At 48.3% G+C, this 45,216-nt stretch carries 38 protein-coding genes (1 of these 38 cut by a window edge); 9 read left to right on the top strand and 29 right to left on the bottom strand.

Features of this window, described 5'->3' with window-relative positions; genetic code table 11:
• The first annotated feature begins 777 nt into the window (after positions 1-777).
• The 3 genes from M2134_RS13655 to M2134_RS13645 are packed head-to-tail and all read left to right on the top strand — an operon-like array spanning position 778 to position 2,998.
• Positions 778-1,992, top strand: coding sequence for a cysteine desulfurase (locus tag M2134_RS13655; RefSeq protein ID WP_280751611.1), 1,215 nt, complete (start codon positions 778-780; stop codon positions 1,990-1,992).
• 14 nt (positions 1,993-2,006) lie between these two features.
• Positions 2,007-2,396, top strand: coding sequence for a VanZ family protein (locus M2134_RS13650; RefSeq protein WP_280751610.1), 390 nt, complete (start codon positions 2,007-2,009; stop codon positions 2,394-2,396).
• 2 nt (positions 2,397-2,398) lie between these two features.
• On the top strand, positions 2,399-2,998 hold the full coding sequence (locus M2134_RS13645) for a ribonuclease HII (protein ID WP_280751609.1): 600 nt from the start codon (positions 2,399-2,401) through the stop codon (positions 2,996-2,998).
• Here M2134_RS13645 and M2134_RS13640 read toward each other — a convergent pair.
• The 17 genes from M2134_RS13640 to M2134_RS13560 form a co-directional block, all read right to left on the bottom strand.
• On the bottom strand, positions 2,961-4,298 hold the full coding sequence (locus M2134_RS13640) for an ATP-binding protein (RefSeq protein ID WP_348525046.1): 1,338 nt from the start codon (positions 4,296-4,298) through the stop codon (positions 2,961-2,963). The genes M2134_RS13645 and M2134_RS13640 overlap by 38 nt on opposite strands.
• 6 nt (positions 4,299-4,304) lie before the next feature.
• Positions 4,305-6,254, bottom strand: coding sequence for a DUF4157 domain-containing protein (locus M2134_RS13635; protein ID WP_280751607.1), 1,950 nt, complete (start codon positions 6,252-6,254; stop codon positions 4,305-4,307).
• 12 nt (positions 6,255-6,266) lie between these two features.
• On the bottom strand, positions 6,267-6,920 hold the full coding sequence (locus M2134_RS13630) for a discoidin domain-containing protein (RefSeq protein ID WP_280751606.1): 654 nt from the start codon (positions 6,918-6,920) through the stop codon (positions 6,267-6,269).
• 32 nt (positions 6,921-6,952) lie between these two features.
• Positions 6,953-9,175 carry a contractile injection system tape measure protein gene (locus M2134_RS13625; protein ID WP_280751605.1) on the bottom strand — a complete coding sequence of 741 codons (2,223 nt, stop codon included), beginning with the start codon at positions 9,173-9,175 and terminating at the stop codon, positions 6,953-6,955.
• Positions 9,172-10,572 carry a hypothetical protein gene (locus tag M2134_RS13620; RefSeq protein ID WP_280751604.1) on the bottom strand — a complete coding sequence of 467 codons (1,401 nt, stop codon included), beginning with the start codon at positions 10,570-10,572 and terminating at the stop codon, positions 9,172-9,174. Before M2134_RS13620 ends, M2134_RS13625 begins: the two co-directional genes overlap by 4 nt.
• 25 nt (positions 10,573-10,597) lie before the next feature.
• Positions 10,598-11,293: a hypothetical protein gene (locus tag M2134_RS13615; protein ID WP_280751603.1), complete on the bottom strand. Its 696-nt coding sequence runs from the start codon at positions 11,291-11,293 to the stop codon at positions 10,598-10,600.
• Positions 11,294-11,304: 11 nt separating this feature from the next.
• Entirely contained in the window at positions 11,305-14,607 is a 3,303-nt protein-coding gene (locus tag M2134_RS13610) for a hypothetical protein (RefSeq protein WP_280751602.1), read from the bottom strand.
• Entirely contained in the window at positions 14,608-15,003 is a 396-nt protein-coding gene (locus tag M2134_RS13605) for a GPW/gp25 family protein (protein WP_280751601.1), read from the bottom strand.
• Positions 15,004-15,022: 19 nt separating this feature from the next.
• Positions 15,023-15,322 carry a PAAR domain-containing protein gene (locus M2134_RS13600; RefSeq protein ID WP_280751600.1) on the bottom strand — a complete coding sequence of 100 codons (300 nt, stop codon included), beginning with the start codon at positions 15,320-15,322 and terminating at the stop codon, positions 15,023-15,025.
• Between the two features lie 95 nt (positions 15,323-15,417).
• A complete protein-coding gene (gene vgrG, locus M2134_RS13595; protein WP_280751599.1) occupies positions 15,418-17,187 on the bottom strand; it encodes a type VI secretion system tip protein VgrG in 1,770 nt (589 codons plus the stop codon).
• Between the two features lie 9 nt (positions 17,188-17,196).
• Positions 17,197-17,835, bottom strand: a complete 639-nt coding sequence (locus tag M2134_RS13590) for a hypothetical protein (RefSeq protein ID WP_280751598.1) — start codon at positions 17,833-17,835, stop codon at positions 17,197-17,199.
• Positions 17,832-17,996, bottom strand: coding sequence for a hypothetical protein (locus M2134_RS13585; protein ID WP_280751597.1), 165 nt, complete (start codon positions 17,994-17,996; stop codon positions 17,832-17,834). The genes M2134_RS13590 and M2134_RS13585 overlap by 4 nt, the downstream gene beginning before the upstream one ends.
• Complete coding sequence (locus tag M2134_RS13580; protein ID WP_280751596.1) at positions 17,996-18,472, bottom strand: phage tail protein; 477 nt, start codon at positions 18,470-18,472, stop codon at positions 17,996-17,998. The genes M2134_RS13585 and M2134_RS13580 overlap by 1 nt, the downstream gene beginning before the upstream one ends.
• 3 nt (positions 18,473-18,475) lie before the next feature.
• Positions 18,476-18,928, bottom strand: a complete 453-nt coding sequence (locus M2134_RS13575; protein WP_280751595.1) for a phage tail protein — start codon at positions 18,926-18,928, stop codon at positions 18,476-18,478.
• Between the two features lie 39 nt (positions 18,929-18,967).
• Positions 18,968-20,527 (bottom strand): phage tail sheath C-terminal domain-containing protein, encoded by a 1,560-nt coding sequence (locus M2134_RS13570; protein WP_280751594.1) that lies wholly within the window; start codon positions 20,525-20,527, stop codon positions 18,968-18,970.
• A 15-nt stretch (positions 20,528-20,542) separates the two neighbouring features.
• A complete protein-coding gene (locus M2134_RS13565) occupies positions 20,543-21,211 on the bottom strand; it encodes a hypothetical protein (protein ID WP_280751593.1) in 669 nt (222 codons plus the stop codon).
• Between the two features lie 3 nt (positions 21,212-21,214).
• The gene (locus tag M2134_RS13560; RefSeq protein WP_280751592.1) at positions 21,215-21,769 is read right to left on the bottom strand and encodes a DUF4255 domain-containing protein; all 555 of its coding nucleotides are present in this window, start codon (positions 21,767-21,769) and stop codon (positions 21,215-21,217) included.
• A gap of 652 nt (positions 21,770-22,421) precedes the next feature.
• Between M2134_RS13560 and M2134_RS13555 the strand changes: the two genes are divergently transcribed.
• Positions 22,422-22,961, top strand: a complete 540-nt coding sequence (locus M2134_RS13555) for an HD domain-containing protein (RefSeq protein ID WP_280751591.1) — start codon at positions 22,422-22,424, stop codon at positions 22,959-22,961.
• 16 nt (positions 22,962-22,977) lie between these two features.
• The gene (locus M2134_RS13550; RefSeq protein WP_280751590.1) at positions 22,978-25,797 is read left to right on the top strand and encodes a putative LPS assembly protein LptD; all 2,820 of its coding nucleotides are present in this window, start codon (positions 22,978-22,980) and stop codon (positions 25,795-25,797) included.
• Between the two features lie 90 nt (positions 25,798-25,887).
• Here M2134_RS13550 and M2134_RS13545 read toward each other — a convergent pair whose 3' ends face one another.
• The 3 genes from M2134_RS13545 to M2134_RS13535 all read right to left on the bottom strand — a co-directional run bounded on the left by M2134_RS13545 (position 25,888) and on the right by M2134_RS13535 (position 30,296).
• Positions 25,888-26,904 carry an AI-2E family transporter gene (locus tag M2134_RS13545; protein WP_280751589.1) on the bottom strand — a complete coding sequence of 339 codons (1,017 nt, stop codon included), beginning with the start codon at positions 26,902-26,904 and terminating at the stop codon, positions 25,888-25,890.
• 67 nt (positions 26,905-26,971) lie between these two features.
• Complete coding sequence (locus M2134_RS13540) at positions 26,972-28,447, bottom strand: S41 family peptidase (RefSeq protein ID WP_280751588.1); 1,476 nt, start codon at positions 28,445-28,447, stop codon at positions 26,972-26,974.
• 46 nt (positions 28,448-28,493) lie between these two features.
• Entirely contained in the window at positions 28,494-30,296 is a 1,803-nt protein-coding gene (locus M2134_RS13535) for a Na/Pi cotransporter family protein (RefSeq protein WP_280751587.1), read from the bottom strand.
• A gap of 81 nt (positions 30,297-30,377) precedes the next feature.
• Here M2134_RS13535 and M2134_RS13530 point away from each other — a divergent pair, with 81 nt between their 5' ends.
• Positions 30,378-32,048: a nucleoside kinase gene (locus tag M2134_RS13530; protein ID WP_280751586.1), complete on the top strand. Its 1,671-nt coding sequence runs from the start codon at positions 30,378-30,380 to the stop codon at positions 32,046-32,048.
• A gap of 114 nt (positions 32,049-32,162) precedes the next feature.
• Here the strand turns inward: M2134_RS13530 and M2134_RS13525 are convergent, their stop codons facing one another.
• From M2134_RS13525 to M2134_RS13510, 4 genes are all read right to left on the bottom strand, one after another.
• Complete coding sequence (locus M2134_RS13525) at positions 32,163-32,873, bottom strand: LytTR family DNA-binding domain-containing protein (RefSeq protein WP_280751585.1); 711 nt, start codon at positions 32,871-32,873, stop codon at positions 32,163-32,165.
• Entirely contained in the window at positions 32,870-33,931 is a 1,062-nt protein-coding gene (locus tag M2134_RS13520) for a histidine kinase (protein ID WP_280751584.1), read from the bottom strand. The genes M2134_RS13525 and M2134_RS13520 overlap by 4 nt, the downstream gene beginning before the upstream one ends.
• A 4-nt stretch (positions 33,932-33,935) precedes the next feature.
• Positions 33,936-34,964, bottom strand: a complete 1,029-nt coding sequence (locus M2134_RS13515; protein WP_280751583.1) for a histidine kinase — start codon at positions 34,962-34,964, stop codon at positions 33,936-33,938.
• 62 nt (positions 34,965-35,026) lie between these two features.
• Complete coding sequence (locus tag M2134_RS13510) at positions 35,027-36,067, bottom strand: hypothetical protein (RefSeq protein ID WP_280751582.1); 1,041 nt, start codon at positions 36,065-36,067, stop codon at positions 35,027-35,029.
• Positions 36,068-36,307: 240 nt separating this feature from the next.
• Here M2134_RS13510 and M2134_RS13505 point away from each other — a divergent pair, with 240 nt between their 5' ends.
• The 3 genes from M2134_RS13505 to M2134_RS13495 all read left to right on the top strand — a co-directional run bounded on the left by M2134_RS13505 (position 36,308) and on the right by M2134_RS13495 (position 38,557).
• A complete protein-coding gene (locus M2134_RS13505; RefSeq protein ID WP_280751581.1) occupies positions 36,308-36,529 on the top strand; it encodes a hypothetical protein in 222 nt (73 codons plus the stop codon).
• Positions 36,526-36,855 carry a hypothetical protein gene (locus tag M2134_RS13500; protein WP_280751580.1) on the top strand — a complete coding sequence of 110 codons (330 nt, stop codon included), beginning with the start codon at positions 36,526-36,528 and terminating at the stop codon, positions 36,853-36,855. Before M2134_RS13505 ends, M2134_RS13500 begins: the two co-directional genes overlap by 4 nt.
• Before the next feature lie 175 nt (positions 36,856-37,030).
• Positions 37,031-38,557, top strand: coding sequence for a GH3 auxin-responsive promoter family protein (locus M2134_RS13495; RefSeq protein WP_280751579.1), 1,527 nt, complete (start codon positions 37,031-37,033; stop codon positions 38,555-38,557).
• A gap of 6 nt (positions 38,558-38,563) precedes the next feature.
• On the opposite strand, the gene M2134_RS13490 is transcribed toward M2134_RS13495, so the two are convergent.
• From M2134_RS13490 to M2134_RS13470, 5 genes are all read right to left on the bottom strand, one after another.
• The gene (locus tag M2134_RS13490) at positions 38,564-39,328 is read right to left on the bottom strand and encodes a phosphatase PAP2 family protein (RefSeq protein WP_280751578.1); all 765 of its coding nucleotides are present in this window, start codon (positions 39,326-39,328) and stop codon (positions 38,564-38,566) included.
• A 73-nt stretch (positions 39,329-39,401) separates the two neighbouring features.
• The gene (locus M2134_RS13485; RefSeq protein ID WP_280751577.1) at positions 39,402-39,974 is read right to left on the bottom strand and encodes an RNA polymerase sigma-70 factor; all 573 of its coding nucleotides are present in this window, start codon (positions 39,972-39,974) and stop codon (positions 39,402-39,404) included.
• A 115-nt stretch (positions 39,975-40,089) separates the two neighbouring features.
• Positions 40,090-42,906: a glycoside hydrolase family 2 TIM barrel-domain containing protein gene (locus M2134_RS13480; protein ID WP_280751576.1), complete on the bottom strand. Its 2,817-nt coding sequence runs from the start codon at positions 42,904-42,906 to the stop codon at positions 40,090-40,092.
• 26 nt (positions 42,907-42,932) lie between these two features.
• Entirely contained in the window at positions 42,933-44,870 is a 1,938-nt protein-coding gene (locus tag M2134_RS13475; protein WP_280751575.1) for a RagB/SusD family nutrient uptake outer membrane protein, read from the bottom strand.
• A 12-nt stretch (positions 44,871-44,882) separates the two neighbouring features.
• Positions 44,883-45,216, bottom strand: the final stretch of a protein-coding gene (locus tag M2134_RS13470) for a SusC/RagA family TonB-linked outer membrane protein (protein ID WP_280751613.1). The gene runs 2,879 nt beyond the window's last position; the window shows 334 of its 3,213 coding nt (coding positions 2,880-3,213); its start codon lies off the right edge, out of view; it ends in the stop codon at positions 44,883-44,885.

Here is a 45,216-nt window from a genome sequence, read left to right as displayed (position 1 = left end):
AGTCTGCTTACCCGTGGGCTAAGTCTTCGTCCCTCCGGGACTCGGCCCTTCAGGCCCATTGTGGCTTTCAGCCATTTTATCTCCGTTCCTTCAAATTTTCCAAAATTGGAAGATAAAGAGATACACAAACATAGCGACAAAGACTCTCCTCCTTTGAGAAGGAGGAGTACGGCGAGGTACGAGCCGGGAGGTGGTTGGATCCTTTTTCTATTTATTGACATCCAATGACATATAATATACCAACCACCTCCCCCTCACTTCGTTCAGGTACTCTTTCCCCTTCTGCCTGAGGAGGGGTGCCCGTAGGGCGGGGTGGAGGGAGACCAAGGAGGAGAGTCTTTGTCGCTAAAATCCTCACTTAAAAATCTTCAATCTTTCCAAAATTGGAAGATTCCTAATTTGGGAGGCGTTAAAGTCTTTGAGGGCCTCAAAGACCTCAAAGCCCTTAAAGTCATTTTGCTTTACGCCTTCGGCTAAGCGATCTGCGATTGACATTTTGTCAAAAACGCCCGACTATTTTTCCAAAAACGTAGGGGTATTTAAAATTAGTCAGGCGAGTAACACTTTTTAACGTATCATATTGTAAAGCAAAATGCGTTTTTTGCTTACATTTTGTATTTTAACATTTACCTCTACATCCTTCGGAAAACGATTGTCTATTCATCAAAATATGGACTGATTTTAGCCCTTTCAAAGCCGGATTTCGGCAAAATCTCCCATCAGATTCCTTCACTTGCGCTTAAATAGCTATCTTTGCCATGGTAAAATGAAGGAAATATGTTGAATATAAACAAAATACGGGAAGACTTCCCGATCCTTTCCAAGAAGGTCTATGATAAACAACTTGTCTATCTGGATAATGCGGCGACAACGCAGAAACCCCGGCAGGTGGTGGAGAAGATCGAAAACGGTTATTACAATGTCAATGCCAACGTGCACCGAGGCGTGCATTTTCTGAGCCAGGAGGCGACGGAAGCCCATGAGGGGGCGCGCCGCACGGTACAGCGTTTTCTGAATGCTCGTTCTTCCAACGAGATTATCTTCACCCGGGGAACAACCGAGGCAATCAATCTGGTGGCTTCCGGCTTTACCGAAGGATGTATGCAGGCGGGCGATGAGGTGATTGTCTCCGTCATGGAGCATCATTCCAATATCGTTCCCTGGCAGTTGGAAGCGGCTCGCAAGGGGATTGCTATCAAGGTGATACCTGTCAACGACCGGGGCGAACTGGATATGGACGCCTACCGCGCGTTGTTCTCCGAGCGCACCCGTCTGGTATCGGTCACTCATGTCTCCAACGTATTGGGCACGATCAATCCGGTGAAAGAGATCATCGCGGAGGCGCATGGTCGGGAGGTGCCTGTCCTGATCGACGGTGCCCAGTCGGTGCCTCATATAGCGGTGGATGTGCAGGAGCTGGATGCTGACTTTTATACCTTCTCCGCCCATAAGATCTACGGCCCGACAGGCATGGGTGTATTATATGGCAAAGAGGAATGGCTCGACCGCATCCCCCCCTATCAGGGAGGAGGAGAAATGATCGCGACGGTGACATTCGAGAAGACGGTATTCAATGAACTACCCTATAAATTTGAAGCCGGAACACCCGATTATATCGGCAGCACGGCACTGGCGGAAGCGCTCGATTATGTGTCGGCCATCGGGATCGACAAGATCGCGGCCTACGAACATGAGTTGTTGACCTACGCGACCCAACGCCTGAAAGAGATCGACGGCATGCGTATATTCGGCGAAGCGGAGCAGAAGAGTGGTGTGATTTCGTTCTTAGTTGGCGATATTCATCATTACGATATGGGCATGTTGCTCGACCGATTGGGCATTGCCGTGCGTACGGGCCATCATTGCGCGCAGCCGCTGATGCAACGTTTCGGCATTGAGGGTACGGTGCGGGCCTCTTTCGCGTTCTACAATACGAAAGAGGAGATAGACATCCTGGCGGAAGGAATTGAACGTGTGCGTAAGATGTTTTAATCTCCCCTCCTGCGATGTGGTATTATATCCGTACGTATCCTTTCTCGCTGGCGGTGCTTCTGGTAGTGGTCTACCTCTCCTTCTTTAAGCCGCCCAGCCTCACGATTCCTCTTTTCGCGGGGATCGATAAACTGGTGCATTTTTGTATGTATGGCGGACTATCGGGCGTTTTATGGCTGGAGTTTCTTTGGAACCACCGGAAGGAGAAAGTGCGCTTTCGCCGAGGACTGATCGGAGCAACCCTCTGCCCTATCCTCTTTAGCGGGCTGGTGGAGATTGGTCAGGAATACCTCACCCATTACCGGGGTGGCGAATGGCTCGATTTCCTGGCAAACAGTGCGGGAGTGCTTACGGCGACAGCCATTGCCTGGTACATTTTAAGGCCGCTTTTAATGAAGAATTAAGAATGCTTTTACCATACATAGACCCCCTGAGAATTGAAGCCGGTTGTGATGAGGCCGGACGTGGATGCCTGGCAGGCGCGGTGTTTGCCGCCGCGGTGATTTTGCCGAAGGATTTTGCCTGCGAGGAACTGAACGACAGCAAGCAGCTGAGCGAGAAGAAACGGTATGCCCTGCGACCAATCATCGAAGAGCAGGCATTGGCATGGGCTGTCGGGGTGGTCACGCCGGAGGAGATCGATCGCATCAATATTCTGAATGCCTCTTTCCTGGCGATGCACCGGGCGATCGAACAGTTAAAGCTACAGCCGGATCACCTCTTGATCGATGGCAACCGCTTCACACCCTATCCGGGCATCGGACATACCACGGTGGTCAAAGGCGATGGCAAATACCTGCCGATCGCGGCTGCTTCCATTCTTGCCAAGACCTATCGCGATGATTATATGGATGAACTGGCGCGGCAATACCCCGGGTATGAGTGGGAGAAGAACAATGGATACCCTACCCGCGCCCACCGCGAAGCGATCCGACGCATCGGAATTTCCCCATTTCACCGGAAAACATTCACCTTATTACCGGAGCAGTTGACGTTGGATTTTTAGGTATATTCTTCCCCTCTTTCGCCTGTTCTTTGACGATCGCCGCGCGTAGTATCTCCGACGTAAGGAGCGGGGTGGGTTGTTGGCTGAGTTTGATGGCACAGTGTTGAATGACATTGACCATGCTGCCGCCGGAAAGTGTGAAAGAGGCGGCGTAAGAAAGCAAATCTTCGTTCTTTCCGATCCATTCCGCCGGTATCATCTTTTGCCAAAGCTGCAGGCGCAGGCGTTCGTCGGGCACGGGGAAATAGAGCACCGACTGGAAACGGCGCAGGAAGGCGTCGTCGATATTCTCTTTCATATTGCTGGCCAGAATCACCATGCCCGGGAAATCTTCCACCCGCTGCAAGAGGTAGGCTACCTCCTGGTTGGCATGGCGGTCGTTCGATGATTGTGTCTGGGTGCGTTTGCCGAACAGGGCGTCGGCCTCATCGAAGAAAAGAATCCAGTTGCGATGTTCCGCCCGGTCGAATATGCCAGCAAGGTTTTTCTCGGTTTCACCGATATATTTGGAGACAACCATCGAGAGATCGATGCGGTAGACCTCCATCGCGTTGCGCTTGCCCAACAGGGTAGCGGTCAGGGTCTTTCCCGTTCCCGAAGGGCCGTAGAAGAGGCAGCGGAAACCGGGTTTGATAATACGGTCGAGTTGCCACCGCTGGCGGATAGATTCTTCGTTCTTTAGCCAGGTGGATATGTTATTCAACTCTTCGCAAAGATTATACGGAAGCACCAGATCGTCCCAGGCCAGCCGGGTAGTGATGCGTTTGGCGGGGAAGTTCGTGCTGTAATCGGGATGAAACTCCCGTCCGTAGAGTATGCGCGAGAGGAAATCGTCCGAAACGACCAACCGCCCGCTCAGTAGCGGTTCGCCCGACGCATGCCCTTCCAGGCGCAGGATGTCGCGGGTGTAAAACCAATGATCCTTATCAAACAAGCGTATCACCTCCCCGCGCCTCTCCGCCTCCTGCCCGGAAAGCAGAAAAACCGCGGTTTCACCGGTCGGAAGGAAGCCGCCATGCGAGAGTCCCTTCCATCCGCCAAACTCAGTAAAGGGGCGATCGAAGTTTTTATTCTGAATAAAAAACAGATCCAATGTCTGCGGATGAATATGCGGCATCAAGGCAAGTAGCAACACCACCCGCTCCTCAAAGTTTACCTCCTGCCCCGGCAACACCTCCTCCAACCACCGACTCTCCGGCAAAGGTATATCACGCATAGAGGCATACTCACTCTCCTGCCCCAAGTAAAGGGACAGGAGAGTGTGTAAGACACGGTGGAGGTAGAGGGTGTGGGGGTGCATAGGGGGTTATCCGATAGTCCAGTCTTCTACTTGATTTGGGGCATTGGGATCTTGATCTTCCGCTACTTTGTAAACAATCTGAATACCTTGAACAAGAGCGTCGACAAAGGTGACGTAGTGACGCCTCCTTATATACTCTCCTGCGGCCATTAAGGAGTCATTCCACAAAAGTTCATTATCCATAACCGCCAACAAATTAGCATAATTTTCTCCAATAATTTGACTTGTTAGGGCATGATGTGTGGTATGGAACCCTCTTATAGCGGAATAATCACCTTGTTTGTTTTCAACAGGGTCATTATATCGAGACCAAAGGTTGCCTTCTTTTTTCCATAACATTAATGGGACATTAGTACTGTTACAGTAAAGCAGACCGTCTGTTGTATTTAATATAGTAATAGGAGATTGTATATTCCCGTTGATAAATCCTCTATTTCTTTCAATTAGAGATATATTTTGATCCGTAACCGGATGCTGCCACTCAGTTTGACTACTATTGAGTTTTTCTCTGTGAAATCTAGAGTGTTCTCTATAATATGTATTATTTAATGAGTAATATAGAGGTGTATTCCCTAAAATAGAAGGAATGGGTAGAGGAGGTGCTATGAGTGCTTGTCTTGGGGAAGTGTTTTCCCAAAAGCCAGTTTCTTTAAAGATATCGAGATCGATCAACATAAATTCACTCTCTCTAAAATTGAAGCGGATATATTTATTTGTATTTGGCTGTTCAACAGTTCTTCGCGCAATCTCATCGTAAGCCTTAAAGCCTCCATCGCTCAATTTCCAACTAAAATTATCTTCTCTTACCTGATATTCATCATCGAGTCCGAACATGTGCCCTGCTTCATGTGCGTAGGTATTGAATTTATCTCCTAATTTTATCATATAAGGATTGACTCTTGGATCTTGAGGATTTTGGCTTATGAGTGTTTGATGATAAGCTCCTTCTGCTAAATGTACTGTACCTTCTCCTGAATCACTTTGGCTAACATTGCTAAAACCTATAGAGTTGTTATGTTTAATTGAAAAATATGATTCACCGGGATTCGCTTTTTCTTCAACTGTAACGTACACAGTAACCGGATTTAATTTCGATTGCCAAAGATTGCTCCCAGTTTCTGCAGAATTGCGTTCGGCTGTTGTTGTAATAAGGTGTTTTCTACTCCATTTGTCTCGAACAGCTTCTTTGAATTTTGCTTTATAAGTTGGCGGCATGGCTCCGTCAAAAATTGCTCGCCCTTCTTCTGTGGCTATTTGAACACCGGGTGTCACTGGAAAATGAACCGGAAGAGTAATGTTTAATGTTTTCGCTTTAGGATTATAAAGAGCATTAAAGTGCCCTAAGCCATTATTGTAGTTTTTAGAATATTTTTGTTTTATAAAATTACTAACATTTCTGTTCCGAGGTCCCTGAGGAATCGGCCTTCGCTGCATACAGCCCGCCTGATTCCCTACCGCTTTCCTTTGCAAAGAGCCACTGAATCCTCCGCTCATCGCCTCCATACCCATCTCATCCGCCTCGCGTTCCAGTCCTTCGTCGTCGTTGACGTTGATGCCTTTCATTTGCATCGTCGGCTGGACGCGGCCCTGCTTTTGCTGGACAACGTGCCAGGCTTCGTGGGCCAGGTGTTGTTCCTGACCGGGCGCTACATGGATATTTGTGCCCTGGGTGTATGCCAGGGCCTGGAATTGGGCGGGTTGCGAAGAGTTGAAATGCACACGCACGTCGTCCATACTATATCCTGAGAGCGCCTCTACGCCCGACTTCAGGTTGTCGGGCAGGCCGGTCTGGTTATTTTTCATCTGCAGAGGTTCTTCCTCCTCGTTTGCTTCACGCTGGATAACACCCTCTTTGTAGGCCTGCAACACAGCGGTTGCAGGCGGTTGATGGGTTTTTCCGCTCTTGGCCTGCAACGTATGTGAAACCGCTTCAGGCTTTTTCTCCTGGGTTTTCATAAGGCGATGGTTTTAGATACGGAATTCTTTCCGCTTGAAAAAGAAGAAGGCACCTCCGGCAAGTACGATCAGTACCAGAAGGCTTATCCATATCCAGTTGTTATTGTTTTTTATCTTTTCAACCACTCCTGGGACAACATTATCATCGCCCCACACCTCGAAACGATACAAACGGACAGTATCTTTGGCAGGTAGTTTAGCCATAAAACGAACATAACGCCCTTTGGTCGGCGTGATGGAGTTACGTTTATAGTCCTCATCCTGCCCCACAGCGTTTACCACCTGGGTCCAGGTCGTTTGCAAGGGATCCTTTTTGTCGATGGTTTCAGATACATAAATGAAATAATCGGAGATATTGGGAAAGTTCTTACGCAAAGCCTTGGAGTCGATAATCCGGAATTCGGAAATCATACACATCCTCCCCAGGTCGATAATAAACTCGGGGTTTGGTCCTTTCTCTGCCCAATGATCTTCGATCAGTTCGGCGGTTTCACCTGAGAACAGTCTTGACGCGGACCATTGTTCCGTAGAGTTTTTGGCATAAACGACCGTAGCCTTGTGACTAAGAACCTTCGGAGCTGGCTGCTTGTTTGTCTCCGCGTTGTTTTGTGCTGCCAACGACAGCGTCAGGAACAACATACTTAATAGAATACTTACCTTTTTCATCGTGTTAAATTTTAATTTATTAATCAATCTATTTATTGTCTCCATTTCACAAATAATGGTGCTTCCATCCAGCGAAAGCGGATGGGCGTATAACTCCAGGGGATTGTATCCAACAGCAGATCGTACGCCTTTTCTTCGACTGTCAGATGCCATCCGTTCTCTTTTTGCTCTAATATGCCGTCGCGTATCAGAAACGCCTCGCGCAAAGACTGCAAAGAGGTGTTTTTCATCTTCTCCCATTGCTGCCCGCATGCGGTAAGCAATGATTCGCAGGTCTCCGCTTCGTGTTGGGAAATCTCCACCGATACGGGCAGGCTCTCCTCCGTAAGTGGGAAGCCGGTCAATAGTTTATTGAGCGGCAAGGCATACTCCGCCCATTTCTCTTCGTTTGGATAGAGCAAGTGTTGCAACAGGAAGATCGCCTGTATCTGCTTTTCTATGTGGACGAATTGCCCCTCTTCGATATAGCTCAACCGCTTAAACAGGGGAGAGATAAAAGGGGAAAGCAATACCAATCCGGCATTTTCAATATGGATACGCCTGTCGGTTTCAACCGATTGATTGGCCTCTTTCGCATTCAACGAAGGGGAAGATATCCATTTGAACGCCTCTTTATCCTGTATATCCTCCCGACTAAAGGCCAGGCGGTTTTTCTTTACATTGTTGTTTGTGTTTGTGTTAGCGTTCGTGTTAGCGTTCGCATTCGTGTTAGCGTTCGCATTCGCATTCGCGTTCGCTTGTTTGGCAGCAGTCTCTTTTTCGTATTTTTCGTATTTCCCTTCTTTTTCTTCTTCTTCACCGTCGTCTTCTTCTTTTGAAGATGGGGAGTTGACAGGATAATTCTCTCCTTCTATTCCTTCTATTTCCTTGAGATTGATAGCCTCTTTCTCTTCAATCTCTTCTTTACATAGGCTATCCACCCCGATATTCTTTTCTTTCTCCTCGTCGGGATCGTCCGTATTCATAAGATCCTTCGCTGCGAAAGGCGTCTCTTTATTCTTTTGTTTTTGTATGATATCTTCCGTATCCTTCTCTCCGCCCATCTTATTTGCTCTCTCTATGGCTTGACTATCCGGAGTCCGATCCTTTTGTATTCTGCCTTCTTCCATTGAATCCGACGCAGAAACAGTTGCCGAAGCGTTTCCGCTATGCTGTTTTCCGAGTGAGGGAGTTAGTCTTTCTTGCTCGAGAAGCCTCTTTTCTTCCTGTTGTTGTTGTTGTTGTTGTTGCTCTTTCTGTTGTTCTTTCTGTTTCTCTTCCAGTTGTTCTTTCTGTTGCTTTATTCGTTGCAAAGACAACTCTTTCTGATTCTCTTTTTCTTGATCGAAAATAGCCTTTTCGTCCGGTGAATTCGGGGAAAATGGAGTTTCTCCGACAGCTAATTCTTCCCCGATATCGGATAAGAGCGTCAATAAGGTTTGATGGCTTTCCGTATCACTTGCCTTCTTTAGGTAAAGACTGAGGGAGCGCAATAACATCTCTTTGTCGAGGTTGTAATGAGCCGCCAGATCGGAAAGCGTTTTATGTATGAACTGTTTGCGCGAGAAAGCGCTACTCCCATCATACAAGAGGTAAGACAGCACGAACAGCCAAACAACCGTCCGGTAATCGCTTTGCGCTATCTGATGATATTCCGACGTGGGTTGCGTCTGAATCACCGTCCGGGTGTATGCAACAACGAAAGAACTCTCGCTTGGCAGAAGCTGTTCGGTGACCTCCTCCAATTCCTGATCGACATATTGCATCACAAAGCGCTTCCGGAAGAGGGTGCTGTGATGCCATTGTTCGGCAAGGATCTCCCGTATGCCCGGCTTCTCTTGGGTTTGCAAGATGGATCGTAGAAGTGTCGACGACCGGTTTTCATTGGCTGTGACTACCATGCCCGAAGGAAAATAACCATTCAAAAGAAAAAACAGGAAGAGTTCCTTTTCATGAAAGCTTTGTGGAATGACGCGTATCTCCTGCTGAAAAGGATCCTGTTGTTTGTGGAGAAGAGCTGTGAATTTCTCTTGTAAGGCGCGAGCCAAAAGGATTGGGAATTTCTCGTAAAACTCCTCTTCGGCAATCGGCCCGATCTCCAGATCGAGGCCGTTTATCTCTATCACCTCATTCTCTCTGTCGTACCTGTCCAAGATATCATCGATCACCTTTTCCACGGAATGTCGGCAAAAAGAATCCCATCCCCCATACAGTTCATGGGCGAAGGATAGGTTTTCCATCCGAAAATCCATAGAAAGTGTGTCGATCGTAATCATTTCCGTTCCCGCATTTGTATGATAAATTCTTTTAAATGCTCCGCGTCGCATTCGGCAAAGCCGGTTTTACAGGCCTCATACAAGGTCTTAAACCGAGCGGATTCCTCCTTGTCAAGCCATTGCACGGTGACATCCAGGTGTGCCGGGATGCGTTGGTAAATCAATGTCTCCAATCCTTCCCGGAAGCGGTTGTCCTTCATGCGTGGCGTTTCTCCATAAACCAAAACTGTCAGGCTTAGTTCTATAGGGAACACCGGCGGCACATAATTCTCGCTACGGATAGGCTCTGTTAGGTGGCGGAAGAAGATATGTTCCACCACAGTAAGTTCTTCCCGATTGGTCAAGCCGAGCAATGTGCGGATGTATCGTTCTAATCCCCAATATTCGCCGGCGTTCAGGAAAGAGGCCTTGTGTTTGTCTTTGCCCCAGTGGGGTACCTGTTTCAGGAACTCAGTCCGGCGCGTCAGCGCTTTCTCGGGCTCTTCCGGTTCGCCTTCCGGTGTCAAAAGAAAGTCGGGATGGCTATTCACCCCGTATAACTTATCCAGGTTATTCAATAATTTCTTCTTGAGCTCGACCCCTCTTTTATGGGGAAGCTGCGTGTCCAGCCGAAACCAACGGGGCGCATCTTGCAACTCTCGCAGGCCCATTTCCACCAATTCATCGAACAAACCGAGGTATGCCTTCAGTTGTTCCGCCTGTCGTACGCGCTCGGGCGGACTGTCTTTGGAGATGCCCCAGTCGTTTACGCCATAGATCCGAGGCAGGTCATGCCGCGCCGGGTAATGATTGAAAATAGCCCGGTAGGAGCCTTGCGGATAATCCGAGAGATGATTGTCGAGATAGGCATTGATGTCCGGTAGGTGTTGACGCCCATTGGTTCGGGTTGCCACCGACAATTCAACCTCATCCAGCTCTTCGCATAGATTCCGGTGGTTGTAATACAGTTCTTTTATCTTCTCCCGGATGCTTTCATAGTCGCCGGGAGGAACTGACGGATGCGCCTGCGCATGGATATCATATACTCCCAGGCGGCCGGATCGGGCAGGGGACATTTTCAGTGTCTTCAATTCCTGTATCTGCGCGAGGAATAGTTGCGTGTATTCCGCGGGTGTGATGGGCTCGGAATCGGAAATGGCGGTGGAGCTTAACAGGCCTATTTCTTCGGGCGAAAAGGGCTGCTGCTCCGTGTTGAGATAGTCCTCCAGGTTGTAGTGGAGCTTGTAATCGACATCGGTTAATACATAATTCAGGACATCATTCAGCGTCACACCCGGGTCGTGGGCATGAAAATCAGTCCATATCTTCCCCGAAAGCTCTTGCAGTCTCTCCCCAGTATCCTTTTGCAGAATAGGAAACAAATGCTCGGTATTTTCTTCCTGTCGGATGTCTATCATACTGTTAAAATAGGTTTCTCGCTTTTTAATAGATTTCGTTGACGTAAACGTCCATCATAATGTTGCTCCCCAGGTTCTTGTGTGAACGTATGCGCAACACGCATCCATCTTCTTTCGGGAACCATTTGATCTGAATCTTGGAGGCTCCGATCGTTTTCCAGCTGAAATTTCTTTTGCGCACCCGAATGGGGCTGTTATCGAACTGCGTAGCGACCACCTTCGTTAAGGCAAAGTTATAGTTGTTGAAGGTCTCGCATCCGGCAATAATCTCATAGGCTTTCGGTCCTTTCGAGCCGGCGATGAGATCGTGCCACTGTCCATCGGCCGCGAACTTCCCCGAGCCTGCCGCTCTTCCGAGCAGGGAGTTGGCGCAGAGGCTTCCGCTGACAATCACGTCATTCCCCGCGCCCAACTCGATCTTTTTGTCGGGATGGAGGGTGAGTATTTTCGTATCGTCCTGTCCGCCCCGGATGATCAGACATTCGTTTTTGTCCATGGCAATCTTCCAGACCGGCTGTTTGTCGATGACTCTTTTCTTGAACTCAATGGCGGCATCGTTTTCTTGTTCCGTAGCTAATTCTAATTTTCCCGCGATATGGTCGTCAACAATATTGACCATCGAATCGATCAGATCCGCGAAGTCTTCCGAGGTTGGCTTCTGGCCGGCTCCGAAGTATTTCTTCAGTTCGTCGCGCGTTTTTTGTTTGGTAAAATCTTTCATTGTAGTTGAATTTATGTTTTAATGATGAATGTATTATCTATTTCTAATTCGCCGGTTCCAAACTCCTTGGTGTAGTCTTCGGGCGAGCAGGTAAACAACAGGTGTTCTTTCGATGGCACCTGTATGTACCAGGGGTGGGATGCCCGGATCGGAACATCTCCTTTTTCTTCGGTGAATTCGAGGATTTTCCTGTTTTCGGAGCCCTCCAGGCCATTCGTTATGATGGAGTTCATGACGACAATCAGCGAAAGCTGGTGCACGGTCTCGATCTCCGGTTGATCTTCCAGGAGTTCTCTCACTTCGTTCACCGTAATGGTATGCCCAAACACCGGCAATGTCCCGCTTTCCAACCAGGGAGCGATATAGCTATTGAGCATACCGCGCAGCCTCTTCAAGAAGGGACTCTGGTAGGTTCCGGGGCGCAGGGTGATATTACTGCGGACGATGACCTCCTCGAAAACCGGATTGATCACGTCGATGATCACGAAAGGATTCACATATTGTTGAAGCTTATCTTCGATATCGAACAACTGGTTGTAGGGGCATAAAGGGAGCCTGCCATCGGGTTGTTCCTGCATGACGACTAAGGTGACCACCCCTTTTCTGTCGTTGTTTTTTGTGTCACATGCCGGGAAGCATTTCACCTTGCTGAGGAAAGGAAATAATTCCAACGCAAAGCGCTCATAATCCTCCGCCGTAGCCGGTTTTTTCCGGAACAGTGCCTGGTTAGACGAACGAAACAGCATCCCGTTCAGGGACTCCTTTTCCGTTCCGCCCAGGCTACTTCTCAGTTGCATAATGCTATTAATGCCCGGAATGGCACGCTGCGTATTTTGGATGGTGCCGGCAGGAAGGCTTTCCGTTCCCGACGGATTGCCCGGCAGATTATTCAGTTCAGCCCGGAGAGGGATCACATGCAGAAAGATTCCATATATGGTAGGGTAGTTCAAATGATTCTTCGGGAAAGCGGCATATAGCCAGAAAAGTCCCTCTTCATCCAGGTAAGAGGATTGTATCCTTGTCGGCAGGCGCAATTCGATGATACCGCTATTCAGGAAATTGCCGGTCGAGTCGCGCACGACCGCCTCCTCATTCAATGGCACCCACTGACTCCCATCATGGAAGAACCAACAGATAGATGAGAGGCTTTGTTTATCGAATTCCTCCTTGGAAGGGATCAATTCGGCGAAGATGCGGATCGTGTCATACCCCGTTGCCTGAGAGAAGGCGAATTGCAGGAATCCCTCTTCCTGGGGACCATCGACCAAGACAAAAGAGTCTCCTTTGATCGGCCGGTTGTTTTTGGTAGCGATCGGGCTGATATGGTATATCCGTGTATTGCCTGCCATCTCCCGGGAGGAGAGCGTGATTGACTCTTCCGCCTGGTATTGCATTTCCATATTGTCGATTGTCGGGACGAACGGTTGTTGCAACAGCGTAATCTCTTCTTTGTTTCCCCGTTTGATCAGGTTATTGACAAACAGGTTCTGATAGAGCGTAGCGCCAAACCCGCAATCGGGCTCGTCCAGTACCATACGGATAAAGCCGGTGTTCACACTTCCATATCGGTAGTTATCGGCAGCTACTCCGGTCAATACGGGCATATTCTTATTCAGAGGCCAAGAGATCCGACTCTCGGGTAGGAGATATCTTTGCCGGGAGGAGGTAGCAAACAGGGGGGTGTTCTCCGAAGAGGTAGGCGTCCAGTTTTTATTTTTCAGGTATTCGGTGCGCACACGAAACGATTCGTTGGTGATGCGCTTGCCATAATCCGCGTAATAACTCTCAAATCCGCCGTCGATATCAGGCAGCTGTTGCCATTTGCAGGTGATAGCCACCTCGGTCAGCGGTTTGCAGAATGCCTCTTTGTATCCGGCTATCATCCAGGAGCTCCGCTCCGCCTGTACGCCAAAGGGGAAGAAGGAGGAGTGGGTGTTTTGTTGTCCATTCTCGTTGTACACCTCCAGGGAGGTGATTCCTTTGACATCGTTTTGTATGCAGAGGCGGGAGAAATAGAGTTTGCTGGCCCAGGAATAGGGGAATATCGGTGCGTCCCGGTTGATCAGGATGTTCAAGGCGGGCATACAGCTATCGACCCCGTGCCGTTGTTCCACACACGGCTGCGGGACAGGGAAATCATAATCCAACACAAAGGAGAGCGCCAAGTAGTCTTCCAGTTCTTCGGACACGTATTTGACCTCGTAGGAGGGTATGTTACGCCAGCCCTCTTCGGTGCTGATCTCTAAATAGAAAGCTTTATTGAGCAGGCGGTAATAGATATTCCTCTCTCGCTCGATATCACCGGAGAAGTCGGTCGCGTACCGGCGGAAGAACTGAACCGAGTCGGGTGTCAGGTAGAGATGGAGAGATACGGTACGGTAGCCCTCCTGCAACTGGAACATAGGCGATTCGATTCGCAGTCCCGAGGTGACAAAGAAATGCTTCTCCCCCCTTTTGGCATGAAGATCGAAGAGGGTCTCCGGCTCCTGGTAGGCATCGGTATGAATACTTTTCTTCAGGATTGTGTTGACAAAGCGAAGCTTTTTATTGTCGACATACATCTCTTCCTGCTTAAAGAGGATCGAAGAGACCGATTCCAGCTTCAGTCGGGTAACGGCCACCTCTTCCGTACTATAATAGCAGAAATCGGTTCCATCGTCGTTCTTGCCCGCCACAAAAGGAGTCTGTTCGGGGATCATGATATCGTCGGCCTCTTCCCGTTTGTTCACCACCACCCAGGTCTGATCCGGGATAGCGGAATAAGGTCTTTTGTGCAGGATGTTCCAGACATAAAACTCGGAAAGCCTTTTCCAAATCGGGTTGAACCGGGAGACAACCTGGCTGTAATGGCGGATAAAAAGATCCAGTGTGGCTAATGCCGGATCGGTGATGCCTGCCTGTTCGATCTCATAGCGAAACTCCGCATAGCCCGACTGCAGGATGCTCAGTGATTCGGCAGGCGGCTGATGGCTTTTCTGCAAATGGGCGAGCACCTGATAGAGTTTCAGGTCCGGGTTATGGCGAAGGCATTTATACCAATCATACAGCTTTCGCGCGATCTCTTCGGGATCGCCGGTTGAAGGTTCTGCCTTGATCTGCTCGAGAATAAACAGTGCCTGATAGCGCATCAGTTCGGGGAACGTAGCCGTTTCGCCATTCGTCAGCGGGAAAAGAACCGTCTCTGCCTGTTCCATCAGGGAGGCGAACAACCGGGAATAGTCGCTATCCAGTACCTCAACAGGTTCCGGCGCGCAGGCCTTGTCGATATACGCTTCCCGTCCGGGACTGTCTATGTAGTATAATTTATTCTTCATTTACACGTTCAATGAATAGATAAAGCTATCCGCCGTATTGGTTTCCAATACCCGGTAATCGATTTGTATCTGCCAGATCCCATCGAGGATCTCCGCTTCCCGGATGACGACCCGTTCCAGTTCGATCCGGGGTTCATACAGGAGGATCGCCTCTTCGATATTCTTTTCCATATGCACCCGGGTGGTGAGCGAAGCGGGTTCGAACAGCATCTCTTTGAAAGAAAAGCCATAGTCCGGACGGTGTACCCTTTCCATGGGAAGAGTAGAGAAGAGAATATAAAGGCTTTGCTTTATATTTTCGTCGCCAGTCACCATACGGGTCGGGTTCTCCCCTTTGACAAATTCGGGCGGAAAGCCCCAGCTTTTCTCCGTGAATGTATTCTTATTCTTCTCCATGCGTGCTGTTTATTCGTTTTTAACCTCCGATCATCACCGTTGGGCAACCGAGAACAATACTGCCTCCATGTGCCGTCATATCGCCTAAACGGGCTGCCGGCTTACCTCCGATCATCACGGTGGCCGACCCTTTCACAATCGTATCGGGAGGGCCTGTGCATATACAGGAATCACCCACTACGGCAGCGGGCAGCCCCCCTATAATGACATTGGTCACACCGGGACCTACTAACGGCCCGCCCACATGGGGGACGGGAGGTACACCCGGTGTTTGCATCGGGCATACATGCATATCTGTTATTCTGGCTGCTGGAGGCACTTCTTTAATTGTTAGTTGATAATGGATAATGGATAATTATTTACTATCCACTATCCATCATCTGTTATTTGTTATCAATTATCCATTATCCATTATCAATTAATCATCACCATCCCCCCCTTCACCGTGGTCTTGAGGGAACCGGAAAGCTCTGCCATATTTCCTTTCAGTGTCAGGTTTACTTTGGCATTGGCTTTTACGTTCGTCCCATCCATCGCGATATCCGAAGAGGATGATTTTATATCTATTTTGGAAACGGCATCTACCTGGATATTGCCTTTGGCTTTGAGGATGATGTCTTTTTCCGATTGCATCTTGATGCCGTTGCTGTCCATCAACAGGCAGTTTTTGTTTTGATCCGCGATCTGAATAAACTTATCCTTATCGTTGATCTCTATCTTATTGCCCGCCGGCGTATGCACGGTAATGATCTTGTCTTTATCGTTCATTTCGATGGTCAGCTTCTCGCGGGTAACGATTGTTTTCAGATCGTTCTTCTCCGTCAACTCCACTGGTGGCAGGTTTTTGCTGCTATACAAACTGCCTAATACCACCGGATAACAGGGATCATTATTCAAAAAACCGATCAACACCTCGTCTTCGATCTCCGGAACAAACAAGATGCCCCGTTCTTTGCCGGCATAGGGAGAGGCAAACCGTGCCCATATCTCGTTCTTCTCCCCGTTGAGGAGCGGAATCTCGATCAATAGGCGAAACTCTTGCGTCGGGTCTTTGATCAGCTGCTTCACCTTTCCGATATGCAACCCCTGAATGCCCGGCAGGAAGCCGGAAGCCATCGGGGCGATCACGTCGGGTTGCTCGGTGATCTGATAGCGGGAAAGCCCGATGCCAACGCTGGTTGTCCAGTGATGCTCATCGAGGATATGCTCCACCGAACCGATAAAGACATCTCCGTCAAAGCGTTTGCCCAGGCCGTTTATAGTGATCAATTTGCCCGGCTTCACCTCCGCGTTTCCGCTGATGGTGAAATGTCCTTTGTAGCGCGACAGGCTTGCCTTCAGTGCCAGGGCATCCGCCCAGGTTTTGAGTGATTCCTTTTCTACGCTCGCGTTGGTCTGATAGGTGAGCTTGTTCTTGTTGAGGGCAGAAAGCATTTGGGGCGACAGGTCACCCTGTTTGTTCGATTCTGCCGGTTTCGCCTTCTCCTGAATGACCTTTTGTTCGGTATGGTTCCACGCAACGGTGTTCACCTCCGCATATTGATCGGAAAGGGAGAGTGTCGCGTTGAAATCGAAGAAGTCCGTGTCGTGTGACACTTCCAATACCGGTTTGTCGGTTATGTTAGGCTCTTCCACGACCACCTCTTTGCCGGAGGTGATTACGATCAGCCCATTCGCATCTGCCCGTGAGAGCACAAAGTCCCAATCCGTGCAATAATACTGCGTAAGGGCTATATGTTTTATCTGTGTATTGGCTGCTTTTAGTGTGATATCGCTGTAGTTGGCGAATATACGTTTAATGATATCGCTGTCTTTGCTGTTCTCAAAGATCGCGTTTTTGCGACCGAGCGTAGTCAGGTAAGCATAATGGCGGCATTCGACCGTCAGTATATGCCCCTGTTCCCGGCTGACTTGTATCTCCGTGGACAGGACAAACCCTTCAAAAAGAATCTCCTCTTTCTCCTCGCGTTGTATGCCGATCCGGATGTCGGTTCCTTGTTTGAATGTGTCCGCGTCGCTCATCACAAACGGGCTTACTTCCGATTCGCCGGAGTACAGCCGAAGGGTTGCTTTCCCGATATGGTTCACCTCCGTGTGTATGGAGATGCGGGAAAGCTGGAATGAATCGGGTATTTTCGTTCCGTTGCTATAGATCGCGCAGGTGGATATGTTGTCGTTTGTCATTTGTTTTTATTATTGGGGTATACTCACATTTTGACTGGATTCCAAGGGTCCTCGTATGCTGGTCATATTGTTTTCGCGGGCCACCTTAGTGTCGTTGGTGGTCTCTCCTGTTTCGCGATAACAGATGCAGATCAGTGTATCATCTTCCTGCGGCTTTACCTGTTTTTTCTTTGGCGGCTTGTTTTTCTTTTTCACAACAACCGTAGCCAAGGTTCCTGTCTGTACAAACTCGAGTGTCACCTTGGCTCGCAAGGGCTCTCCGTCGGGCTTAAACAGGGTATAATGCACATCCATCTTCGTCAGTCTTCCTTTGAAATGCAGATCTCCCCATTTCAAGAGGACAAAGTAGGTCTGTATGGTATCGTCATCAAGGAACGGCACATAAAGATACTCCTCCAGCTCTTTGACTTTCTTACTGACAACGACCGGTTCTGCCGAAGGAACCACGCCCGTCCCATCGATGGTAAAAGAGATCGACAGCGTATTGCGTTCGTGATGCTGATAGACAGGTGACATATTGTCTTTCTTCTCATAGCTGATGGATTTACTCTCTTTGAAATCCTCCGGATTGATCTGAAGCTCGATCGTATGCTTTTTCTTGCTATAATCCGATTTTTTATATACCTCTATGTTGAGTTTTGCTATCATCGTTCCCGTTGTTGTTCGTTATTTTTTCGGATAAGCCGCCGGTTCTCTTCCTCAATCATGCGTTGAACCTTTTTCATCCAATCAGGAGAAAGTGTCTCCTCTTCGATTCTTCGCTTTTCTATATGGGTCACCACCCGGATTTCTTTGATTACAATGGCCATTATTGCGTTCGACTTAAGAGATTATAGTTCAGTTCCAAGGTCTCAATGACCAACGCGTTCTTCTCGGCATCCAACACACTCAGATCCCATTTGGCGGGATAGGCATTGCTGCACAACCACTGGCTAAAGGGTTTACCGTCGCTGTCCAACAGGGTGATGGTGATGTTACGCGGTGTAAATCCGATGGAGAATCCGTTTTCCAGGTTGTCTTTCACCCATTTTTCCAAGTCGTTATCCATCTTCGCCAAGGCTCGTTTGAGCACCAAGCGGTTATGCTTCAACCGAAGCGGCAGTTGGTGGGTGAAGTTGTTTTCTCCACCCTCCTTTACCGTTTCTACATCCATATCGACTGTTAGCCCCGATACCTCCTTGAAGTTGGTATCGGAAATAGATGGTTTCCCATGAAATGTGACTCTGAAATAGAAAGCCACCGCAGGAGCCCATGCCACGTCATTTGCGGATGAATCTACCGACATGCTTTATGCGTTTTCGATCGTCAAGCCTTCGTGTACCACTTCCATGCCTTCGATAGCCGCCTCGTTGCCATCTGACTTGAGGTTTACCCCGGTGATTTTCGCGGGCCAGGCATTGTTGAGCTTCCACACCATGGTCGGGTTGCCCTCTTCGTCAAGCAGGCTGATGGTCACCGGATGGCGTTCTACCGTATTCAATTTAATGGAATCGAACCATTTGAACAATTTGTTGTCCTTTTTAAACACTCCTTTCTTGAAGGTTACATTGCCCGACTTTTTGAGCCCAGGCATTTTAACGGTTGAGAACTGGGGGCTGTTGCCATGACGGTATTCGATGACCTGTGCCTCTGTTCCCAGTCCGGAAACCTCTTTGAAGGCTATTTCGCCAATACTGCCAATCTCTACTTTGAAATAGAAAGCCGGCATGGGCCATTGATTGCTATTATCTTTTTCTGCCATAGTTGTTATTTTTTAATGTATATAATTCTGTTTTCTTGCTCAGCTCTTTTGCATTTGTTGCTGGAAGGTGATCTCGATAAATTCGGCCGGACGGGAGATGGCTACCAATACCGTTACCCGCAGGATGCCTTCCAGGATATCTTCCGCTGTCATGGTTTCGCCCAGACCAACATGTACGCTATAGGCATCGTCCGGTGTGGCGCCTGCCAGTCCTCCGCGTTTCCATACGCTGTTCAGGAAGTTGCCGATCATGCTCTTGATGTTCACCCAGGTATTGGCGGTGTTGGGGTCGAATACGTAAGCGCGCGCGGCGTTCTTCACCGATTCTTCCAGGTAGATCATCGTACGGCGTACGTTGATATAGCGCCAATCCAACGAGTTGCCATCCAGGGTACGGGCACCCCATACTTTAAGACCTTCGCCGGTGAAGGTGCGAATGGCGTTCACGGCTTTACCCGATAGCGGCACATTCAGGTCTTCCTGCTCGGCGTGAGAGATATTGACAGCCGGAGCCACTACTCCGTTGATCGAAATATTCGCCGGGGCTTTCCATACACCGCGTGTATTGTCGGTCATGGTGTAGAGACCCGCCATCGCTGCGGAGGGAGGAAGGAAATTGAGTTGCTTACTGATAATAGCGAAGATGTTTTTGTAGATGGCTGAGTTTTGCAACAGGATCATATGGAGGTAATATTTTTCTTCCTCTGTGATCTTCTTGTTGTCGGCTGGTTTGGCTGCCGGAGTGATTTTTTCTTTTTCTTTCTCATCCCCCTCTTTGGCTGCCGGAGTCGCTTTTGCCGGAGCAGCGGCCTTCGCTGATCCCATGCGATCTACCAACACCAGCACCTCTTCGTCGTCCCAGTATTGGATCTCGGTTTTCAGCGCTTCTTTCAGCATATCATCGTATTCAAGGTTGCATACGCTGATGTAGCTATCGCCAATGATCGAAGTCTTCAGCCAAGGATAATAGGCGGCGCCGAATCCCAACTGGTTGTTACCAATGCCTTCGCGGAATGTTTTCACCGGGTCTTTCTCGTTCTTCAGGTCGAGGATCGCTATCCGGTTTCTCATCTCATAACCGCAATGCATCAACATGGTCTGTTGCACCAAGGTGCATTTGTCGATCGGCAGGTTGACCGCTTCGGGTATCACCAGCATGGTAGGTTCCTGTTCACGTTTCAACGCCTCGATACCACCCAGGAAGGCGTCGGCACTTACGTTGTCTTTGTAGCTGCCTACGGAAACAATGTAACACGGGCCTCCTCCGTTCGCAAAGAAGAAAAGCAGGTTGTAATAGAAGGTATATTGTTTCGTGGGAGCCACCAGCATATAGTCCGTGTCACTGATCACCACTTCCGACGGTGTGTCGGTCGCTTTCCTAGCTACTTTGAATACGGGTGTCGGAGCGCCTCCGAAGTGTGAGTGGAATTCCGCCATCGAGCTGATGCGGAAAGGTTTGTTCAACAGGGATTCATTGCCCTGCACTGCTTTTTCAGTGTAACCGACAAATGCCGGTACTGCCGTCGGAACGTCTACCACCGAATTGGGAAAAGCGTTTTTCTCAACGATATAAACGCCTGGGGTCTTCATGATTGCCATAGGTTGTTCTTTTAGTTAGTAATAAATGTATGTAATGATTTCATTGTTTTTATTGGTGTCTTCCGGTTGTGGGAAGGGGATGTATTGACTCAATAATTTGTCGCCATGTTCCTTTTCTTCGTACAGGCGAAGCTGAAACGGGTAGCTATTGGATAGTGGGATCTGTTTCTTACTGCGAAACGTCGTCGCGGTCCGCTCATATAAGACGACATATTCCTTTTTGTCGAACGCCACTTTGTCGGATAGCTCTATCAGTTTGATATTCCGCTTCCGACCTGTTTCGACGCGTGGGAGCAGGGCATATACCCAAAACATCTTCTTCGCCTCGAAGACATGGTTTATCTCGACCGGTGCTTTCTGAACAGCAGGCAGGGTGACATCCAGCTGTTTGATAACACGGCCTGTCTCAAATGCCTCTTCCAACCGGGTGTAGAGCGAGAAGGAAGGGTCGGTCGATTCCAGACAGAGGGAGAGTTGCTCGTCCGTATCGCGGAACGATCCGTCGGAGCTGGCCGCCTGCAGGAAGACCCATTCGTTGGGTTTGATCTTTTTACATACCATCTGGCGACGCAGGAACAACTGCTTGCTCTCCGGTGTCGGGTAGAGATCGAGCGATCGGCAGACTCCATCCGGGAAATAGCTGTGGGTGATGACCACCTTTAGTATGATCTGGTAGTTTTCCATCGTCTATTCCTTGTTTGGTGTCGTTTGCGTATCCGGTTGAAGGATGCGGGCTGCCACCCGGTCGATCTGGTCACTGTCGAAGGAGATCAGGCGTATGCGCCCGAAGAAAGCCGGGTAATGGTGTCCGCCCATAATGCCCCAGAGGTTGCTCAATTCCTGTATGTTCAGGGTGATCGGCTCGATGGTGAAGCGGAAATTGTTCTGGAGGCGGATCGTACTGTTCTGCTGTAGGAAAGCGACTGAAGTCGCCAATTTCTCCAGCGATTCGACATACCTCTTCTCATCAAAGACCGCCGCCATCAGAAAGGTCAGGTTGAAAAACCAGGAAGTAGCGTTCTGCACCACTTGGTTGTCACCTGCCGATCGATACGACACCGCCTTTCCGATGCCTGTCTCGCGTTCCATATTAATAAGCGAAAGAATGATCTTATTGGGGATCTCGACCGTCGAGAACGATCGAACCGCTCCTACTTCCGCCTGGTTTTCCATGGTTTCGTAGTAGCTATCCAGGTATTCATTCAGTAAACTGGACAAGTGTGAAAGGCAGGTGTAAATCATAGGTTATTGAGGGTGTATTTGTTTTTTCGTACCGATATTCAAAGCTAAGCAAGAATATTTCCGTTAAGTGGTCAGTACGTCAAAACATCTTGGCGAAATAACCACAATCGCCTAAACGGGATAGACAATGTGATTGACGACTAGATGGATAGGGTGTCCTTGGTTGGTTTATTTGGCTGTTTGTCAGGGGATTGTCTTGAACCGGGGTTTTGCTGATTTTGGAATTTCCGGGATGTGATTATTCTTGATTTTGTTGATTTTCATGATTGATTCTACCAAGGCAAAACGGGCGATTCTTATAATCACTTCAAATCAAAAAATCACATCCCGTAAATCCAAAAATCAGCAAAATCCCGGTTCAGACCATATATTCTTAAAATAAGTTAATCCCACCCTAAATAGCCAACCCCCTCAACTTACGATTTAAAACTTCCGCCCGACTTTTCGCGCAAAAACGTAGGGGTATTTTAAATTAGTCCTGCGAGTAACACTTTTTAACGTACGAGATTGTAAGCAAAACGGCCTTTTTGCTTAAAAACTGGTTTTTAACATTTGCTTCTACGCCTTCGAAAAACAGGGGCTGATTTCCGAATGATTCCATAGGCGGATCACAATTAAAACTCCTATATTTGCGTACAATAATAACAGCGAGATGGATCCGTTTGAACTGATTACCCAATATTATCCGATTGACTCCGAAGGTTACCGTATACTGGTGACACATAGCCGGAGCGTGGCCGACAAAGCGCTGGCGATAGCCCGCAATCATCCGGAGATGGCGTTAGATACCGATTTTATAGAAGAGGCAGCGATGCTTCATGACATAGGCATATTCCGATGCAACGCGCCTGAGGTGGGTTGTTTTGGTGACGCGGAGTATATTTGCCATGGTTACCTGGGAGCTGAATTGGTAGAGAAGGCCGGTTATCCGCGTCACGCATTGGTGTGTGAGCGGCATACAGGTACCGGACTCACCTTGGAGACCATCATCGGGCGCAACCTGCCCATTCCGCACCGCGATATGCAGCCTATTAGCCTGGAGGAGCAGTTGATCTGCTTTGCCGATAAGTTCTTCAGCAAGACAAAACTCGATAAAGAACGTTCCGTCGATAAGGCTATACGGAGTCTGGAACGATACGGACAAGATGGCGTGGAGCGTTTTAAGTACTGGTGTAAACTCTTTTTAGGCTAATTCTACAAAGGGGGTCGTGAAAATTATTATACCTTTGCAGACCGAAGAGATTGACAATTTGAAGAGGAGATTAGTAACATACCTGTGTATATTCCTTGCCGGGACGCTGTTTGCCCGGGCTCAGGAGGTGATATCCCCGGAGGGAACGGTGTTGCCGGACGACTCGGTCTATGTCACGGTGGGCGATACGATTGCTGCCGATACGATTCCGGCTCGCAAAAGTCCGCTGGAAGCGCCGGTGATCTATTCGGCGAAGGACTCCATCGTGATGACAGCCGGCAATATGGCTTACCTGTTCGGCGAGGCAAATGTGAAATACCAGAATATCGAACTGCAATCGGAAGCGATCGATATCGATATGGACAGCAGCCAGGTGTATGCCAAATTCGCGGTCGACTCCATCGGTGATGAGTTCGGCTATCCTCTTTTCTCGCAGGGCGATCAACAATACGAAGGCAAGACAATGCGCTATAACTTCAAGACGCGCAAAGGATATATCACCCATGTGGTGACCCAGCAGGGCGAAGGCTATGTGATTGCCGACCGTACCAAGAAGACAGAGACCGACGCCCTCAATATGGTCGGGGGGAAATATACCACCTGCGACCACCACGACCATCCTCACTTCTATATTCAGATGACCAAGGCAAAGGTGCGCCCGAATAAAGATATTGTAACCGGGCCGGTTTATCTGGTGATCGAAGATGTGCCGCTGCCGGTGGCTCTACCTTTTGCCTTTTTCCCCTTCACCAGCGAATATTCCTCGGGTATCATTATGCCCTCGTATGGGGATGAATCGAAACGTGGTTTCAACCTGCACGACGGGGGATACTATTTCGCGCTGAGCGATTATGTCGACCTGGCGCTGACGGGGGATATCTATACCAAAGGATCGTGGCGCGTCAATGCCCGTTCGACCTACCGCAAGCGCTATAAGTTCTCGGGTAATTTCGACCTATCGTACGCCGTCAATGTGGAAGGCGACAAAGGCATGCCCGATTATACGAAGAGTAAGGATTTCTCGATAAAATGGAGCCACACACAGGATGCGAAGATGAACCCGTTCCGTTCGTTCTCCGCCAGTGTGAATTTTGCCACTTCTTCTTATCACCGCAATGAGATCGGTAGTTTTTATCCCGGCAGCAATGGCTATTCGGATGCTTCGCAGAATAATAAAGGGTCGACGATCAACCTGACACAACGCTTCCCGAACAGCCCGTTCACGGTTGCGGCCACATTCAGCGTCAACCAGCAAACGCGCGACTCGATGTTGGCGGTTACCCTGCCGGATATCTCGATCACCATGTCGCGTATCTATCCTTTCAAACGGAAAAACGCGGTGGGCAAGGAACGATGGTATGAAAAGATCTCGATGAGTTATTCGGGGTATATGCGTAACACGATCAATACCAAAGAATACCTGTTGATGGAATCGAGCCTGTTGAAAGACTGGAAGAACGGGATGAAGCATAATATTCCGGTGAGCGCCAATTTCAATGTGTTCAATTATATCAATATCAGCCCTTCATTTAACTATACGGAGCGTTGGTACACCAGCAAGATCACAGAGACTTACGATCCGATTGCACAGAAGATGGCGCCGGCCGATACGACGATGGGCTTCTATCGCTTGTATGACTTCAACGCATCGCTCTCAGCATCGACCACGATATACGGGGATTTCACGCCGGTGGCTTTCCTGAAGAAGCTGACCGGTATCCAGATGATACGTCATCGCCTGGAGCCCTCTGTGAGTGTATCCTATCGCCCCGACTTCGGTGATCCGCTCTTTGGGTTTATGGAGCGCTACTCCTATGTCAATAACCAGGGCGAAGAGCAGATCTACGAATACTCGCCTTTCCGCCATGGGATCTACGGGGTGCCGCCGACCGGTAAGTCGGGCATGGTGAGCTTCTCGCTCGACAACAACCTGGAGATGAAGGTAGCCTCGAAGAACGATTCGATCGCGGAAAAGAAAGTCAGCCTGATTGATAAATTCTCCTTGACAGGATTTGGCTATAATATGGCGGTGGACTCCTTTAAGTGGAGCCAGTCTTTCAATGCCAACCTGCGTATTAAATTCGGGAAGGCCTATACCCTCAACCTGAATATGACCTTCGACACCTACATGAACGAAGCGATCAGAGACTCGGAAGGGAATGTCACCGGCTTGCGCAAGGTGGATAAACTGCGCGTGATGAACGGACGCGGCCTGGGACGCTTGCAACGCACAGGTACCTCCTTCAATTATACCTTCAATAACGATACATTCAAAAAGTTGTTTGGCGGCAAGAAAGACTCCTCTAAAGGCGAAAGCGGCGGCGACTCCCAACAGGGCGATGGTATGACATCGCCTGATCAGCTGGGAGGCGAGCCTGGTATGGAGGGTGGCGATCAACAGGGCGGCGGACGTCTCTTAGGCAAGAAGCAGGAGGTGGGCGAACGGGATGCCGATGGCTACCTGATTACCCAGATACCCTGGAGCTTTACGATCAACTACTCCATGAACCTGGGCTACGATACGCAGAAGATCGATGAGAAACGCTTGGAATACAAATATGGGTTGACGCATAACCTGACCTTCAACGGGAATATCCAGCCGACGAAGAACTGGCGCTTTAACTTCAACGCTACCTACAATTTCGACGCGAAGAAGATCACCAACCTGAGTTGTAATATCACACGCGACCTGCACTGCTTCCAGATGTCGGCCAGCTTTATGCCGGTCGGACCTTATAAATCCTATTCCTTCTCGATCGCCGTTAGCTCCTCTCTGTTGAAAGACTTGAAATACAATCAGAGCAGCAACTATCGCGATGCACAGCAGTGGTATTGAGTTAGTGATTAGTGGTTAGTGATTAGTGTTTAGTAGTAAAGAAATTTACTAACCACTAACCACTAATCACTAACCACTAACCACTAACCACTAATCACTTTTTTTACTGTCCAAGAATTCCTCCTTAAAGATATTTACACAAAGCAGGAAGATAGCAATCAGGATCGGACCAAAGATGATGCCTATAAAGCCAAACATGGAAAGCCCTATAATCACCCCGAATATGGTGATCAATGGATGGGTGTCTGCCAACCGTTTCTGAAGTACGAAACGAATCATATTGTCTACATTAGATACCACCAACAGCCCAAAAGCCAACAGCCCGATCGCATTGAACCACTCGCCGGTAAGCGCCAGGTAGATAGCTAACGGTCCCCATACCAACCCGGTGCCGACAATGGGAATGACGGTAGCCACACAGGTGATCACACCAAATATAATCGGTTCGGGTACCCCGAAGATATAATATCCTATCAAGGCGATACCTCCCTGAATAACCGCCAACAGCGGAATACCGATCGCATTGGATTTCACCAATAGGTAGATCTCATTCACCACCCGTCGTTTGTTCCGATTGCTGAAGGGAAGCAGTGACATAATATAGGTTTCGAAAGGACGGATACTCACCAGCATGAAGTACAAGACAAAGATCAACGCGATCATATTGATGGAAAAGCCGCTTATGCTGCCCACCAGCGACTGCCCGATCTTCGGCAATACGGAGACGGCGGAGATCAGGTTGTCGGTATTCAATATGTTATAACCAATCTTCTCCTGTACCAAGTCGGCCACGTGCTGAGCCGCCGAGACAATCATGGCGGTGTCGAGGTTGAAGTGTTGCCATTTGTTGATAATCAGCCAAAGGACTAACGAAAGCGGCACAAGAACAACCAGAATAACCTCTCCCAACAAAAGAAGCGCCGCCCAACTGGGACGGACATGCTTTTTCTCTGTGAGGTAAAGCATTTGCTTGCGCACAAGCACATAGATAGTGAATGCACCCAGGATTCCTCCCATAAACGGCTGCATATACTGAAACAGGACATAACCTAATAAAATAATCAGGGCGACTAAGGAGATGCGCCAATATTGTTCTTTCAAATTCATAAAAAAACCCTTCTTGTTTCTAATTGAACAAGAAGGGAATATAGAAAGTTTTGAATAAAACGCTGTTTTATTTGGCTGTTTCCAACATTTTTTCGTCGAAAATCAACCCTTGAGGAACATGGCGTCCAACAGAGCTGTAAACGGGTTCCAGGGTAGGCATAGACTCTGCTGTGCGCAATTCCGGGGCAGAGGCTTTGCTCGTGCCGTTGATCTTAGCAAGAGCGGTGGCTAATAAGGCTTCGTTGGTATCGCCCAGGTCGTAATACAGAATAAAAGGAGGTTTGATCTCTTCTTTAGCTATATCCGGCTTGAAGCCTACCTGGCTATAATTAGCGTCGTCATTCGCATTGCAAATCCGCAAGATAATGGGGTGCATCAGCCAATCATATTTATCTTCTTTTTCGCCGTAGGTGACAGAGCCTACCGCTTTTCCGATGGTTTGACTACCAATTAAAACGACTTCCATAAAAGGCTTCAGGGCATTGATCACCGCCTCTGATGAAGAAGCTGTCCATCGGCCGGTAAGCACGTAAACACGTTTCAGATCAAGATTCGAAGAGGTGAGGGATTTATCAAAGGGATAGGTGTAATCCTCCTTGCTCTTTTTACTATTATGCATCATCTTACAGAATGTCTTTCCGCTTGTCAGATCGTTTGCCGGAGCCAGGCAAGAGGCTAACGTCCGGGCGCAAGACACCAGGCCTCCTCCGTTATAGCGCAGGTCCAGGACAAACTCATTCACCCCTTCCGCTTTGAAGTTGGTGAAAATGGTTTTCATCTCTTTATCGTAAGAACCATCGTTGGAATCTTCCGGCCCAGAAGAGAAGTGGTTGTACACCAGATAGCCTATTTTATTGCCATTGATATGATATACGCTATCTAAGAAGAGCGGGTTGTTTGCCGTAAGGCGAGCCTTGGAGATAGCGGTAGTGCCTGTGATGGCTATCTGGTAGGCTTTAGTCTGTTCGCTCCATTTTAAGCCACCTATGGTGAAGGTAGCCCCATTTCCCTCTTCCAACAGGGTGTAATCCGTCAGGTTATTATCTTTCCCATCGAAGCCTAAGATGAAATCGCCTCGTTTGATCCCCGCCTCCGAAGCAGGTGAATTGGGCAACACATAGAGGATACGAGCCCAGTCATAGCCTAAATATTTCCCACTATTATCGGTCACGCTGTAAACGATATAGTCGAACCCATAGGTCGGGTCCAGATCGGAGATCGATTTACTCTTGGTCCGTTTCTTTTCGATATAGGAGAAATAAAAATTATACCCTCCGGTGCCTTGCCAAAGCCCATCCTTTTTCGAGAGGAGCGATTCAAAGAATTCGTCCGGTTCCAGGTTGAAGTTATATCCCTCTTTCCCTTTTTTCTCAATCTCGTCATACCAGAGGTAATTCTCCAACATGGTTTCATAGATCCAGTCATTGGTTGTTTTCTCTGTCGGACCCGGGTTAGGATCCGGCGTGTCTTCTCCGTCGCTACAAGCCGCAAAGGCGAACAGAGACAGGCATATAGCCGCAAGCCATAACATATGTTTGTTCATGATGTTACTCCTTTTAATTAATTGATTATAGTAAAGGTAGTGAAAATTATATTTTCTTTTCCACAATGGCCTGCACAACATTCAGAATATAGTCGCCCATCTTCTCGAACTCGGCGATAATATCCATATAGTAGACACCATCCTGGTAGTCGTATTTCTTGTTGTCTACATCTTCAATATTCTTTGTCTTCAACTGATTACGCAGGTTATTGATCTGGTTTTCCAGGTTGTAAGACGGATTGATATCGTCGATCACCACATCCTGTTTCTTCAGGATGACGTTCATCCGATCCATCGCTTTCGTCAACAGCTGCATCATCTTTTCGATGTTCTCGTTCTGTTCGTCGGTGAATGCCGATTTGCCCTCATTCCGGCGTTTAACGGAACGAGCCAGGTTGTAGCAGGAGTCCGCGATGCTCTCGATCTCCGTCACGGTGCGCAGCATGATACGGGTCTCTTCTTTCCCTTCCGAGCTTAAGCGTCCTTCGGAAACGTAGGTCAGGTAGTTGGCAATCTCTACCTCCATCCGGTCGCTTATGCTTTCGTATTTCTCTATCCGGTTGTAGTTCTGCATGAAGTCGTCCTCGTTGGTCTCTTTCATCAGATCATGGATCATGCCGAACATACGGTTGGTGCGTTCTCCGTAGACCGCGATCTCTTTATGCGCCTGCATCAACGACAGTTCGGAGGTCGACAGCATACCCGAAGAGATATATTTCAACTGGAACTCTTCCTCTTCGCTCTCTTTCGATTTGATCAGTTTGGAGCATACAAAGACATAGCCATTGACAAACCAAACCATGATCAATACATTGGCGATATTAAACAACGTATGGAAGAGCGAAAGGCCATACGATACTGATACCTGCAGCGACATCAACTGTTTCTGCAGATCGATCAGATGCGGATCGGTCAATGTTTGCCCGGAGGTAATCGCCGAGATGGTTTCCGGGGATAATGTACTCAGAAACTCCATCATCGCCTTGGGGTCGCCCGGTCCGTAGTTGGTCACGATCCAGGAGATCATATTCGTAAAAGGATAGAACAGAGCCAATATCCAGCATACGCCAAAAATATTAAACATCAGGTGTGCCAACGCCGCGCGCTTGGCCGATACATTCGCCGAAAAAGCCGCCAGGTTAGCCGTGATCGTGGTTCCGATATTCTCTCCCAACACCATCGCCGCCGCCATCTCGAAAGGTATCCATCCTTTGGTACACATGATAAGCGTAATGGCTACCGTCGCGCTCGATGATTGTACGATCACCGTCAGGATACTCCCCAAGGCAAGAAAAAGCAGGATAGAGCCATAGCCCATCTGGGTGTACCCTTGCAGGAAGGCTAATACCTCCGGATTGCTTTGCAAATCGGGCACGGAATCTTTCAGGAAGGCAAGCCCCATAAACAAGAAAGCGAAACCCATTAGGAATTCACCCCATGATTTTCGCTTGCTTTTCTTTGAGAATATCAGCGGCAGACAAATACCGATAAGCGGAAGCGCGAACAGGCTGATGTCTACTTTGAAGCCAAATAGTGAAATGATCCAGGCAGTCACCGTCGTTCCTACGTTGGCTCCCATAATAACACTGATGGATTGAGCTAATGAAAGGAGTCCGGCATTTACAAAGCTGACCACCATAACGGTCGTCGCGCTGGAAGATTGAATAAGAGCGGTGATCAGGATACCGGTTAATACGCCGGTGAAGCGGTTGGTGGTCATGGCCGACAGGATGCCCCTTAATCTCTCCCCTGCCACTTTCTGCAAACCTTCGCTCATGACTTTCATCCCATACAGGAACATCCCTAACGATCCTACCAGGGTCAAAAAGTCAAAAAATGAGTAGTCCATTTAAATTAGGTTTATACGATTGTATATCTGATTAATATTCTTTACTTTGGGGGACGAAATTACAAAATTAAATAGATTATTATGCCTGATACCATTACAATTTTCTGCAAAAACAACAAGACTTATTTAGATGTGCCCATAGGATCTTCATTACTCGATATTTACAAAAGATTAGGAGAGCCGCTCCCGCACCGTCCTATGAACGCGCAGGTCAACAGTAAGACGGAAGCCTTGACTTTCCGTTGCTGGCACCCGAGAGACGTTGAGTATATCGACTACACACGGTCGTCCGGCCTGCGCACCTATGTGCGTTCCCTCTGTCATATATTCTCCAAGGCGGTAAACGATATCCTGCCCACGGCTACTCTCTACCTCGAACATCCGGTGTCGAAGGGTTACTACTGTGTGATCCACAACGGGAAAGAACTCGACGCGGAAACAATCGACAAGATCAAAATCCGCATGCAGGAGATCATCGATGCCGACCTGCCCTTCATTCCCCGCACCATCCGGACGGAGGATGCTGCTGTATTGTTTCGCGAGCGAGGCATGGAAGACAAAGCACGCCTGATCGAATCGGCGGGCATGGCGTATACCTCCTATTACGAGCTCGATGGATATATCAATTATTTCTACGGCTGCCTGACCCCTTCGACGGGTTATATCCATCTCTTCGATTTAGCGCCTTATGAAGATGGGGTTCTATTGCGTATACCCCGCGGCGACGATATGAGCCAACTGGAAGAGATCGTTCCTCAGCCACAGATGTTCGAGGCTTATAAACAACACCTGACCCTGCAACGCACGGTCGGAATCGATAACGTCGGCGACCTCAACATGGAGCTTGCTGCCGGACATAGCCGCGAGATTATCATGGTGTCGGAAGCCATGCAGGAGAAACAGGTTGCCCATATCGCCGTGAAGATTGCCAAAGGCTTCCATCAGACGGGCGTACGTATCGTCTTGATCTCCGGTCCCTCCTCTTCGGGAAAAACGACCTTCAGCAAGCGGTTGGGCATCCAGTTGATCACCAACCTGATCCATCCCGTGAGCATCTCCCTCGACGATTATTTCCTGAATCGCGTGGATACCCCGTTGGATGAACATGGCGAATATGATTTTGAGTCCCTATACGCGCTCGACCTACCCTATTTCAACCACGACCTCGAGCGATTGTTGAAAGGCGAAGAGATCGATCTGCCCAGCTTCGATTTCGAGACAGGCACGCGTCAGTACAAAGGAAAAAAATTGAAGCTACAGGAAAATTCCATCCTGATGATCGAAGGCATCCACGCCCTGAATCCGGAGTTGACCGCTTTCATCGATGATCATTTCAAATACCGGGTGTATGTGTCGGCGCTGACCTCTATCTCGCTCGACAACCACAACTGGATCCCGACGACCGACAACCGCCTGTTGCGACGCATCATCCGCGACTACCGCTTCCGGGGTTATTCGGCACAGGAGACTATCTCGCGCTGGCCCAGCGTGCGCCGGGGTGAAGATAAATGGATCTTCCCATTCCAAGAAAATGCCGACGCGATGTTTAATAGCGCGATGCTCTACGAACTGGCCGCCTTGCGCAAGTTTGCCGAGCCCATCCTCCGGGAGGTGCGCGAATGCGATAAGGAGAACGCGGAGGCCTACCGCCTATTGCGTTTCTTGCGCTATTTCAATTACATCAACGAGGCCGACCTGCCGGGCACCTCGCTATTGCGTGAGTTCCTGGGTGGGGGAACGTTCAAATATTGATGGCAAGAACGCCGCAAAAGAGCCGGTAAAAAAATTCTCACCCGCGTGAGAAAAAATTCTCATGCGGGTGAGAAAAAATATGGAAGTGGAATAATCCACAAATATTGGCCTGTCTTATAGTCTTTTGTGTATAAACTTATCGAAAAAGGCTTCCCGGTAAATGTTTCCTATGGCTACAACATGATTTTTGATGTATGCATCGTTGTTGTCGAACGAATCGATGTGTTGCAGATTGACAATGTATGATTTGTTGATCCGGAAGAATTGCTTTCCGGGTAGCTTCTCATGGATGTTTTTCAGGTTCATTTTGGTGATTATTCTCTCTTTTTCACTGTGGATAATCACATAATCCTTCAACCCTTCGATAAAAAGAATATCCGAAAAACATACTTTACAGTATTTCCGTTCGGACTTGACAAGGATAAAGTCTGCTTCTATATCGCCAACATTCTCTTTCTCTTCGGTGTTGAGCAGCGAATGATACACAATCGCTTTATTCACCGCCTTCTGAAAACGTTCAAATTTGATGGGTTTAATCAGGTAATCGATGGCCTCTACCTCATAGCTGTCCAAAGCATATTCTCCGTATGCGGTAGTAAAGATAATCAACGTGTTTTTAGGAATAGTACGAGCAAACTCCAAGCCGTTGATATGGGGCATTTGTATATCGAGGAAGAGTAAATCGACCGGGTGGTCTTCCATAAATTCCGAAGCCGTTTCAGCACTGTTGAACGATCCTAAGAGGTTGAGTTTGCCACTCCGCCGGATCAATATCTCCACCGCTTCCCGTGCTAAAGGTTCATCGTCTACGACAATGCAATTCATAATTCGAGTGTTAAGATGACCTCGTAGGTCGTTTCGTTATTGTTGATAAGCAATGTATGCTGCTTTGGATATAATAACGTTAAACGACGCTGTATATTTTTCAGACCGATGCCGCCAACCCCTTTTTTCACTGTTTCCCTGATCGGTTTGGAGTTTTCGCAACGAAAAGTCAATTGATTAGTATGTAAACGGAAATAAATGTGCACGTAGGACTCATGTTTGCTGTCCTGATTGTGTTTGACTGCATTCTCAACAAATGGGATAAAGAGAAAAGAGGGAACCCGTATCTCTTCCATCTCGCCCTCCTCTTCTATCTTGAATTCGAATTTGTCTCTGCGCACTTTTTCCAGATTAAGATAATCGCGTAAGAATTGAATGTCGGAGGTAAGTAAAACCTGGTCTTTGTTCTCCTCATGCAATTGATAACGCAACAGATCTTCCAGCTTGAACAGGATATTACGCGCCTCCTCTTTGTTTTTCCATATCAGTACATTGGCATTGTTGAGCATATTAAAAAGAAAATGGGGATTGATCTGCTGCTTCAACAGGTCGAGCTCCGACTGCAGGGTGGCGGATTTTAATTCATTGATGCGGCGGTTGTTTTTTATCCAGTAGCGAAACAGCATGATAGCAGACGACCCGGCAAGCAATAGTCCCATGGAAACAAAAGAGGATGTAAGGTTCAGGTACAATGCACCCATTCCCATCTTTTCGATGATTGTTTTTGAAGAAAATAGCTGGGTCTGCAGAACGGCCAGCATAGCTAAGATGATTATAATAAGCAGTCCGGCATAAAAAAAGTAATGGGTGAGGCGGTTTTTCAATAGATAGCGAGGCACTAAGAAACAGACATTAAACAAGATCAATCCGAATACGGAAAAGATGTAGGACGCCCATTCAAACAATTCATATTCGGAGCTTCCCAAATAGGTGAGGTTGCCCAGTACCATGCTGATGGTAATAATCGTGAGTGCCAGTACGATAATCAGGTAGCGGGCAGTACGATAGCGCCTGTCGACCAATAGATCAGATATGACATCTTTATTGAAATACTCCATGGGGTTAAAAATTTATTTTCAGGTGCAGGAAGCGGCTGTCCTCTTCCCTGATCTGCAACTCATAGCGTTCGGGATATAACCTATTCAGGCGCAACCGGATATTCTTTAATCCCTCGTCATACAGATCGGCTTCCGCGCAGGAACAGAAAAGTGAAAAGGAATCGTTGTCGACCCGGAAACAAAGATCTATCCGGTAGGCACATCCTCTCTTTTCCTGTTTTTTAACGGCATACTGCACGATAGGAAGAAACAGGAGCGGAGGAATAAATACACTGTGGACATCCCCTTCGGTAGCTACCTCAAAACTCAACATCCCGGAATGGCATCGTTCCAATTGAAGGTAGTTGCGGATGAAGCTGATTTCGGCATGCAACAAAACCTCCTGACGGTTGCAATCGTATAACTGATAACGTAAAATCTCACTCAGATCCATCAGCATATCAGAGGCTTTCTCCTGGTTCTCCTCCACTATATCGCCTACGTTATGAAGGATGGAAAGCAAGAAAACAGGATTGATCTGCTCCTTCAGCTTTTCGACCTCCGACTGCATATGAAGGGTTTCCAGTTCGTGTACCTGCATGTCGTTGATCAGCCAGTGTTTGAAAATGATCATAAAACTAACACCCAGAATGGCCATACTGTCGATCAGGAAAGAGGAGAGTAACTCCAACCATAGAGGATTTCCCGTGTTATTGAAGTAAGAATATTGGCCGGGATCGAGCCGGTAGTATTTCAATACGGCATATTCAAATCCATAATGGACGAGAAGAAAAAGCATGATCAGAAAGAAAAAGAGCGTGAAATAGGCTGGGTATCTTTCTTTTAATAACAAGCGGGGAACCAGTATATAGATATTGAAATAGCCTAACAACAGGTAAGTGACGAGAATAAACAGCGAGAATAGATAGATAGAATTGCCAAACAGCTCATGGTACTCAAGGAATCCCATATAGATCTGGTTGAAGGCGACGGCCATGACCGCCAGGATCAATAAGGTATGGCGCCCGATACGGTAACCGGTGCGCCTATCCATGAGCAATTTATAGAAAAATGACTCCTGGTGAGAATCTCTATGAGGCAGGGAAAGATTCATCTTTAGAAAATATACTGAACCCCTACGCTGAATCCGAGATACAACTGTTTCAGTTTCGTGTCGGTATGTTTTTTCCAGAGACTATGGCTGGGGAACATACTCAGGTTGTCGGTATTGTTGGTCGACATATAGTTGAGGCTCGGCCCACCGAATAGTTCCAAATGGGGAGTGAAACGAAAAGCAGGCATAATGGCAAAGCTATTGTGGTCTACCTGGTTGTCCTCGCTGAAATCTGTCAGGAATTGCGACCGTAGTTCGTTATTGATCCGGAAACGGGAAGAGATCGGGATATGTGCGCCAAGCCCTCCTTCCGCAACATATTTCTCCTCTTTCGCTTTGTGATTGTAGCCGACACCCAGTATACCATACAATATGCGTCCCCCCGAGCGGAAGGCCACCATGGTGGAGCCGATCTCATCATAGGTGATACCGATGCTCTTCTCCCCGTTTTTGATCAGGTTGACCAGCCCGATGGGATAATCGCTCTCGTCGGCTATGTTGAGTATAGCGGCCAATTGGAACCCACTGACCTTTTTTGCTTTATTCATTAATCCGCCGATTTGAAACCCATTGACATCGTTGGCTACGTTTACCAGTCCGGCAAGCTGAAACCCATTCATCGTCCCGGTCGCCACATTGGCCAGACCTGTTATCTGTATGCCATTCATCTCATGGGTTTTGTTCACAAGCCCTGACAGTTGGAAGCCGCTGTAATCGCTGGTCCGGTTCAACAGGCCGGCAATCATTGTGCCCTGCCCACTGCCACCCGCATAGGTACCTAAACCGGCGAGGTGGAATCCCCCGAGGTCCTGCTTCACATACATACCCAAACCGCTTACAGAAAATGTAGTCACACTCCTGGACACACCCGCCAGGATATTAAACGATACGGCATTGGTATAGATAGGCGCCTCTGTTCCCTGTGTGCTTAAGGGCGGTATAAAGCTGAGTTGGAAAGCCGCTTTTTTCTCATTGTCAGTCTGTGAAAAGATAAATCCTGCCGGCAGACAAGCCAATGCCAGGAGTATCATTACTTTTTTCATTTTCATAAATTTGTTCTGTTCAAAATTAATATGCCGCAAAGATATAGGTCGTTTCTTCCTCCGACAGCGAAAGTAGACAAAAGCGGGGAAAGGGAAGACGAAAACAGGAAATAGGTTGAATAACCTGTTTATTTAAGCAGCAAAAGTAAGGAAAACGAATTACAAAGTAGTTATACATCAAATGCGTCATTCCTTCGTGATCTCAGAGAAAAATAGTATATTTGTATAAAACAAATAGCTATGAAACGAATCTACAACATAAATGACGAGGCCGGCAAAAAGGAAAACCTCCATGATCCTGCATCTGTTTATCAAGCGGAGGAGCCTTTAGCTGAGGACGCAGCTTGTCTGAAACGTATTAAGAAACCGGATGAGGATTTCTATCGGGCAGTTAGTATGGAAGAATTTGCTGCAGCAGCAAAAACTCATATTAGGGAACTATACAAGCACGACAAGAAATGAGGATTGTCTTTTTACCGGAGGCCTTAGACTATTTTAATGAATTGACTACTATCCTATTTGAAAAGGACTATTTTGGCATGGAAGATAGTGCGTTGAGGTATGTAGATGAATTGCTGTATGATATAAAAACAACATTGCCCAATAGGCCGAAAAGAAAAGCTCCCGCTTACTTTGAGCAATTTGGAGATGGAATGTATTATGCTACTTTCCGGAAAAACAAAACAACACAATGGGTAGTGTTCTTTACGATTTACCAGGACAAAGAAGATTTAGTCTATTTAATCCGCTATATTTCCAACAATCATGTGATAGCACATTTTTTATAATGAAAAGAATTGTTTCCCCCGGTTGCTTACACTTCGGTTTTTCATTTCCTCCCTTTTTATAGCCGATATCCCGATGAAAGCAAAATGGGGCGAGAACGTTTAATTTCTCTGGCCTGAATGGCTGATTAATAAACAATATCGCTACATTTGCGGTTTATATAATAAACAGATTGGGATGGATATATTAACAAGTCTTATTTCTCCTTTTTTCCAGCATCGCCGGGGCAATATCGAGAAGTTTGCGGAATACAGTGATCTTATTCAGCAGAAACAGCTGAAGAAGTTGCTGGATAAGGCGCGACATACTGAATGGGGGAAGAAGTACGATTACAAAAGTATCCGTTCTTACCAGGACTACAAGGAGCGTTTCCCTATCCAGACCTACGACGATCTGAAGCCCTATATCACCCGCATGGTGAATGGCGAAAAGAATGTGTTGTGGCCATCTGTTGTGCGTTGGTATGCCCGTAGCAGCGGCACGACAAACGATAAGAGCAAATTTATTCCTGTGACCGATGAGATCCTCTGGCGCTGTCATTACAAAGGCGGGGTCGATTGCGTGGCGCTCTATCTGGAAAACAATCCCAAAAGTTGCTTTTTTTCGAAAAAAGGGTTGATACTCGGCGGAAGCCACAGCCCTTCTGCCCTGAATGCTCAGGCTCACCAGGGCGACCTTTCGGCGGTATTGCTGCAAAACCTCAATCCGTTGGTCAATCTGGTGCGTGTGCCCAAGAAAAAGATCATCCTGATGGATGAGTGGGAGAGCAAGATCAAAGCGATTGTCGAAAGCACCTGGAACAAAGATGTGAACAGCCTTTCAGGGGTTCCCTCCTGGATGCTGGTGTTGATTCGTGCTATACTGGCCAAAACGGGCAAAGAATATCTGACCGAGGTCTGGCCGAATATGGAGGTTTTCTTCCATGGAGGCATTAGTTTTGAGCCCTACCGCGACCGCTATAAGGCGTTGATCCCTTCCGATAATATGCACTATATGGAAACCTATAATGCTTCCGAAGGATTCTTTGGTATCCAAAGCGATCTGAGCGATCGTAGCCTGTTGTTGATGCAGGATTATGGCGTTTTCTATGAATTTATCCCGTTGGATGAGCTCGATAGCGATAATCCGACCGTCCTGCCATTGCATGAGGTGAAGAAAGATATCAACTACGCGATGATTATCAGCACCCTGGGCGGCCTGTGGCGCTATCAGATAGGCGACACGGTTCGTTTTACCTCGTTATTCCCTCATAAATTTGTTATCTCCGGGCGCACCAAACATTATATCAATGCCTTTGGCGAAGAGTTAATGGTCGACAATGCCGATAAAGCCATTGCGCTGACCAATCAACAAACTGGCGCCGAAGTAAAAGAATATACTGCGGCTCCTCTTTTTATGCTCAACAAAGCAAGAGGTTGTCATCAGTGGATCATCGAATTTGTGAAAAAGCCCGAATCCATCGAAGAATATGCCCGTCTGTTGGATGAAAACCTACAGCATCTCAACTCCGACTACGAGGCAAAACGCTACAAAAATATCTCGCTCCAACCGCTGGAGATTGTCGAAGCCCGTGAAGGTGTTTTTTATGAATGGTTAGCCCGAAGGGGAAAACTGGGCGGGCAACATAAGATCCCTCGCCTGAGCAACAGCCGCGAACTATTGGAAGAGCTGCTTGAGATCAACCGTTCGGCCTCACTGGCCTGATCGCGATCAGAAGCGAAACGACAGGTATAATCCGACATTATTCGACTGCATCGTAGGGGCAATCACCCAATTGTCAGCCGCCTTTTTGTTGATGTTCCGGGCAATGGCATTGCGCACCGGGAAGTAGATCAGATAAGACAATTCAGCAGAGAGAATACCGAACCCGGCACCGGCCACCACGTCGGCCATCCAATGACGGTTGTTGTAGATGCGCGAGGCAGCGACAAAAGTGGCAATCGCATAACCCGAATAAGCCAATACCGGCGAGCTATGACGAAACTCCTTATAAGCGATATGCGCACCCAGAAAGGCGTTTGAGGTATGTCCCGATGGAAAGCTGTGAGACTTGCCGTCCGGACGTTTGACATCGACCACCTCTTTCAATCCCTGCACCATGCCGGCATTCAATACCTCAGCCAGCCCTACCACCATCAATTGGTCTACCCAGTTGTGTTTCTCTTTTCCCATCAGATCGCATACAAATACCCAACCGAGCATACCCCATTCCAGGTAGTCATCAACCCGTATCTGCTTGTCGCGCGTTCCCCGCTTGAAGAGGTGATAATCTTCCATACCATCGATCAGATGCCCGGCTGCCCCTACGCCGATAAGTGCCGCGGGCAGGATCAGTTGCTTTGGCTTGAAGGTGTATTCAGCAATCGGCATCCGCACTGGCACGGAGTCGACCGGCACGGCCTGTTCGCTGTTGGTCTGACTCCAGCCCAACGACGCGTTCACACACAGCAAAATCAACAGGATATATCTTTTCATATACGTTTGTCTCTTTTCAGCTGCAAAGAAAAACAATTTATTTGGGAAAAGAGGCAATACTCCTTATCTATCCTTACAAACGGCTCATGGGTTCCTGCGCGAAAAATAATAAGATAGGCAAATAATCTTTGAGATTTTCCCGCAACACTTTCAATGCTTTGGAGAGATGGTAATCAACCCCTTTTATGGTGATACCAAAGCTGTCGGCAATCTCTTTTTTGGATAGGTTTTGAAAGCGGTTCATTTCGAAGATCTGCCGCGTTTGTTCCGGAAGGCGATCCAGTGATTGCCGGATGATCTGCTGGATATCGCTGGCAAAGATCTTCTCGGGATCAGAGGCTTCCAAGGTGGATATTCGAATGTCGAGTTCTCTTTTGCCGTATTCGGATAGGTTGGCTAAGGTATTTTGTTTGACGGATTCATGCCTCAGGTAGTCCAGCGATTTGTGTTTTACGATGGTGAACAGGAGCACCTTAGGGTTTTCGATCTCTTTGGTTTTGGTTATTTCCCAAATCTTGATCAGTGCCTCCGAAGCAATATCTTCCGCCACCCAATCGTCGAACACATAGGATTTGGCAAAGAGAAAGCATCTGTTGTAATACAGATGATAGAATTTTCGGAATCCCGTTGCATCAACTCTCTCCATGCTGAAAATAATTTCTTTGGCAGTAATTAGATTTGGAACAATAGCTTACAAAGATAAAATTATTTAGCAAAGAAAAAAACCGGGCGATGATACATCCCGCCCGGTTTTTTTGAAATCAATGAAACTTGAAATAGATCTTATTTTTCAGGTTGGGTGATCCGTAGATCTTAAACCGATGATTTTGCGACTGTGGCCCGAAGTTCTCTGCCTTGCCGAACTTGGTGCCTACTGCCGGAATGGCATCCATAAAGGAGATATTCCCTTCCGGGTACTTGGGGAAGGTGAAGTTTCTTTCCACACTGTACTGTTGCTGTATGGCAGGTGTAAACAGGTGGAGCGAAATGTCTTCCGAAGCGCAGTAGACCTCGAACGGGGTAGGACAAAGTAGCCTCATGCCATAGAACAGGGAGTAATAGCCCTTGAACTCGGGATAGATCCATCGCTCGCCGGTGATGGCATCGTTGTATTCTTTCTCCCAAACATCCAAGATACCTCCTTTCAATCGGTTGTTATAGACCCGATAGGGACCGTTGGCCATCAGTTTCGCTCCGCTTACTCCCTCTTCCGGGAAGCGGAAGGTGATACCAATCATCTCAATATCGTCTTGCGGACGGTAGCCGTAGTCGAGCTGAAGCACCCCATTGTCTTGCATCACCCAGAAAAAACGATAGGCTTCGCCACCCCGCTGGTAGTTATACACCACATCGATTCGTGGCAAGCCGTCTGCCGTGGTCAAAGCAACCTCCTTGCATACGACATCCCTTTCGGTGATATAGACCGGTCCGTCGGTCAGCGGAATAAGCCCTTTTCCGTTTACGACCTCTTTCAATAACCCGCTCTTCTTGTCGATTTTCACCCGGATGCCTGCTGCCGAGAGGAGATAATAGGAATCCTCTTCTGTGGCTGTAGCCTTCGACGCTCCGGCCGGTATCGTCTCCAGTATCCTTTCTGCAAAGAAGGCCGGCGAGGTCAACTCGAAGCTCCAGGTGTACAGTTCTTCTCCTTTAGGTCCCTTGGCTGTTAGGTACAGTACATCGTATCTCTTCCAGTCGTCAGGCAGGGCAATCTTGAGGTCACCCTTATGCCAGGGATCGATGGCGGGAGCGTCGATTGTGCCCCTCTTCTCTTCCTTCTCTCCTTCCAACGAATTGATGCGCACGAGGCGATAGCTAAAGGAGCAATCGCGGGTATTGGTGAAGTCATAGCGGTTCTCGATCCGCAACGTGCCATCCCAGGCGGGGGTGATATATTTCTTCTCCACAAAGATGGGCGACCAGATCTCTTTGACCGTATAGAAGCTGCCCTCTTTCTCGCGGTAGGGTCCCACAATACCGTCCGCCCCATGGTCTTTGTCGGTATCCAACAGACCGTTTTTGTCGGTGCGCACCACGGCCTGATCGGCGAAGTCCCACAGGAACATCCCGGCAGAGAGCGGATTGGAGAGCATCAGGTTCCAGAAATCATCCAGTCCCGCGCCATGTCCGCCATCGTAGAGCCCATGGATCAGCTCTGTCGGCATAAAGATCTCCCGTCCGTTGAACATATCCCGGATGCCCGAGTGATAGGTGATATAGTGTATCGTATTGATGCCCGAGAAGAGCGCCCAGGGGTGTAATACCGGACGTTTCTGAATATCGAGCTGTGGGAAGATCGGATCCAGGTCGAAGTTGAATCCCCCTTCGTTACCGTTTGCCCAAAAGATGATAGAGGGATGGTTGATGTCCCTTTTCAGCATCTCGTGTAATAGGATGGTGCCTACACCCGTATCGTAGGGAGGGCTTTGCCAGGCGCATAATTCGTCGATCACATAGAGTCCCAATGAGTCGCATACCTCCAGGAAGTTTTTGTCGGGTGGGTAATGCGACATACGTACCGCGTTCATATTCATCTCCTTGATCAGCTTCACGTCGTTGAGGTTCTGCTCCGGGCTTACGCTGCGTCCGGTGGTAGGCCAGTGCGAGTGGCGGTTGATACCCTTGAAACGGATCTTCTGCCCGTTCACATAGACACCATCGCGCTCCTTCACCTCAACGGTGCGGAATCCGAAGCGTTCGCGGAGGGTGTGAAGGGCTTTCCCTTTTTGGCTGACGGTGATCACCGCGTGATAGAGATGCGGGTCTTCGGCCGACCAGGGCGTCACCCCGGCGATCTGCGATGAGGCGATGAGCTGTTTCGTCTTTGTGGGGTAGGCCGCTTGGAAATCGCCCACCTTCTTACCCGATTGGGCATCGAACAGATCGACCTGTATCTCCGCGTTGGCCACCTCGCGATTCAGGAAGGCCTCCAGGCGTATCTCCCCGTCTTGCTGGGCATCGATGGCGGTGTATTCCACAAAGGTGTTGGGCTGTGCCTCCAGGTAGACCGGGCGGAAGATACCGCCGAAGATCCAGAAGTCCGCCTCGCGCTCCGCACTGTTCACGCTGGCGTTCGACGACATTTTACTTACCTCCACCTCCAGGCGGTTTTCCGACTTATGGGATACCAGGTGGGTGATCTCCCGTTTGAAGCGGTAGAACGATCCCTGATGGATATCGCCCGCCTGCTTGCCGTTGACGCGCACCTTCGTGTCGGTCATCGATCCCTCGAAAACGATGAAGATCCGCTTGCCTTTCCAGTCGGCAGGCAGGGTGAAAGAGGTGCGATAGAGCCCCTTTTCAGAGGCTTTATTCCTATCGTGTCCGTAGTTGTACTCACCGAAGCCTTCCAATTCCCAGCAGGAGGGCACTCGAATCGTCGTCCATTCCCCACTTTTTCGGCCAGCGGTACAGAAGAAATCCCACGTGACATTGTCGTCAGGACAAGAGCCGGATAGCATCATTTTCTCTGTACTTGCTGCCAAAGAATGGGGCAGTGTCTGTTTTTTCGTTTCCTGTGCCTGTGTGATGCTACCTATTAGGCAAAGAAACAGGAAAAGAATCATCTTTTTTCTCATGTGTTATTCTATATGTATTAAATGGATTAATTCTCGTCAGCTACCGCCTCTTCCCAAGTCTCCCACTTCTCTACATTCGGATCATAGCCGCTGTAGCCGGGATTCTGGCTAAGCTGTCCCAGACGATTGGCATCGATGGCCGATTGCGGAATAGGCCAGTTGATGTTGTGTCTGCCCATGGTGTATTTGCGACCCCTGATGTTAGCACCGGTATCCTTGTTGTAATAGTTGTTGTAGTTGGTGATACGATGGAACCAGAAGCTATCTTCGTGCAGGCGGTTTTTATCGTAGGTTTTCCCTTCGTTGTCGGGCTTGCCACTAAGAGCGAGACAGTAGGAGATGCGGCTCAACTCAGTGAAACGCCACTCTTCCATATAGAGTTCGCGAGCACGCTCATCTGCGATGTCATCAATCGTCACCGTGGTATAGAGCTGCTGGCATTTAGCACGGCGGCGAACGGCATTGACATCGTCGACAGCCGAGGCATCACCCAGGTAATACTTAGCTTCGGCACGAAGCAGGTAGGTCTCTGCCAGGCGATAGCAGTAGAAGTCGGCGTATCCGCCTCCGTTGTATTGGTTAGCCGAAGGTGCATCGTCTTCGGGTGATTCAGACCATAGTTTATAGTGCGGCCAGTCGAACCAGCAACGAATGGTGTCGGAACAAAGAATCTTGGTGTTACCGTTTTCGTCTGTCCAGCTATAGCGTACATTCTCGCCATGGTATTTGGTATCCGGACGGTTATAGCGCAAGTCTTCCATACGTGCCCAGTTGCCTACGGTGTGGCTGTGGCGCAGGTCTCCCTCGTCGTTGATGCCATTCACATACCACAGGGTGTTCTCAGCGAAGTAGGTAGGACGAACAACTGCCTGTCCACGTCCGAAGGTATGATTGAAGTCGAGGTCCTCTTTGTAATTCACATTGTTCAAGGCGAAATTATCCACGGCTCTTACGTTGTCGGGTGTTTTGATCTCGTCGGCATTCCAGCGCGGTACCAGGTTGCGCATGGTACGGGTGCGGATACCGGACTCTGTTCCGTAGCGGTTAGGCATAACGAGAATCGCTTCTTTGTTGGCAGCGATCGCCTTGTTGCCTCCCTGATGCAAGTTCCAGATCACGTTGTTGGTGATGTTCCAGGTCTTGGGGTAAGGGTTCGAGAAGGTGCCAAAGGTGTTTTCCATCAAGCTATAGCCGGATTGTCCGATCAGGATATCCGCCTGCTCTTTGGCTTTCTGAAAATCTCCGTTGGCCAAATAACACTTAATCAATAATTGACGGCAAGCGCCTTTATTGATCATACCGATATAGGTCATATCTTTTTGATCGGGCACATATTGTACGGCAAACTCCATATCCTGTACCAGTCGCTTGATGATCGCTTCCCGTTTGGTGCTCTTATAATCTTGCTTAGGTGATTCGATGATTTTGGATACGAAAGGAACATCGCCAAATTGGAAGCAGAGGTTCATATAGCGATAGGCACGATGAAAATAGGCGCGACCAAGGTATTCGTTCTTGGTGCTCTCATTCAATCCCTCTACCTTGTCGATATAGCTGATGACCGTATTGGCATACTTAATACCGTTATAGGTCTCTCCCCAGAAAATAACCAGGCGATTTTGGTCGAAATTGTACCAGCCATCGGTCGGTGTGAAACGTTCGTTGATGTCGCAGAAGGCGGCCGCATCGTCGGTCTTGCCCGCTACGGTCAGATCGGAGAATAGGTATTCACTCATCAGAGGCAACATGAGGTCGATCGGATCGGTATTGGTCCAGTAAGCGCGTAACGCCTTGTCGGCTGAGGCCAGGGCGGCATCTAACCCTTTTACCGTGCTGAATGTGGCTGTCGGTTCATACAAAGAGAGGGGATCCGGTTTCAGAAAATCATCGGAACATCCCGTAAGAAGCGCGGATATACAAGCGACTCCCGTCAATAGTTTGAATAAGCTTCTAGTATATTTCATGATTTGTTCTTTTTAAAAAGTTACATTTAAACCTAAAGAATAAGTTCTCGGTGCGATATTGCCTGTTTCCGGGTCTCCGTATTCCCATTCTTTGCTCCAGGTAGCGACATTGCGTACGGTAGCAAAGATCTTGGCATTCTGGATATGTATCTTAGACAGGAGTGTGGCCGGAACATTGTAGGCCAGTGAGATGTTTTCCAGACGAATAAACGAACGGTTGATCACCCGGTTCGGAGCGGTAAGTCCTGTGGGACCTTGTGCCGAGAGGCGGGCATATTTGTTCGTGGGGTTATCGACTGTCCAATACTCCTTGCTGTAGAGATTCTGGCAATTGGTGATCTGTGAA

The organism is Parabacteroides sp. PM6-13, assembly GCF_029892605.1.
Taxonomy (GTDB): Bacteria; Bacteroidota; Bacteroidia; order Bacteroidales; family Tannerellaceae; genus QVMG01.
Note: the sequence above shows the minus strand (reverse complement) of the source record. Positions and strands in the feature narration are given on the sequence as shown.

Bases quoted from the DNA above. Each gene is read 5' to 3' on its own strand.
- M2134_RS13655 (WP_280751611.1), top strand. From the start codon at position 778: ATGTTGAATATAAACAAAATACGGGAAGACTTCCCGATCCTTTCCAAG.
- M2134_RS13650 (WP_280751610.1), top strand. From the start codon at position 2,007: ATGTGGTATTATATCCGTACGTATCCTTTCTCGCTGGCGGTGCTTCTG.
- M2134_RS13645 (WP_280751609.1), top strand. From the start codon at position 2,399: ATGCTTTTACCATACATAGACCCCCTGAGAATTGAAGCCGGTTGTGAT.
- M2134_RS13640 (WP_348525046.1), bottom strand. From the start codon at position 4,298: ATGCACCCCCACACCCTCTACCTCCACCGTGTCTTACACACTCTCCTG.
- M2134_RS13635 (WP_280751607.1), bottom strand. From the start codon at position 6,254: ATGAAAACCCAGGAGAAAAAGCCTGAAGCGGTTTCACATACGTTGCAG.
- M2134_RS13630 (WP_280751606.1), bottom strand. From the start codon at position 6,920: ATGAAAAAGGTAAGTATTCTATTAAGTATGTTGTTCCTGACGCTGTCG.
- M2134_RS13625 (WP_280751605.1), bottom strand. From the start codon at position 9,175: ATGATTACGATCGACACACTTTCTATGGATTTTCGGATGGAAAACCTA.
- M2134_RS13620 (WP_280751604.1), bottom strand. From the start codon at position 10,572: ATGATAGACATCCGACAGGAAGAAAATACCGAGCATTTGTTTCCTATT.
- M2134_RS13615 (WP_280751603.1), bottom strand. From the start codon at position 11,293: ATGAAAGATTTTACCAAACAAAAAACGCGCGACGAACTGAAGAAATAC.
- M2134_RS13610 (WP_280751602.1), bottom strand. From the start codon at position 14,607: ATGAAGAATAAATTATACTACATAGACAGTCCCGGACGGGAAGCGTAT.
- M2134_RS13605 (WP_280751601.1), bottom strand. From the start codon at position 15,003: ATGGAGAAGAATAAGAATACATTCACGGAGAAAAGCTGGGGCTTTCCG.
- vgrG (WP_280751599.1), bottom strand. From the start codon at position 17,187: ATGACAAACGACAACATATCCACCTGCGCGATCTATAGCAACGGAACG.
- M2134_RS13590 (WP_280751598.1), bottom strand. From the start codon at position 17,835: ATGATAGCAAAACTCAACATAGAGGTATATAAAAAATCGGATTATAGC.
- M2134_RS13585 (WP_280751597.1), bottom strand. From the start codon at position 17,996: ATGGCCATTGTAATCAAAGAAATCCGGGTGGTGACCCATATAGAAAAG.
- M2134_RS13580 (WP_280751596.1), bottom strand. From the start codon at position 18,472: ATGTCGGTAGATTCATCCGCAAATGACGTGGCATGGGCTCCTGCGGTG.
- M2134_RS13575 (WP_280751595.1), bottom strand. From the start codon at position 18,928: ATGGCAGAAAAAGATAATAGCAATCAATGGCCCATGCCGGCTTTCTAT.
- M2134_RS13570 (WP_280751594.1), bottom strand. From the start codon at position 20,527: ATGGCAATCATGAAGACCCCAGGCGTTTATATCGTTGAGAAAAACGCT.
- M2134_RS13565 (WP_280751593.1), bottom strand. From the start codon at position 21,211: ATGGAAAACTACCAGATCATACTAAAGGTGGTCATCACCCACAGCTAT.
- M2134_RS13560 (WP_280751592.1), bottom strand. From the start codon at position 21,769: ATGATTTACACCTGCCTTTCACACTTGTCCAGTTTACTGAATGAATAC.
- M2134_RS13555 (WP_280751591.1), top strand. From the start codon at position 22,422: ATGGATCCGTTTGAACTGATTACCCAATATTATCCGATTGACTCCGAA.
- M2134_RS13545 (WP_280751589.1), bottom strand. From the start codon at position 26,904: ATGAATTTGAAAGAACAATATTGGCGCATCTCCTTAGTCGCCCTGATT.
- M2134_RS13540 (WP_280751588.1), bottom strand. From the start codon at position 28,447: ATGAACAAACATATGTTATGGCTTGCGGCTATATGCCTGTCTCTGTTC.
- M2134_RS13535 (WP_280751587.1), bottom strand. From the start codon at position 30,296: ATGGACTACTCATTTTTTGACTTTTTGACCCTGGTAGGATCGTTAGGG.
- M2134_RS13530 (WP_280751586.1), top strand. From the start codon at position 30,378: ATGCCTGATACCATTACAATTTTCTGCAAAAACAACAAGACTTATTTA.
- M2134_RS13525 (WP_280751585.1), bottom strand. From the start codon at position 32,873: ATGAATTGCATTGTCGTAGACGATGAACCTTTAGCACGGGAAGCGGTG.
- M2134_RS13520 (WP_280751584.1), bottom strand. From the start codon at position 33,931: ATGGAGTATTTCAATAAAGATGTCATATCTGATCTATTGGTCGACAGG.
- M2134_RS13515 (WP_280751583.1), bottom strand. From the start codon at position 34,964: ATGGATAGGCGCACCGGTTACCGTATCGGGCGCCATACCTTATTGATC.
- M2134_RS13510 (WP_280751582.1), bottom strand. From the start codon at position 36,067: ATGAAAAAAGTAATGATACTCCTGGCATTGGCTTGTCTGCCGGCAGGA.
- M2134_RS13505 (WP_280751581.1), top strand. From the start codon at position 36,308: ATGAAACGAATCTACAACATAAATGACGAGGCCGGCAAAAAGGAAAAC.
- M2134_RS13500 (WP_280751580.1), top strand. From the start codon at position 36,526: ATGAGGATTGTCTTTTTACCGGAGGCCTTAGACTATTTTAATGAATTG.
- M2134_RS13495 (WP_280751579.1), top strand. From the start codon at position 37,031: ATGGATATATTAACAAGTCTTATTTCTCCTTTTTTCCAGCATCGCCGG.
- M2134_RS13490 (WP_280751578.1), bottom strand. From the start codon at position 39,328: ATGAAAAGATATATCCTGTTGATTTTGCTGTGTGTGAACGCGTCGTTG.
- M2134_RS13485 (WP_280751577.1), bottom strand. From the start codon at position 39,974: ATGGAGAGAGTTGATGCAACGGGATTCCGAAAATTCTATCATCTGTAT.
- M2134_RS13480 (WP_280751576.1), bottom strand. From the start codon at position 42,906: ATGAGAAAAAAGATGATTCTTTTCCTGTTTCTTTGCCTAATAGGTAGC.
- M2134_RS13475 (WP_280751575.1), bottom strand. From the start codon at position 44,870: ATGAAATATACTAGAAGCTTATTCAAACTATTGACGGGAGTCGCTTGT.